Raw genomic sequence first — 55,115 nt, 5'->3', positions numbered from 1 at the left:
GCTCGTGATCGGTGGTGCGCTCGGCGAGCATCATCGGCGCGGCCAGATAGAAGCCGCCCCAGCCGACTCCGACGAGCAGCCCGGGCACGGCGCTCAACGAGCCGGTGCGCCCGATCAGCGCGAAGCCGACGACGCCCGCGCCGACCATCAGCGCGGCCAGCGCGGTGGTGCGGGCCGTGCCGATCCAGCGGGCCAGCCACGCGACGAGCGGCAGGCCGAGCAGCGCACCGACCAGCGCCTGGACGAGCGCGATGCCGGTATCGATCTCGCCCCCGCCCGCCGAACGGAAATGCATCGACAGCAGGAACGTCGCGCCGTATCCGCACGCGGTCAGCAGCGCGCCGAGCAGCACGAACGACGCGACGCGCGGGGACATCGCATCCGCACCTGCCATCACGCCCCCTGTTCGTTTCGACATGCCGTATCGGCTCACGCGACCGCAAGCGGCAGCGTCACTGTCGCCTCGAGGCCGCCGGTGCTGCGATTGTTCAATTGCAGTTCGCCCTGCATCGCCTGCGTCAACCGACGCGCGATCGCGAGCCCGAGCCCCGAGCCCGGCGCACGCGCGGCCGTCTGCGGCGCGCGGTACCACGGCTTGAACACCGCCTCGAGCTCCGCCGGCACGATGCCCGGCCCGGAATCCACGACCGTCAGCATCACGCGCCGCGCGTCGACCCGCACGCATACGCGAACGTCGTCCCCATAACGCAATGCGTTGTCGATCAGGTTGACGAGCACACGGCGCAGCGCATGCGGGAAGGTCACGAGCGGAAGGCCCACGCGTCCGTCGAGGCCGATGCGCTGGCCGGCGTCGCGATAGTTGCCGACCAGCGCACCGAGCAGCGCATCGGCGTCGACGCGGCGCGGCGGCTCCGGCACGCTGCATTGCAGCCGTGCGCACACAAGGCTCGCCTCGACGAGCTCATTCATCTCCGCCAGATCGCGCTCGATCGCGTCGCGCAACGCGCCGTCCTCCAGCATCCCGCTGCGCAGCATCAACCGCGTGAGCGGCGTACGCAGATCATGCGCATAGGCGGCCAGCACATGCAGCAATTCCGTCATGCGCTCGGCGTGCTGGCGGTGCGCGCCGTCGATCGCGCGCGCGAGTTTCGCCACCGACGGCGCACCACGCTGGATCAACGTGTCGGGCAGCGATTCGATGCCGTTGTCCCCGATCGCATCGGCCAGGCGGCCGACGGTCGCGTCCAGTCTCATCAGGCGGAGCAGCTTCAGCCCCAGTACCGCCGCGACCAGTGCCACCAGGCCCGCGAATGCAGCGGCGATCAACAGCTCGTGCGTCGCCGCCGTCTGCCACGCGCGCGCGAGCATCGCGCGCACGTCGTACATCGCCGCCGCAGCCAGCAGCACACCGGTTGCGAGCATGAAGCGCACCGGCCAGACGACGAACTCGCGCGCATGCGCGAAGATCGTGCGGACGAGGGTGCGCAGCGCGCGCGTGAGCCTGGACTCAAACAAGGCTTCTGACGATAAAGTCGGAAAGTTCGCCATCTTGGTTCTCCTGTCGCCGTCGCCGCGGACGGTACGAGACAGATGAAAACACGCAGCGGGGCCGCGCACCATCAAACAAGCGGCCATTCATCCCCTACGAAGGTTTAGGTTGGCAGCGCGGCACGGCCGCCGATCAGACGTAACCGAGCGCGCGCGCGAGCCACGTTTCGAGCTCCCGCGCATCGAGCGGCTTTTCCAGCAGGCACAGCGCGGTGCTCGCGCGCACGCGCTCGCGTTCGCGCGCCGTCGCGAACGCCGTGACGAACAGGGTAGGAATGCGCAGGCCCAGCGCGTCGATCCGCGCCAGCAGGTCGATGCCGTCCATCGCCGGCATCTGGACGTCGCAGATCAGGCAACCCGCGCGGCGCGACACGTCCGACGCGAGGAATGCCGCTCCCGACGCGAACTCGCACGCGTTCCCGCCCAGCGACCGCACGAGGCTTCTCACGGCGGCGCGCACGAACGGGTCGTCGTCGACAATCGCTACGAGATCGGTGGCTGAGAGTGAAAGAGGCATCCGTGCTGATGGCGAGGGGAACGGACCGGCCCGTCCCACATACTGCGATCCAGATCGCCAGCATACCCGCGCGCTGCCGCGCCGCCACCATATCTACGTATGGGTCGGCCTTGCGCCGACCGCGCTCGGCCCGGGCCGGTTCACGCTAATCGCCGGCGGGCAGCTCGATGCCGAGCGCACTCATCTTGCGCACCAGTTCGGCGACCGAACGGCATTTCATCTTGCGCATCGCCTGGCCGCGATGGATCTTCGCCGTGATCTCCGCAATGCCCATGTTCCCCGCCACCTGCTTGTTCATCAGCCCCGTCGCGACGTGTTGCAGCACCTCGCGTTCGCGCGGCGTCAGCGATTCCCAGCATGCGCGCAGGTCGAGCAGCGACTGGCTGGCCTCCAGGCGCTTCGCGTCGCGCTCAAGCGCCGCCACCACTGCATCGATCATTTCCTGGTCGTGAAACGGCTTGGTCAGGAAATCCACCGCGCCCGCCTTCATCGCCTTCACCGTCATCGCGATGTCGCCGTGCCCCGTCATGAAGATGATCGGCATCTGCGGACCGCCGTTCTCGACCAGCGACTTCTGGAACGCGATCCCGCTTTGCCCGCGCAACCGCACGTCGAGCACGAGGCACGACGGGCCGCTGCCCTTCGGCGCCGCGAGAAATGCTTCGGTCGACGCAAATGCGTGCACCTCCAGGTCGATCGAGCGCAGCAGGCCGGTCAACGCGGCCCGCACGAATTCGTCGTCGTCGACGACGTAGACGACACGGCCGCTTTGGTCTTCGGATGAAGGCGCCACGTTTGGCATTCTGATCTCGGGCATTGCAATTCTTCGCTTGTGAATGTGCTGGAGCGGCCGCGGTCGGTTCGACGGCATCGCGACGCACGCCGCGCGGCGCGCGGCACCCTTGAAAACACGCACCCCCCGCGGATTATTCCAGCCGCCCTCCGCCGCGGCAACCGCGGGCCGCGCACCCGCGGTTCATGCCCCGCCTCGACTTCGTCACGCGCGCGGCACTCGCGCGTACGGCGGCGCCAGCGCGCAGACGAACGCGAACGGCGCCTGCCCGACCCGCTCCGCTTGCGCCCGCCGTCGCGCGCATCTGTATCCGCATGTATCGGGTTTTCGCATCGATACATGACCTTGCAAAACGGCGCGCACCGGACACATGCGAGATACCTGCCAGGCGCTCAATACACACACGGCGGCACCTGACGCCAACCACGACGCGGCGGCCCCATGCGGGCGTCGCCATCGGGTGCCGCGACGACGTTCCCATCCATCCCGCTCCAGGAGATTCACATGAATGCCTCGAAAATCACCTTCGTGCTCGCCGCCCTTGCAACCACCGCATCGGTGTACGCGGCGTCCCCCGCCGAGTCGGCCGCCGCCGGTTACGACGCACCGGCTGCCACGCAATGGGCGCCCGTCGCCGCGATGCCGAAGACCCGCTCGGAAGTCCGCCACGAGCTCGCGCTCGCGCGTCGGAACGGCGAGCTCGACGCGCTCAGGAAACTCTATTCCGGGCATTGATCGCCCGTCCTGCCAACCGGCCGGGTACCGGCGCGCACCGCCGGCATCCGCGCCGTCACCGCGTTGCCCCCGCGACTTCGGGCACGCCGCCTTCCCATGAAGCGAACCGAACTTGCAACGATGCTTCCCGACCTGCTGCCGCGCCTGCGGTCGTTCGCGATGCGGTTGACCGCGAATCGACACGACGCGGACGAGCTCGTGCAGCGCGCCTGCCTTCGCGCCCTCGAACGCGCGCATCAGTTGCGGGCCGGCACATCGCCCGTCAGCTGGGTCTTCTCGATCATCCATTCGATCTGGCTCAACGAACTGCGCCGGCGCAATCATCGCGATCGCCTGCTGCTCGAATGGAGCCACGCAGCGGCGGAGACGGTCGCCGATCCGCGCGCCGCATCCGAGACGCGCGTCGCCGTCGGCCAGATCCTCGCCGCCGTCGAGCGGTTGCCGGCATCGCAGCGCAGCGCGCTGCTGCTCGTGAGCATCGACGGACTCAGCTATCGGCAAGCCGCCGCCGCACTGGACGTCCCGGTCGGCACCATCATGAGCCGGATATCGCGGGCGCGCAAAGCGATTCGCGTCGCGCTCGATGCATCCGGCACGGCGCACGCGCGGCTTGCACGACCGGCCGCGGAATAAACCGCGCGCGTCGCGTGTTCAGTGTAGGCAAGCGCCTCCGCGACGACGGAGGCACCCGGCCCTTCACGACTCGAAACCCACATGTCAGCGCTTTCCAGGATGCTACTCGTCTATGACGGAACCGATGAGGCTCAGGCCGCGCTTGCGCGATGTTCGGCGCTGTCGCGCGCGCTGTCCGCGGCGGTCGACGTCGTGGCCGTGGTCGACCCGGCAACCGCGAACGCGCAGTCGGCCGGGCTGCTCAGCGATCTCGCGCACCGTCGTCTCGAGGAGTTCGCCCGGGACGAACTGCAACGCGCGCTCGGCACGCTCGCCGACGACGGCATCGTCGCGCGTGGCTTCGTGCGCTTCGGACGTGCGGCCGATGCCGTCGCCGCGCACGCGATGACGACGCGCGCCGACCTCGTCGTCGTCGGGCACCGGGCCCGCAGCGGAATCGCGCGCTGGTGGCGCGGGCGCCCCGTCCATTTCGATCTGGCCGAGCGCCTTCGCGGCGTGTCCCTGATCGTCGTGACGGTCGATGCGGCGTAGGCCCGTCACGCGGCCGCCTCGACCCTCTCGACCGCGTCGTGCACCGGTGCGTCGCTGCATGGCGCAATGGTCGCGGCGAGGATCATGCGCTGCCGATTGGCACTCAGGCAGACATCGCTCGCGCGCGGACGAAACACGCGGTCACCGCGCTCGATCGCGCGCCCCGTCAACGCGCAGACCGCCGGCGCGCGTGCGCGGCTCCTGCACCAGATCTGCTCGGTGTATCGCCCCGAACGCGCATCGCTCCATGACACGCTGATCAACGACGACGAAAGGCGCTCGATCACCGCGATCGCGGAAAGCGGCTCGTCTCGCGCGAATGCGCGATCGTCGTCGTCCAGGCGCAAGCCGAGGCGACGCGACTTGTATCGCGTGCGCTGCGCCTGCAGGCACACGTCGCGTTGCTCCAGCGAAGGATGGAGGACATTGATCAACGTGCGAATCATGATGTCTGCTTCAGGCAGTGTCGCCATCACCCTTTCTCCCACCGATCGGGTCAGTCGTATGAAAGCGGGCGCACGCATGCCGCCGGCGATGCGCCCGCGCGTCGCTCAGGCGCCGCCTTCCTCGCGCAGCGTGAGCCGGCTGTTGACCGACGTGACGCCGCGCACCTTGCGCGCCGCCTCGACCGCCAGACGATCCTGGTCTTCGCTCGTGATCTGGCCCGACAGCGTGACGCGCCCGGTCGCCGCGTTGCCGAACACCGCGATCGGCATGCCTTCCAGCCCCTTCGTCCGGTACAACGCCTTCTCGACCGTGCGCGAGAACGTGCGGTTGGCTGCCCGCACCGCCTTCTTCGACGTGCCGGCCGCCGGCGTGGACGTGACCGCGGCGTTCGCGCCGGCGGTATCGAGCCGCTCGTCGGCGAACGCGCGCAGGTTGACGCCTGCGATCAGGACGACGGCCAGGCCGCCGGTTACGACGATGTGTCGGAGTTTCATGATGGATTCCTTGGATGTCTGGTATCGAGTCGACCACTACGCATGTGCCGGTGACGCGCATCGTCACGATGCGAACGGATCGCGCGTGCGCAGCTTCGCGCATCGGGCGCGACGCATGCGGCGGAACCGTCGCCGTTGCGATCCGTGTACCGGTGGATCCAGCATAAGGGGATGCGTCGACGCGCTCCATAGCATCTGCAGGTGTTCGGGGTGATGCATCGGCATGAGGTATCGCATACGTTGGTATAGGCATCCGGTCCGTTCATGCGCATCCGTTCGCGATCGAGCCTGGCCCGCTCACATCGGAAACAGCGGAAGCGTCACCGTTGCCCGCGTTCCGCCGTCCTGCCGCGGCGTCAGCGCGAGCTGACCGTGATGCGCGTCGACGATGGATTTGCAGATCGACAATCCCATGCCCATTCCGTGCGGCTTCGTGGTGAACAGCGGCTCGAAGAGACGCGCGGCCAGCTGCGGATCGAAGCCGTCGCCGCGATCGTCGATCCGGATGCACACCCGGTTCCGGTCCGACTCGCACGTCAGTACGATGACACGCTCGTGCTCGGGCGTGCGCAGCATGGACTCGGCGCCGTTCATCAGCAGGCTGATGATCGCCTGCTGCAACTGCGTGCGTTCGCCGTGCATCGGCAGCGGCGCCGCGCATCCGTCGATCCGCAAACGCACCTTCATCGCGTCGAGCGTGCTTTCCAGGATGTCGGCCGTCTCGCGCAGTGCATCCGCGAGATCGAACTCGGCGAACACCGGCGCCGCCTGCCGCGCCTTCGCGCGCAACGCGCTGATGATGGTCCGCGCACGCACCGCGCATGCGCAGATGTGCGCGAGCATCTCGCGGGCCGCGTCGATATTCGGCACGCCGCGATCGAGCCAGTTCAGCCCGGCGCGCGCGGACGTGTCGATCGCCGTGACCGGCTGCGCGACCTCGTGCACGATCGACGCCGCCAGCTCGCCGTACGCGGTGAGCCGGCCGACGCGATCCATCTCGGACTGTGCGTCACGCATCGCCGCTTCCATCGTGGACAGCCGCGCGTGCTGCGCGGCAAGCTCGTCGCGCAACCGCAGGTTCTCCAGGACGAACCCCGCGTGCAGCGCGATCATCTCCACGAGCGCGACCTTCGCCGGCGTGAAGATGCCCGGCAAGTCGCCGTGTTCGAGATACAGCGCACCGAGCAATGCGCCGTTGCATCGGATCGGCACGCAGATCACCGCGCGCGGCTTGCGCCGGCGCACGTAGTCGTCGGTGCGCCATTGGTCGGCCGCGCAGGCATCGCGCAGCACGAGCCCGTTGCGCAGGTGCACGGCGGCGGCGACGATCGGAACCGGCAGTCGATCGGCCGGCGGTCGCTCCCGGCGCGGCGCATTCGGCGCGGTCGCGTCGGCGGCCCGCTCCCAGCCGCCTTCGCGCAGGACCGCGATCGCCCCCCACGTGGCCGCCGCGCCGTGCATCGCGGCATCGAGCAGCGCGCCGATGCGCGCCGCCGGCGGCACCTCGTCGGCCATCGCGCGCGACACGTGACGCAACACGTGCATGTCCGGCGCGAGCAGCGATCGACCCATCAGTTCGTCGAGGACCGGGCTCATGTCGGGACCGGCCGCGTCGGCGGCCGATTTCCACACCGTCCGCGCAGCGAAAGCGCTGCAGGAATCGTCGAGTTCGTTGTTCATGCGTCTATCTCCCGCGTACCGGATTTCGGCCTCGTCCGACCTGAATTCTATGTTTCATGTAGTGAGTACTCCACAAACGAATGTTAGCAGCACTTTCTCGAAATAAAAATGTGAAGATACGTTTACGGTGCGTTGTCCGGCGGCCAACCACCCCCAAACCACAACGATAAAGCATTGATTTATATCGATATTTATCTTTTGTTGCGCACCGCTCGCGAGATCAGTAGAATCCTCACATTCATGTAGCGTTCCCTGTATCAAATTCAAGGAATGCCGCCATCTCGGGTATTTTCATGCGGCATGGCCATGCGGCCGTGCCGGTGTAGGAACGGTATGACTCAGGCAGCAAAAGGCAAGGCGGTGCGCGGAACCGGTGTCCGGGAGGCAGCGGCACAGGAAACCCGCGACAAGATCCTGCGCGCGGCGACCAAGGTGTTCGCGCGCTACGGCTACGAAGGCGGCAGCGTGGAGCGGATTTCCAGGCTGGCGAAGTCCTATGACCGGATGATCTACTACTACTACGGGAGCAAGGAGGGGCTGTTCGTCGCGGTGCTCGAGGGCATCTACCGGCGGATGGACGAGGCGGAGCTCAGGATGGCGCCCGACCCTTCCGATCCCGTCGAAGCGCTGAAGTCCGTGATCCGCTTCAAACTGGACTACTATTGGCGCAATCCCGATTTCATCACGCTGCTCAATACCGAGAACCTGCACCAGGGCAAGCACTTGTCGAAGCTCGAGCGGCGCGGCGAATATTCGTCGCACGCGGTGCAGATCGTCACACGGATTCTCGACAGCGGTGTCGAACAGGGGTTGTTCCGCAGCGGGTTGAACGCGCGCGACGTATTCCTGCTGATCATTTCGGCCGCGTATTTTTATACGTCGAACCGTTATACGCTGTCCGCATTCCTCGGCGAGGAACTGAATGCGCCGGATGCCATGCGCCGCTGGGAAGCGTTCGTGATCGACAGCGTCCTGCGGGTCGTCCGCAAGGATGCATCGACCGGCGATTGAATGCGTTGCGTGCCGAGATCGGCGCGCGTAATCATGAAGATTCCCACACCGTCGTGATGAACTATCTTCGCGCCCACACCCTCGACGAAGTACTCGGCGCGCTCGCCGCCGAACCGCGGCCGCGCATCGTGTGCGGGGCCACGGACGTCTTCGCGGAGCTCGCGCTCGTGCCTGCCCGGTCGTCATGGCTGGACATCAGCCGCATCGACGCGCTGCACGGCATCGCGCTGCGCGACGGTGTCGTCCGGATCGGCGCGGCCAGCACGTGGGCCGCGATCGCGCGCACGGCATGGCTGCCGACGGCGCTCACGGAAGCCGCCGCCACCATCGGGCCGCGGCAGATCCGGGCGCAGGGAACGATCGGCGGAAACGTGTGCCACGCGTCGCCGGTCGCGGACGGCATCCCCGCGCTGCTCGCGCTCGACGCGCACGTCGAACTGGCGAGCGTGCGCGGCGTGCGGTGCTTGCCGTTGGCCGAATTCCTGCTCGGCAACCGCGTGGTCGCGCGCGATGCGGACGAACTGCTGGTTGCCGTGCTGTTCGTACAACCGCCCGTGCACGATCGCACGTCGTTCATCAAATACACGAATCGCGACGGCCCGGCGATCGCCGTCGTATCGGCTGCCGCGCGGCTGCGCGTCGATGCCGCCGGCACGATAGCGGCAGCGGCCGTCGCCGTGGGCGGCGCATCCGGCGTCGCGCGCCGGATGCGGGCGCTCGAGGCCGCGCTGGCCGGCCGCCGGTGCGACGACCTTACCGACACGATCGCAGCGGCGCCGCTCGCGGAGCTGACGCCGGTCGACGACTGCCGCGCGACGGCAGTGCATCGCCTTCATCTCGCGCGGCTGGCCGTGTCGCGCGCCTTCACATGCTGCATCGAGGAGAACGCCCGTGGCCCACTCCCCGCCTGACCCGCTTGCCGACGTACGCGATACGACAGCGGACGACAGCGCTCCGGCTCGCCCCGAGCCGGACTGGTTCGAACTCAACGGTACGCGGCGCGGCCTGCCGGCAGACCGCGCGCAGCGGCTGATCGACCACCTGCGCGCCGACCTGCGCCAGTTCGGCACCAAGGAAGGGTGCCGTCAGGGCGATTGCGGCAGTTGCACGGTAATCGTCGACGGCGAGGCGCGCTACGCGTGCCTGATTCCCGTCGCGCAGGTCGCGGGGCGCCGCATCGTCACGGTCGAAGGCCTGGCCGACGGCACGCGGTGCGGCAGCCGCCTGCAGGACGCGTTGCTCGCCCATCAGGCGGTGCAATGCGGTTTTTGCACGCCGGGCATGCTCACCGCGGCGGCGGCCGCGATCGACGCCGGCGAAGTCACCGACCGTGCGAGCGCGCGGGCCGCGATCGACGGCGTGCTGTGCCGCTGCACGGGTTACCAGAAGATCGTCGATGCCGTGACCGAGGTCGGCTGCGGGGCGGCCGCGCGCGGCCGGACGCCCGCGCCGGCCGAAGGGCCGTCCGTCGGCGTCCCGCTCACGCGCCTCGACGGCCCCGGGAAAGTCGACGGCAGCCAGCGCTTCGGCGCGGATGCGTATCCGGCCGACAGCCTGTTCCTGCGCGCCGTGCGTTGTCCGCATCACCGCGCGCGTTTCACGTTCGGCGACCTCGCCGCATTCGTCGACGCGCATCCGGGCGTGCATCGCATCCTCACGCACGCCGACGTGCCCGGCCTCAACGTGCATGGCGTCGCGACCCCGTATGCGGACCAGCCCGTGCTGGCGGAACACGAGGCGCGCCACCATCTCGAAGCGGTCGCGCTGGTGGTCGGCGAGCGCGCGGCGATCGCCGCGCTCGACCTCGATCGCTTTCCGGTGCGGTGGGAACCGCTGCAGCCGGTTCTCGCGGTCGACGATGCGAGGCGTGACGACAGCCCGCAACTGCACGCCGATCGCCCCGGCAACGTGCTGATCGAGGGGCTCGTGCGCCGCGGCGATGCCGAGCGCGCGTTACGGGACGCCCGCCACGTCGTCACGGCCACGTTCGCATCGAGTTTCGTCGAGCATGCGTATCTCGAACCGGAGGCCGGCTGGGCGAGGCGCGTGGGCGACACCGTCGAGATTCATTCGTCGACGCAAGCGCCGCATCCGCATCGCGCCGATCTCGCGCGCATTCTCGCGATCCCGCCCGAACAGGTGCGCGTCGTCGCGACCGCGGTCGGCGGCGGCTTCGGCGGCAAGCTGGACATGACGGTCCAGCCGCTGCTCGCGATCGCGGCGTGGCATCTCGGGCGGCCCGTCGCGATGGTGTTCTCGCGCGAGGAATCGATGGCCACGTCGACCAAGCGCCATCCGGCGCGCATCACGTCCAGCATGGCGGCCGATGCCGACGGCCGGCTGCGCGCGGTGACGTTCGACGGCGACTACAACACCGGCGCGTTCGCGTCGTGGGGAACGGCCGTCGCGAACCGCGTGCCCGTGCATGCCGGCGGGCCGTACGTGATTCCCCACTACACGGCGCGCTCGCGCGCGATTCATACCCACGTCACGCCGGCCGGCGCCTTTCGCGGCTTCGGCGTGCCGCAGACGACGATGTCGCAGGAACAGCTGATCGACGAGCTCGCGTTCGCGACCGGCATCGATCCGCTCGAATTCCGCGCGATGAACGCGCTGCGGCCCGGCGACGCGCTGCCGACGGGCCAGGTGCTCGACGACAGCGTGGGGCTCGTCGCGTGCCTCGATGCGCTGCGCCCCGCGTGGCGCGACGCACACGCGCGGCTCGCGACGCTCAATGCGGCGTCGCCGGGGCATCTGCGCCACGGCGTCGGCGTGGCCGCCTTCTTCTACGGCTGCGGCAACACCGCGTTGCCGAACCCGTCGACCGTGCGCTTCGGCATCCGGCCCGACGGCACGATCGTCCTGCACCAGGGCGCGGTGGACGCCGGCCAGGGCGCGAACACCGTCATTCCGCAAATCGCCGCCGATGCGCTCGGCGTGCCGGTCGACCGCCTGCACTTCATCGGGCCGGACACCGCGCTGTCGCCGGATTGCGGCCGCACGTCGGCGTCGCGCCAGACCCTCGTCACCGGTCGCGCCGCCTTTCTCGCCGGCACGATGCTGCGCCGCCGGCTGCTCGCGTTCGCCGGCGCGGCTTCCGATGCGCGCATTTCGGCCGATGCGTGCGGCATCGCCGTCGACGGCCGTCCGCTCGATCTGCGTGCGCTGCCGGTCGACGCGCATGGCTACGCGATCGCGGCCGAGGAAAGCTTCGATCCGCCGACCACGTCGCTCGATGCGGCGGGGCAAGGCACGCCGTACGCGACCTACGCGTTCGGCGCGCAAATGGCGGAAGTCGCGGTTGATTGCGACAGCGGGCGCGTGCGCGTGGTGAAGGTCGTGGCCGCGCACGACGTCGGCAGGATGGTGAATCCGACACTGCTCGAAGGCCAGATCGAAGGCGCGGTCGCGCAAGGCATCGGCATGGCGCTGATGGAGAAGTACCGCCCCGGCGAGGGCAACAATCTGCACGACTACGTGATTCCGACGGTGCACGACATGCCCGACGTGCAGTCGATCTTCATCGAGGCGCCGACGGCCATCGGCCCGTACGGCGCGAAAGGCATCGGCGAGCCGGCGCTGGTTCCGACGGCGGCGGCCATCCTGAATGCGATTCATCATGCAACCGGCGTACGCATCCGCGAAGCCCCCGCCACGCCGGACGTCGTGCTGCGCGCGCTCGCCGCCCGCACCTCGGCTGCCGCGCTTCGATAGCGGCGTTCCTACCTGGCGAACAAGAACGATGACGACAACGAGACAAGCCGATCAAGCATCGCTGGGCGCCGCACGACGCTCGTCCTGGTACGCGGAACTCGATCCGGCCGGCAAGCGCGCCTTCAAGGCCGCATTCGCCGGCTGGGCGACCGATGCGTTCGATTTCATGGTGTTCAGTTTCGTGCTGGCCTCGCTGATCGACCTGTGGGGCCTCGATCGCGGCAAGGCCGGGCTGTTGAGCACCGTGACGCTGATCTTCTCGTCGGTGGGCGGGTGGATCGCCGGCATCCTCGCGGACCGCTACGGGCGCGTCAAGGTATTGCAAGGCACGATCCTGTGGTTCTCGGTCTGCACGCTCGCGATCGGCTTCGCGCAGGACTTCGAACAGATTTTCGTGCTGCGCGCGCTGCAAGGACTCGGCTTCGGCGGCGAATGGGCGGTGGGCGCCGTGCTGATCGGCGAGACCGTCGCACCGGCCCATCGCGGCAAGGCGGTCGGCCTCGTGCAGAGCGGCTGGGCCGTCGGCTGGGGCTGCGCGGCGGTGCTCTACGGCATCGCGTTCTCGGTGCTGCCCGAATCGCTCGCGTGGCGCAGCCTGTTCTGGGTCGGCATCGTGCCGGCGCTGCTCGTGCTGTATGTGCGCAAGCACGTGGCCGAACCGGAAGCGTTCGTGCAGGCCGACGCCGCGCGCCGGCAAGGCGCGGGCCAGCCGTCGGTGTGGACGATCTTCTCGCGTTCGCACGCGCGCCGCACCGTGCTGGCCGCGCTGCTGTGCACCGGCATCCAGGGTGGTTTCTATGCGATGTCCACGTGGCTGCCGGCCTTCCTGAAGATCGAGCGGCACCTGTCCGTGCTCGACACCGGCGCGTATCTGTTCGTGATCGTCGTCGGGTCGTTCTGCGGCTATGTCGTCGGCGCGTACCTGTCCGACTGGTGGGGGCGCCGACGCAACTTCATGCTGTTCTCGGTGCTGTCGCTCGCGTCGGTGTACCTGTACCTGACGCTTCCGCTTTCGAATGCGCAGATGCTGTGGCTTGGCTTTCCGCTGGGCTTTTCGTCCTGCGGGATCTTCAGCGGGGTCGGCGCATACCTGACGGAACTGTATCCATCGACCGTACGCGGCAATGCGCAGAGCTTCACGTACAACTTCGGCCGCGGCATCGGCGCGCTGTTTCCGAGCCTCGTCGGCATGCTGAGCCATTCGCTGGGGCTCGCGTCGGCGATCGCGATCTTCGCCGGCGCGGCCTATGGCGTGGTGCTGCTGGCGGTGCTGCTGCTGCCGGAGACGAAGGCCCGGTCGCTTTGAGTCCCGGGCGGCCCGTCACGCGAGCGCCGCTTCGCGCAGACGGAACTGCGCGACCGCCGCGCTCAGCCGCGCGCCCTGTTCGTCCAGCGACAGCGCCGCGGCCGCCGCCTCCTCGACCAGCGCGGCATTGCGCTGCATCGTCTGCTCCATCTGGATCACCGCGGTGTTCACCTGTTCGATGCCCGACGACTGCTCGTCGAATGCCTGGCTGGTTTCGCCCATGATCGCGTTGACGCGCTCGACCGCCGCGACGAGCTCGGCCATCGCCGAGCCGGCCAGCGCGACGAGGCCGCTGCCGTCTTCGACGCGTCGCGCGGAATGGCCGATCAGCTCGCGAATTTCCTTCGCCGCGGCGGCACAGCGCTGCGCGAGCCCGCGCACCTCGGTCGCGACGACCGCGAACCCGCGCCCCTGCTCGCCCGCGCGCGCGGCTTCGACGGCGGCGTTCAACGCGAGAATGTTCGTCTGAAACGCAATGCTCTCGATCACGCCGACGATGCCGGAGATGCGCGTGGAGCTCTGCGAGATTTCGGACATCGTCTCGACGACGCGCTGCATCGCTTCGCCGCCGCGCGACGCGATGCCGGCCGCGCCCTCGACGTACGTGCGCGCATCGCGCGCGTTGTCCGCGTTCTGGCGCACGGCCGCCGTCAGTTGCTCGACGCTCGCGGCCGCCTGCTGCAGCGATACGGCCTGCTGCTCGGTGCGCGCGGACAGGTCGACGTTGCCGCTCGCGATCGTGCGCACGTCGCCGACGATCGTCTCGGTGCTCGCGCGCACCTGGCTCACGGTATCGACGAGGCCGTCCTGCATCCGCTTCAGCGCGTTCAGCAGATACGCCATCTCGTTCTCGCCCGGCACGACGACCGCGCCGGTCAGGTCGCCTTTCGAGATTTTCTCGAACTGATCGACCGCGAGGTTGATCGGCTCGATGATCGCTTTCGCAAGCACGCGCTGCGCAACGAAGCCGACGACGAGCGCCAGCACCGCGACCACGCCCATCCCCCACACGATTCGGTGGAAATTGACGCCGGCCGCATCGTAGCGCGCCTTCTGGCGCGTGACCTGGAACGATTCGAGCGCGTCGATCGCCGCCTGGTAGGCCGCGAACAGCGCGGGCGGCGCGGTGCGCTGCGTGTCGAGAAAGTTGAATGCGTCGTCGCCGTCGAGCTGCGACAGCGCCTTCAGGAACACGCGGTCGAGCAGTGCGCGACGATGGGTCTGCAGCGTGTCGAACAGCGCCTGTTCGCCGGCGTCGCGCGCGTGCAGACGCGCGTACGCGTCCAGTTCGTCGTTGCTCTGCCTGAGCAGCGTGTGGAGCTGCGCGACTTCGGCCTTCGCGGGCTGGCCGGCGCTGATGATCTGCGCAACGTCGCTCATGCGTTCGCGCAGCACGAGCATGCGCTCGGAGCTGGTCTTCAGGTGCAGCAGCGACGCGGTATCGTCGCGATACATCGCCTCGAGCGAGCCGTTGCCCATGTAGAGGGCCGCGATGCAGGCGCCGACCACCAGCACGAGCAGCACGGTATAGCCGGCGATGGTCGCGAGGAGGCCACCACGGATAGTGAGTTGTTTTCGCATGACGTTCCCTTGAGCCGGCCCGGCACGGCCAGCGGCGGAGGTGAATTCCGGAACACGAACGACGCGCGCCATCGCGCAATGCGCGGCGCGGGGCTGCGAACACGTTAACGGCGCGGGAAACGGGCGGCTTTTATCCGCACGCGACGCGAATCTGGACGATTGCGACAGAGAGAGGCGGAAGCAGCGCGGCTACCGGCCGTCGCCGGACCTCGAACGAATCTCGTCGGCCGACGCGTCGCGCGGGTGCGCGGCGGTCCGCCAAACGTTTTCCCACGCGTCCTTCACCATCGCCCGCCGGTCGCCGGTCGCCGGCATCGCGTCACGCGTCGGTCTCGTAAAACAGGCCGTATTCGCCGTTCGTTCTCCTGATTCGCGCGAACCCCGCTTCTCCCAAATGCATGCCGGCGATCAGCAGCCGTTCCGAGCTGACCCGGTCGAGCAGCCGCGAACGCGTCGCCGCCGCCTGCGACGCATCGTGGTCGAACGCAATCGACACGTCCGGCCGCTTGATCTGGATGTGCGAAAAATGCGCGATATCGCCCCACACGAGCAGGCCCTGATCGCCGGATTCGAGCACGTATCCGGTATGTCCGTCGGTATGCCCCGGCAGCGGCAGGGCCGCGATCCCCGGCAGCACCTCGCCTGCATCGAAGACCCGGAGCGCGTCGCCGTAAGCGTCGAATACCTGACGCGCGATCCGGAAATTGCCGCGGGCGCGCTCGCTGGCGCGGCTCAGATTGCCGTCGTCCCGCCAGAATTCGACCTCGCGCCGATGCGCGACCAGCTCCGCATTCGGAAACGCAACCTGTCCGGCCCCATTCACGAGCCCGCCGACGTGATCGGGATGGGCGTGCGTGAGCAGGACGGTGTCAATCGCGGCAGGATCGATACCGGCGAGCCGCAAATTGTCCTTCAGGCGGCCACCCCATTGTTTGATGCCGCCAGCCCCTGCGTCGACGAGAATCGTGCGGCCCGCGCCGCGCACCACGTAGCAATTGATATGCACGGCGGACGGCTGCTGCTGGCCGGCCGCACGCTGCATCCCGGCAGCGTCGGCCACGTCGATATTCGACAGGACATCGAGGCCGGCCGTGAGGTAGCCGTCGCTGATCGCGGTGATCGTGAAATCCCCGACACGCCGGCCGGGAAACGTCATGTTGGACACCATGCTTCTCCGGAGTGGCTAGTTTCGGGCGTGAAGGTTCGGCTCGGCATGACCGAAACAACGGATGCGTGCCGTCAGGCCCGTGCGGCGCACGACGGCGCGATCCAGCGCCTCCATGAATGCATGCATGACCGCGGGCGAGCGAAGCGACGCCTCGCGATACCGGATTTCCGCGAAAACGGGATGCCCGCATCCGTGCCGAACCGCCACGTAGATGACGTGGACGTTCCGCGGCTCCGCCTGAAGAACATCCGCACAGAGTTCGATGCAGTCGCCGGAAAGTTCGTCAAGGCGTGCGTCAGGCGGCATGCGCCGTGCATCGATATGGAAAGTCACGTTAGGCATCGCGCGCCCCTTTTGCGAGTTGCTCCGTGATCGGCGCGTACAGGTCGAGGCCGGCCGGCACGTTCCCGGCGACGGGGGCATCGCTCCGCGGCAGGACCGCGAGCCAGCGGCGCGCCGGATACCGCTCCAGCGCCACGGCCTGCATGGCCAGCGGCTTCAGGCCCAATCCGATCAACGGGTCGGGTCCGCTGGCGCTCAGCGCGAGCAGTTCGTCGGCATTGACCGCCGGCGCACGACCGATATCGCTGTAGAGATTGCGGTGCCAGTCGGTGATGTGTTGCTGCCAGCGCGCGAAATTGCCGCCGCCTTTGCGCCGATACTCATCGCCGGTCAGCACGCCGAGACCATCGATCGTGTGAACGGCCAGATAAACGGGGCAGCCGGCGCCGATCGCCTTGAAACGCTGCGACGTGTGAAAGCCGCTGACCGAGATGAGAGCCGGCAGCTTTTCGAGGCTGTAGAAGTCGTTCCATTCGGCTTCGCCGGCAGGGTCGGCGAAGGTGCATTCCACGGTGTAGATCATCGGATTGTCCTGTGTGACGGATCGGCATCCTGCGCTTCGAATGCGGGATATTCAGTGCAGTGACGTAATGCTAATCTGCTGTTTTCCGCGTAGATATCGACTTAAAGTCAGCCTTCAGTGATATTTGTTCAAGCTGACGGTCGAACGCGCTCCGACCGCGAGACTCCGATGCGACGCAAGATCCCGAGCAATTCCGCGCTCCTGGCCTTCGAGGCGGCGGCCCGACACGGCAGCTTCGCCCGCGCCGCGGACGAGCTGGCGCGCACCGAGGGCGCCGTCAGTCGCCAGATCGGCCGGCTGGAGGCATTCCTCGGCGTGACGCTGTTCGAACGCGTCGGCAACCGGGTGCGGCTCGCGCCCAACGGCACGCGATACGCGGTACAGGTGCGCGAGATTCTGGATCGGCTCGAACGGGACAGCCTGTATCTGATGGGGCAGCCCGTCGAAGGCGCGAGCCTCGACATCGCCGCGATTCCGACCTTCGCGACCCGCTGGCTGATCCCGCGGCTCAAGCGCTTTCAGGATCGCCATCCGAACGTCACCGTGCATATCGCCGAACGGATGGAGCCCTTCCTCCTGGCCGGCAGCGGATTCGACGCGGCCATTCATTTCGAACATCCGGCCTGGGCCGGCATGCATCTGCATCCGCTGCTGGAAGAGGTGCTGGTACCCGTCTGCAGTCCGGCGCTTCTCGAAGGCGTCGGCGCGCACCCGTCGCTGGATGCGCTGCCGCGCCTTCACCGGCGGCAGAATCCCGACGCGTGGCAAATCTATGCGCAGGAGACCGGCATCGAGCTGACCAATTCGGCGGTCGGCCCACGATACGATCTCCATTCGATGCTGATCGAGGCCGCGCTGGCCGGGCTGGGCGTCGCCCTGGTGCCGCGCCTTTACGTCGGGTCCGAACTTGAACAAGGGCGGCTGGTCGCGCCCTGGCCCGACGGCAACGCGATTACCAAGCACTTCTGCCTCGTGCTGCCCGAGCCGATCGAATTGAGCGCGGCGCCGGTACGGGCGTTTGCGGAGTGGGTGCTGGGCGAGGCGCGAGGGTTGGTGCGTTGATGCCGCGCCCGACGTTCATCGCGACACGGATCAGGAAAGCTCTTTACGGATGATGCAGACCGATATCGAAGCCCCGGGGCCCGCCGGCCCGCTGCGCGGCACGCTGTTGTCTCCTGGGACGGGCGATGTTCCGGTGGTGCTGATCGTGCCGGGATCGGGCCCGACTGACCGGAACGGCAACAATCCCTACGGCATTCGGGCATCGACCTATCGTTTGCTAGCCGAAGGACTGCTCGATCGAGGCATCGCGTCGGTTCGCATCGACAAGCGCGGCATGTACGGTAGCGCTTCGGCGATCGCGGATGCGGACGACGTCACGATCGACGACTACGCAGCAGACGTCCGCGCGTGGGTGGCCGCCATCCGGACGCGGACCGGTGCGCGCCGCGTATGGGTGCTCGGGCATAGCGAGGGAGGATGGGTCGCGTTGTCAGCGGCGCGGCAGACCGCCGATATTTGCGGTCTGATCCTCGTGTCAACACCGGGACGGCCGCTCGGACAGGTATTGGCGCAGCAGCTGCAGTCGAACCCCGCGAATGCCGGTGTACTGAGCAACGCGATGTCGATACTCGAATCGCTCGAAGCCGGGAAGACGGTCGACGCGGCCGACATCGATCCCGCGCTGATGCCGTTGTTCAGGCCGCAGGTTCAGCGGTTCCTGATGAGCGAACTGGCCATCGATCCGGCGGCCCTGCTGGCAGGCTATGCGAAGCCGGTACTGATCGTGCAGGGCGCGCGCGATATTCAGGTGGGCGTGCAGGACGCGCAATGGTTGAAAGACGCCAATCCACGCGCCCGGCTGGCAATTGTCGCGAACGCCAATCACGTGCTCAAGACCGTTCACACGGACACGCTGGACGACAACCTTGCCGCGTATTCGAACCCGGATCTTCCTTTGACAAACGGTGTGGTGGAAGCCATTTCGGCATTCGTTCGGGAGTCGAATGGCGGCGGCCTGGGTCATCCTGCGCTTTCGCAACGGAAAAACGCGCGATGACGCACCTGATTCGATTCCGGGTTCGGCCTGTTTATCACGGTAGCGATCTGCTGGTCGAAATACTCGATGACCACCGCGCAGCCGACTTTCCGGATATCGCCGCGATCCTCCGGGATGCGCTGCATGCCGTCCGGCTCGCGCATCCGGACGGCCTCGACGACCCGCACGTCGCCTTGTCGCAGGACCGCTATTTCAGCTATTGGGCGTATGATCGCGGCGACTATGAAATCGACGACGATATCTGGGGCTGGTGTGCCACCGTGCCGGTGAACAACCGGGTCATCGTCGCGGACATCGAGCGGGCGCTGCTGGCGACTGGAAGATTCATCAAGGAACCCGTGGATTTCGGCAAGTTTGCGTGACGCAAAGCGATCGCATCCGCCGGTACTTCGAACCGCCGCTCCCCTCCGCTAATCCAGATAGGGCTCCAACACACCCCCGATCCAGTCCATGAAAGCCCGCACGCGCGGCGAAAGATTGCGCCGATGGCGCAGACGCCGGCCGATGCGTCGCCTGACGAAATGTCGCCGGGCGATCTCGAAACGGCCCGCCGCTATGGCGCACGCGTCGCGATGATTGCCGGCCAGCTTCGTGCCGGCCAGTCACGCGGCGACTGACGCCAGGCTTCTCCGAATTCGACGATCGATTCCCGCGCCGCGCATCACTTCGGAAACACGCCCTTGCTCATCGCATCGAGCTGCCGAACGATCTCCGCGCGCAATTCGGCCGACAGCTCGACGCTGTCGAGCAGTTCTGAAATCCACAACCCGTCGGCGGCGAGCCGGCAGATCATCAGCGTCGCGGCCCGCTCGAGCGGCACAGGATCGGGTCGCGTCCATTCGCGCATCGGCACCGACCAGCGCGCACGCGTGTCCTGCTCGGTGATCATCGACGCGACCAGCACGCGCAGCACGTCGATACTCGCAGCCGGATTGGCGGCATCGAGCACCGCGTGCAGATACGCGCGCGCCGCCGCGCCGTCGCCGCGGGAATCGGCCGCCATCCGCGCGGCCAGTTGCGCGCCGAACCGTTCGGTCGCCTGCCCGAACAGCGCATCCAGCAGCCCCTGCTTGTTCGCGAAGTGATATTGCAGCGCGCCTTTCGTCACGCCGGCACGCTCGGCCACCGCATCGAGCGTCAATGCGGCCACGCCGTGATGCGTCGCGATCTCCGACGCGGCCGCCAGCAATTGCGCGCGCACCTGGTCTGGCGCTTTTTTTCTCCGCACGCCCGCAACAGCGGTAGCCGGCAGCGCCGACGATCCTACAGGCGCGCGTGCACCGGGCGTTCCAGCCGGTTCGACAGGCGCGGACACGTCGCGCGGCGTGGGTTCGAGGCGTTTTTTCATGACGCGGATGGTAGCACCGCCCGTCTCGATATAAACATTCCGTCTGGATGGTATGATCCGCCGCATGAACAATACCGCCCCCTCTCCCTGGTCCGCGCTCGACACGGCCATCGCGCGCGGACGCGACGCACTCGTGCGTCTTCAGCAGCCCGACGGCAGCTGGTGTTTCGAACTCGAATCCGACGCGACGATCACCGCGGAATACATCCTGATGATGCATTTCATGGACAAGATCGACGACGTGCGCCAGGAGAAGATGGCGCGCTACCTGCGCGCGAACCAGCGGCTCGACACGCATGGCGCATGGGATCTGTACGTCGACGGCGCGCCGGACGTGTCGTGCAGCGTGAAGGCGTACTTCGCGCTGAAGGCGGCCGGCGACAGCGAACGGGCGCCGCACATGATCCGCGCGCGCGACGCGATCCTGACGCTCGGCGGCGCGGCGCGCGCGAACGTGTTCACGCGCATCCTGCTCGCGACGTTCGGCCAGGTGCCGTGGCGCGCGGCGCCGTTCATGCCGGTCGAATTCGTGCTGTTCCCGAAGTGGGTGCCGATCTCGATGTACAAGGTCGCGTACTGGGCGCGCACGACGATGGTGCCGCTGCTGGTGCTGTGCTCGCTGAAGGCGCGTGCGCGCAATCCGCGCAACGTGTCGATCCGCGAGCTGTTCGTCACGCCGCCGGAGCAAGAGCGCCAGTACTTCCCGCCCGCGCGCGGCATGCGCCGGTTGTTCCTCGCGCTCGACCGCGCCGTCCGCCCTATCGAGCCGCTGCTGCCGAAGCGCTTGCGGCAGCGCGCGATCCGGCACGCGGAAGCGTGGTGCGCGCAACGGATGAACGGCGAGGACGGGCTCGGCGGCATCTTCCCGCCGATCGTCTACAGCTACCAGATGATGCAGGTGCTCGGCTACCCGGACGATCATCCGCTGCGGCGCGACTGCGAGAACGCGCTGGAGAAGCTGCTGGTCACGCGGCCGGACGGCAGCATGTATTGCCAGCCGTGCCTGTCGCCGGTGTGGGACACCGCGTGGAGCACGATGGCGCTCGAACAGGCGCGCGGCGTCGCGGCGCCGGAAGCCGGCGAGTCGGCCGGCGCGCTGCGCGAGCTCGATGCACGCATCGCTCGCGCGTACGACTGGCTGGCCGGGCGGCAGGTGAACGACCTGCGCGGCGACTGGATCGAGAACGCACCGGCCGGCGTCGAACCGGGCGGCTGGGCGTTCCAGTACGCGAACCCGTACTACCCGGACATCGACGACACGGCGGTCGTCACCGCGATGCTCGATCGCCGCGGCCGCACGCATCGCCACGCGGACGGCACGAATCCGTACGCGTCGCGCGTCGCGCGCGCGCTCGACTGGATGCGCGGGCTGCAATCGCGCAACGGCGGCTTCGCGGCGTTCGACGCCGACTGCGACCGCATGTATCTGAACGCGATCCCGTTCGCCGATCACGGCGCGCTGCTCGATCCGCCGACCGAGGACGTGTCGGGCCGCGTGCTGCTGTGCTTCGGCGTGACGAAACGCGCGGCAGACCGCGCGTCGCTCGCGCGCTGCATCGACTACGTGAAGCGCACGCAGCAGCCCGACGGCAGTTGGTGGGGCCGCTGGGGCACGAACTACCTGTACGGCACGTGGAGCGTGCTGGCCGGCCTCGCGCTCGCCGGCGAGGACAAGTCGCAGCCCTATATCGCACGCGCGCTCGACTGGCTACGCGCGCGACAGCATGCGGACGGCGGCTGGGGCGAGACGAACGACAGCTACGTCGACCCGACACTGGCCGGCACGAATGGCGGCGAGAGCACGTCGAACTGCACCGCGTGGGCGCTGCTCGCACAGATGGCGTTCGGCGACTGCGAATCCGATTCGGTGCGGCGCGGCATCGCGTATCTGCTGTCGGTGCAGCAGGAAGACGGCTTCTGGTGGCACCGTTCGCACAATGCGCCGGGCTTTCCGCGCATTTTCTACCTGAAGTATCACGGCTATACCGCGTACTTCCCGCTGTGGGCACTCGCGCGTTATCGACGGCTGGCGGGCGCGAAGGATGCGGGCGCAACCACGTCGTCCGCGTCCGGCGCGCCCGCCCCACACGCAACGGACAGCGCGCTCGCCTGAGCCGGAACCTCGGCCGACACGGCAACACGCCGGCACGCCCGCCGGCGTCCGGCGTGCTCGACACACGTTTCGTCCCCCTTCCCGCTCACGCGTCGCGCGGCGTCCGCATCCGCGCGAACGCGTCGCGTAAATCCGCGCAGAACGCATCGCCGATCATCGACAGCGGCTGCGACGCGGACGTCACCAGGTAGAAGTGATCGGGCACGGCCGGCTCGAACGGCTTGACGGCCACGCGCTCGCCCGCATACGCGGCCGTCACCGGATCGATCAGCGCGACGCCCGCGCCGTTCGCGACGAACGCGACGATCGTCCGTGACAGTTGCGCCTCGATCGACAGCACGCGCGCCACGCCGGCTTCCACAAAAACGCGGTCGATCGCGCTGCGCGCCTCGAAACTCGGCGGAAACGAGATGAACGGTTCGCCGCGCAGATCGGCCGGCCGCACGACGCGCTTGCGCGCGAGCCGGTGCCCGCGCGGCACGATGCAGCGCATCGCGCTTTCCGCGAGCCGCTCGCCGCGCACGGCCGGATGCGGAACGGGCTCGGCGATCAGCCCGACATCGCACTGCCCCGACGCGACCTTGTCGACGACGGTCGACGCACTGTGCGCGAGCAGCGTGATGTCGACGCCCGGATGCGCGTGCGAGAAACGCGTGACGCGCTCCGGCAGCAGATCGAGCGCGACGGCGGGCGAGCCGGCCACGCGCAGCGTGCCGCGCCGCATCGCGCGGATCTGCTCGGCGGCCTGCGCGACGCGATCGAGGCCGACGAACGCGCGCTCGACTTCCTCGTACAGCACGCGCGCCTGCGCGGTCGGCGTGAAGCGGCCCTGCTGCCGCTCGAACAGCACGAAGCCGATCCGCGCCTCGAGATCGGCGATCAGCCGGCTCACGGCCGGCTGCGAGATATGGAGCTCGCGCGCCGCGCGCGTGACGGTATGACGCTGCATCACCGCACGAAACGCTTCGATCTGGCGAATCCTGAGCGAGGGCGTGGTCATAACACTGGATTATGGATCGTTGATCAAGCTGTATTGGACAGCCCATTTTGCCTGTCCGAACATCGGTTCCGCAACGTACCGAAAGCAAGGAGCCGCGCCGCCATGGGATATAACACGCAACCGCCTCACCCGCGACAACGGAGCCGCGCATGACCGCGCGCCGCTTCGACGTCGTCGTGGCCGGCGGCGGCCTCGTCGGCATGGCCATCGCGTGGGGCCTCGCGCGTCTCGGCCAACGCGTCGCGGTGTGCGACGGCGACGACATCGCGTTTCGCGCGGCGCGCGGCAATTTCGGGCTCGTGTGGGTGCAGGGCAAAGGCGGCCGCTGCCTGCCGTATGCGCGCTGGTCACGCGAATCGTCCGAGCGCTGGCATGCGTTCGCCGCGCAGTTGCAGCGCGAAACGGGCGTGGACTGCGCGTTCGAACGCCCGGGCGGCATCGAGCTGTTCGAACATCGCACGGAACTGGACAGCGCGACCGACCTGCTCGAATCGCTGCGCCGGCAGGAAGCCGCGCTGTCGTACGAAGTGCTCGATCCGGCGGCGCTGCGCCGTCTCGTTCCCGCGGCATCGCCGTCGCTCGCGGGCGCGCTCTGGTCGCCGAACGACGGTCACGCGAATCCGCTCGCCACGCTGCGCGCGATGCTGCAGGCGTTCCAGCAGTGCGGCGGCATCTATCTGCCGCGCAGCGAAGTCGCCGAAATCCGCCCGCGCGCCGGGCGCTTCGAGATCGACACACGCGATGCGCGGCTCGAAGCCGCGCGCGTGGTGCTCGCGGCCGGCCTCGACAACGCGCGGCTCGCGCCGATGGTCGACCTGCGCGCGCCGATCTCGCCGTTGCGCGGCCAGATCATGGTCACCGAGCGCCTCGCGCCGTTTCTCGACTATCCGACGCTCGTCGTCCGGCAGACCTCGGAAGGATCGGTATTGCTCGGCGACTCCGCCGAAGACGTCGGCTTCGACGACGGCCAGACGCGCCCGGCGATGGTCGACATCGCGCGCCGCGCCCGCGCCGCGTTCCCGGCGCTGGCCCATGCGCGCATCGTGCGCGCGTGGGGTGCGCTGCGCATCATGACGCCCGACGGCTTGCCCGTCTACGAAGCGTCGGCCACGTATCCCGGCGCATTCATCGCGATCTGCCACAGCGGCGTGACGCTTGCGGCGGCCCACGCCGATCTCGTCGCGCCGTGGATCGCCGGCGGCGCCGCGCCGGCCGACCTGTCCGCCTTTACCACCGCGCGCTTCGCCGCGCCCACGGAAGCCCGGCATGTTTGAATCCCTCATTCCCGCCGCCGCGATGCTCGACCGCGTGCGCATCCATATCGACGGCACGCCGCACGACGTGCCCGCGCACGACAGCGTCGCGGCCGCGATGCTCGCCGCCGGTTCGGCCGCGTGCCGCACGAGCGCCGTGAGCGGCGCGCCACGCGGCCCGTTCTGCATGATGGGCGTGTGCTTCGACTGCCTCGTCGAAATCGACGGCGTGCCGAACGTGCAAGGCTGCATGACGCCCGTCGCCGACGGCATGCAGGTGCGCACGATGCACGGCAAGGCGAGGCTCGCATGACGCGCCGCCAGTGCGACCTGCTGATCGTCGGCGCCGGGCCGGCCGGAATGGCGGCGGCAACTGCCGCGCGCGCGGTCGGCTTGTCGGTGGTCGTCGCGGACGAGGGCCGCGCGCCCGGCGGCCAGATCTACCGCAACGTGGCCGATGCGCCGGCGCCGCTCGCGCAATGGCTCGGCGCCGACTACACGGCCGGCCGCCCGCTCGTCGACAGCCTGCTCGCCAGCGGCGCGCATTACCTGCCGCGCAGCGTCGTGTGGCAAATCGCGTTCGAGCCGGCGCCCGTCGCGATGCTCACGCAAAGCGGCCCGTCGCGCGGCACGCTTGAAATCGGCGCGCGCGCGGTGCTGATCGCGACCGGCGCGCAGGAGCGGCCGTGGCCGGTACCCGGCTGGACGTTGCCCGGCGTGATGGGCGTCGGCGCCGCGCAGACGCTGCTGAAAGCGTCGGGGCTCGCGCCGTCGACGGACGCCGTGCTCGCGGGCAGCGGCCCGCTTTTGTGGCTGTTCGCCGCGCAATTGCTGAATGCCGACCGGCGCGTGCGCGCGCTGGTCGATACGACACCGCGCGATGCATGGCGCCGCGCGCTCACGCATGCGCTGCCGGCGCTGCGCGGCGCCGACTATCTGCTCAAGGGCTGGCGCATGTTGCGCGCGGTGCGCCACGCCGGCATTCCGGTGTATCGCGGCGCGACCGATATCCGCATCGACGGCGACGGCCGCGCCGAACGCATTCGCTTTCGCGACGACGATGGCGTCGCGCATGCGCTCGACACGTCGCTCGTGCTGCTGCATCAGGGCGTCGTTCCGTCGATGCAACTCGCGCGCTCGCTCGGCTGTGCGCATGAATGGGACGAGTCGTCGGCATGCTGGCGGCCGCGGTGCGACGCGCGCGGCCGCAGCAGCGTGCCGCACGTGTGGATCGCGGGCGACGGCGCGGGCATCGGCGGCGCGCGGGCGGCGGCACTGGCCGGCGAAATATCAGCGCTCGACATCGCCGTGCAACTCGGTGCGCTCGATGCGCAACGGCAGGCCGCACGCGAACGCCCGGCGTTGCACGCATTGCGTCGCCATCTCGCGGTGCGCCCGCTGCTCGATGCGCTGTACACGCCGCCCGCCGCGCTGCGCCGCCCCGACGACGACACGATCGTGTGCCGCTGCGAGGAAGTCACGGCCGGCGAGATCCGCCAGCTCGCGACGCTCGGCTGCCAGGGGCCGAACCAGATGAAGGCGTTCACGCGCTGCGGGATGGGCCCGTGCCAGGGGCGCTGGTGCGGCACGACGGTCGGCGAGCTGATCGCCGACGTACAGCAACGCAGCGTCGGCGACGTCGGGCACTACCGGATCCGCGCGCCGATCAAGCCCGTCACCGTCGGCGAGATGGCCGACGCCCTCGAACTGTCGAACGATTTTCAGCGCGGCGAATTCCCGAGCTGACGCGCATGCCCACTCTTCCCCACACGAACGGAGCCTGACCATGAAGACGCGCATCACGATTCTCCTTGCCGCCGCCGCGATGGCCGTCGCGTCGCCTGCGTCGGCGAAGGAATGGACGACCATCCGCATCGGCGTCGATCCAACCTACCCGCCGTTCGAATCGACCGCGACCGACGGCAGCGTGAAGGGCTTCGACATCGATCTCGGCAACGCGCTGTGCGCGAAGCTGAAGGCGAAATGCGTGTGGGTGTCGAGCAGTTTCGACGGGCTGATTCCGGGGCTGCAAGCGCGCAAGTTCGACGTGATCCTGTCGTCGATGGCCGCGACCGAACAGCGGCGCCGGCAGATCGACTTCACCGACCGCCTGTACCGCAACCAGACGCGGCTGATCGCGCGTACCGGGTCGGGGCTGCTGCCGGACGCGGCGAAGCTCGCCGGCAAGCGCGTCGCGGTCGAGCAGGGCACGGTCCAGGAAACCTATGCGCGCGAGAAGTGGGCGGCCGCGAAGGTCGAGGTCGTGCCGTATCCGAGCTACGACCAGGCGTACGCGGATCTCGTCACCGGGCGCGTCGACGGCGTGCTGATGGATGCGGTGCAAGGCCAGCTCGGATTCCTGGCGACGCCGCGCGGCAAGGGCTTCTCGTTCGCGGGCGGCGTGGTGTACGACGCGAAGATCATGGGCAACGGCGATGCGGCCGGCGTGCGCAAGGCCGACACCGACCTGCGCGACGCGCTGAACCGCGCGATCGCTGAGATTCGCAGCGACGGCACCTATGACACGATCCAGTCGAAATATTTCGACTTCGACATGTACGGGAATTGACGACACGCGTGCGCGCGCCGCGTCGTGCGCAGGCAAGTGGATCCGGTCCGGATTGCATGAACAAGTTCCTTTAGGACACAATCTTCCAATCTTGAGTCCGATAAGGTCTGACATGCTCGACATCCGCCAGCTTCAATATTTCATCGCGGTCGCGGAAGAGGAACACGTCGGCCGCGCCGCCGAGCGCCTGCACATCTCGCAATCACCGCTCAGCCGCCAGATCGCGCAGCTCGAGGAAAAGCTCGGCCTCACGCTGTTCGAACGCAGCCAGCAGCGCATTCGTCTGACGCGCGACGGGCGCACGTTTCTCGGCGAAACGCGCGCGTTCCTGCGCCACGCGAACCGGCTCGAATCGCTCGCGCGCCGGCTCGGTCGCGGCGACGAAGGCGGCCTCTGCATCGGCTACCTCGAAACGGCCACGCACTCGGGCGTGCTACCGCGCGCGTTGAAAACGCTGCGCGCCGGGCGCCCGTCCGTTCACATCGCTTTGTATAACTATCAATCGGCCGCGCAGCTCGAAGGCTTGCGCGAGCGCAGCCTCGACATCGCGCTCGTCACCGAGCCGCCCGCGCCGGACGATCCCGAACTCGATTCGACGAAGGTGCTGGACGATCCGATGCTGCTCGCGATGCCCGACGGGCATCCGCTCGCAAAGAAGAAGACGCTCGTCGCCGACGATCTCGCCGCGCAGGCGTGGATCGGCGTCACGCAGCAGGACAGCGCGCCGCGTCACGGTGCGTTCGTCGCGGCCTGTGCGAAGGCCGGCTTTTCGCCGGACATTTCAGTGGAAGCGACCGAGCCGCTCGCCGCGCTGGGCCTCGTCGCGGCCGGGCTCGGCGTGACGATGATCCAGCAGAGCCTGCGTCACCAGGTGCCGGAAGGCGTCGTGCTGCGCGAGCTGCCGTGGTTCAGCTACCGCACGCCGCTGTGGGCCGCATGGCACAAGGTCAATCTGCGGCCGCTGGTCGGAATCTTCCGCGAGATCTTGACCGGCGAGGAAGTCGTCGAGACAGCGGCGAAATAAATGCGCGAACGCGCGGGGCGTCGTTGCATCACGGCGCCTTACGCGCCTGTCGCGAGTGTCGCGATCGCTTCGCAACCCTGACCTTCCTCGCGCCTCGCGGCTTCCGCTTCCGGTCATCGCCTTTCAGGATCGACGATCGGCCGGCAGCGGCGCATTGGCCGCGATCAGACCTTGTTCGCGCATCTCGCGCCAGAAGTCGGCCGGAATCGCCACGTTCAGCGCCGCCTGGTCTTCCGCGATCCGTTCCGGGCGGCTCGCGCCCGGGATCACCGCGACGGTGGCCGGATGCGACATCGAGAACTGCAGCGCGGCGGCCTTGATCGGTACGTCGTAACGCGCAGCGATCGCCTTGATCCGATCCACCTTCGCGAGGATTTCGGGCGAAGCCTTCTGGTATTCGAAGTGCGTGCCGCCCGCGAGCACGCCCGAGCTGTACGGGCCGCCGACGACGATCCCGACGTTCCGCGCGGCCGCCGCCGGCATCACGCGCTGCAGCGCGCGCTCGTGATCGAGCAGCGTGTAGCGGCCGGCCAGCAGCATGCCGTCCGGTTGCGGCTCGGCGAGGTCGAGCACCAGCTCGATCGGTTCGACGCGGTTCACGCCGAGGCCCCATGCGTTGATCACGCCTTCTTCGCGCAGCTTGCTCAGCACGCGGAATGCGCCCTTGCGCGCCACTTCGAATTGCGCGAGCCATTCGTCGCCGTAAAAGTCCTGCGCGATGTCGTGCACCCACACGATATCGAGGCGGTCGGTGCGCAGGCGCTTCAGGCTGTCCTCGATCGAGCGCAGCGTCGCGTCGGCCGAGTAGTCGTTGACGATGCGGTTCGGCCGGCCGTGTTCGAACAGGCCGCCCTTTTCGCCGAGGTCGCGCGCCGACACGTCTTCGATTTCGTCGAGAATCACGCGGCCGACCTTCGTGCTCAGCACGTATTCGTCGCGCGGATGGTTCGCCAGCGCGTCGCCGAGGCGGATTTCCGCGAGGCCGGCGCCGTAGAACGGAGCCGAATCGAAATAGCGGATGCCGTGTTGCCACGCGGCTTCGACGGTGGCCGCCGCTTCCGCGTCGGGGATGTTGCGGAACATGTTGCCGAGCGGGGCGGTACCGAAACCGAGGATCTTGTGGCCGGGCAGCGCGAGACTCATGATTTTCTCCAGGGAACGAGGGAAAGCGGGTTCAGTCTAGGGAAGCGGGTTAAGTCTGTCCAAGACGGAATTCGACACAGTTGAGTCCCGCAAGGTCTGATAGGCCGATTCGCGGCCCGTTTCGATCGCGAGCCGCGGCGCCTGTTCGGGCGAGACGCCCGGCCGGCAACGCTGTCGACCGAATTCACGTTCGATTCGTGACTCGGGATCAAAAATGATTTAGCCCGACAGTCGTTTTTCCGCGACGCCGCCGTACCTATATTGGCTGCACACGCAACGACATCGACGTCGTCGACGTTGGTTGCGGTTCACTCGACCAGACAGGTACCCATGATGAAAACGCTCGTTACTTCCACGCTTGCCGCACTGATCCTTTCCGCACCGGCGCTGTCGTTCGCGCAACCGGCCGACCACCCGCTGACCCGTGCCCAAGTGAAGGCCGAGATGGCGCGCCTCGCGGCCGTCGGCTACACCCCGGCGATGGATCACAACCAGTATCCGGCCGCGATTCTCGCCGCCGAAAAACGCGTGCGCGAAAACGCCGTCGCGCAAAGCACGCCGGGCACCGCACCGGCCGCGGACAACACCGGTTACGGCAGCGAAGCCCGCACCCCCGGCGAATCCGGCCACGCGATGGCGGTCAACGGCCGCGACTCGATCTATCGCGGTCATTGAGTCCCGTCGGCGCGCAAGAGAGCACGCCTTTCGATACGCGCAACCGCTCGCCCTTCCCCTCCGCATGCCCGGCCCGGATCGCCTGAACAGGCATTCGGGCCGCGCGTCGTCACTGCACTTCAGCTCCCTCGCCCTGCTCCTCGAAACCGGCTGGCCCGTCGCCGCTGCAGGCAGCGATTCGTGACTGCGCAGTACAAGTTCTTATGCCGCTTCATCCGTTTATCCGCCGCGCGCCGCGCACGATACTTCGCACGGTCCGGCGCCACGCGCCCCACTCGACATTTCGCACGCACATGAACCGATATCCAGGATTGAAGCGCATCGCGCGGCCGGCCGTGCTGGCCGCCGTTCCGCTGGCCGCGCTGTTCGCGTTGTCCGGCTGCCAGTCGGACGACAAGGCGCCGGCCGCGACGCCAGGCGTGATCGTCAGCGCGCCCGTCGCGCGCGACGTCAACGACGTCGACGTCTACACCGGCCGCTTCGAAGCTGTCGACACCGTCGACGTGCGCCCGCGCGTGAGCGGCTATCTCGACAAGGTCGCGTTCCAGGACGGCGCGCTCGTCCGCAAGGGCGACCTGCTGTTCGTCATCGACCCGCGTCCGTACCAGGCGGCCGTCACGGCCGCGCAGGGCGCGCTCGAACGCGCGCAGTCGCAACTGAAGCTGAGCCGGCAGGATTTCGAGCGCGCGAGCATCCTGATCAAGACCGATACGATCGCGCAGAGCCTTTACGACCAGCGCAGGCAGGCGGTGCAAAGCGCGCAGGCCGAAGTGACGAGCGCGCAAGGCGCACTCGAACGCGCGCGGCTCGACCTGTCGTTCACGCGCATCGTCGCGCCGATGTCCGGCCGCATCAGCCGCAAACTCGTGAGCGAGGGCAATCTCGTGAAAGGCGGCGACAGCGACGCGACCGTGCTGACGACGATCGTGTCGCAGGATCCGATCGACATCTACTTCGACGTCGACGAGGAAAGCTACCTGCGCTATACGCGCGAAGCGCGAAAAAGCGGCGACAACGCGTCGTCGCGGCAGGTCGCGATCGCGCTGCCGGGCGATGCGCAGCCGTCGCTGACGGGGACGATGGATTTCGTCGACAACCGCCTCGACGACTCGACCGGCACGCTGCGCCAGCGCGCCCGCGTCGCGAATCCGGACCGGCGTCTGAGCCCCGGCCAGTTCGGCCGCGTGTACCTGTCGAGCCGCGTCGCACACCGCGCGCTGCTCGTGCCGGATACGGCCGTCGCGACCGATGCGACGCGCCGCGTGCTGTACTTCGTCGACGCGAACGGCACCGTCGCGATCCGTCCGGTGACGCCGGGCCGCCTGTACGGCAACCTGCGCGAAATCGCCGCGGGGCTGAACGCGAGCGATCGCGTGATCGTCGACGGCTTCCAGCGCGTGCAGGCCGGCGACAAGGTCAAGGCCGTGCCGCGCGCGATCGAAGCGGCCACGGCGGCCCGCGCGGCGAACGGCACGGCCGGGAGCGCGCAATGAATCTCGGCCGCCTGTCCGTGCAGCAGCCGGTGCTCGCGATCGTCCTGTCGATCGTGCTGACGATCGCCGGCGCGCTGGCCTATTTCTCGCTCGCGGTGTCCGAGTATCCGGACATCGCGCCGCCGACCGTCGTGATCCAGGCGACCTATCCGGGCGCCTCCGCGGAAACGGTCTCGCAAACGGTGTCGACGCCGATCGAACTGGAAGTGAACGGCGTGGAAGACATGCTGTACATGTACAGCCAGGCGACGTCGGACGGCAGCCTGAACATCACCGTGACGTTTAAGCCCGGCACCGACGTCGACAAGGCGCAGGTGCTCGTGCAGAACCGCGTCGCGCTCGCGACGCCGCGCCTGCCCGAGCCCGTGCAGCGCAGCGGCGTGTCGGTGCGCAAATCGTCGCCGACGCAGCTCGGCACGATCTTCCTGTACTCGCCGGACCAGCGCTACGATCCGCTGTACGTGTCGAACTACGCGATCCGCAACGTCGCGGACGTGCTCAAGCGGATCGAGGGCGTCGGCGACATCAACCCGCTCGGCGCGCGCGAATACTCGATGCGCATCTGGCTCGACCCCGAGCGCGTCGCGTCGTTCGGCCTGAGCCCGGCCGACCTGATCGCCGCGGTACGGTCGCAGAACACGCAGCTCGCGGGCGGCGTGGTCGCGCAGGCGCCGATCACGAACCAGGCGTTCCAGCCGAACCTGATCTTCGAAGGGCGGCTCAAGCGCCCCGAGGATTTCAGCGACATCGTCGTCAAGCAGGGCAAGGACGGCAGGCTCGTGCGGCTGAAGGACGTGGCACGCGTCGAAGTGGGCGCACTCGCGTATGCGACCGACAGCTACATGCTGCGCCACCCGACGATCGCGCTGCAGGTGCTGCAGCAGCCCGGCGCGAACGCGGTCGCGACGATGGCCGCGGTCGAGAAGAAGATGGCCGAGCTGGCCACGGACTTCCCGAAGGGCATCGTCTACAACATCGGCTACAACCCGACCGCGTTCATCGGCGACAGCATCCACGAACTCGTCAAGACGATCTACGAAGCCGTCGTGCTCGTCGTGTTCGTCGTGCTGCTGTTCCTGCAGGGCTGGCGGCCGTCGATCATACCGATCCTGTCGATTCCGGTGTCGCTCGTCGGCACGTTCGCGGCGATGGCCGTGCTCGGCTATTCGATCAACAACCTGACGCTGTTCGGCCTCGTGCTCGCGGTGGGGATCGTCGTCGACAACGCGATCGTCGTGGTCGAGAACGTCGAGCGGCACCTGTCGGCCGGCGCCCGGCCACGCGATGCGACGCTGCTGACAATGAAGGAAGTCGGCGGCGCGCTGTTCGCGATCACGCTCGTGCTGTGCGCGGTGTTCGTGCCGACCTCGTTCGTTCCCGGCATCTCGGGCCAGTTCTTCCGCCAGTTCGGCGTGACGATCGCCGTGTCGACCGCGATCTCGTTCTTCACGTCGGTGACGCTCGCGCCCGCGCTGTCCGCGATGATGCTGAAAGCGCACGCCGGCGACCATGACGCACCGGCGCCGGCATCCCGCATCGCCGCGCCGTTCGCGCCGGCGATGCGCGCCGCACGGCGTTTCTCGAACGCGTTCAACCGCGTGTTCCAGCGCCTGTCCGATGCGTATGGCCGGCTGGTCCGCAAGATCGTCCGGATCGTCCCCGCGATGGTCGCCCTGTACGCGGTGCTGATCGCCGCGACCGGCTATCTGCTCGTGTCGAGCCCGAAGGGCTTCATTCCCGCGCAGGATCGCGGCTACCTCGTCGTGCTCGTGCGCACGCCCGACGGCGCGACGCTGGAGCGCACCAGCGCGGTCGCGCGCAAGATCGAGGACATCGCGCTGTCGGTGCCCGGTGTCGCGCGCGTGCCGGTGTTCTCCGGCGTCAACGCGGCGACCGGCACGAACTCGGCGAACAGCGCCGGCCTGTTTCCGGTATTCCAGCCCTGGCCGGAACGCAGGAAACAGGGCCTGACGATCGAGAAGATCGCGGCCGAGATGCGCCGACGGCTGGCGAGCATCACCGAAGCGTCGATCGTCGTCGCGATGCCGCCGCCGGTGCAGGGCCTCGGCAGCACGGGCGGCTTCGCGATGCGGCTCGAAGATCGCAACGGCCTCGGCACGGCCGCGCTCGCGAAGGCGACGCAGGATCTCGTCGCGGCCGCCAACCGCACGCCCGGCATGGTCGGCGTCTACACGCCGTACTCCGCCACGAGCCCGCAGGTGCACGTCGAGCTCGACCGCGAGAAGGCCGAGATGCTCGGCGTGCCGAGCCAGGCGATCAACGACGCGGTCGAGACGTATTTCGGTTCGACCTACATCAACGACTTCAACATCGTCGGGCGCACCTACCGCGTGACCGCGCAGGCGGACCTGCCGTTCCGCGTCGGCGCGTCGGATCTCGCGCGGCTGAAGGTACGCAACCGCGACGGCGAGATGGTGCCGATCGGCAGCGTGACGCGTATCGACGACATGCTCGGCGTCGATCGCGCACCGCGCTACAACCTGTATCCGGCCACCGAAATCAACGGCGATACCGCGCCGGGCCTCGGCTCGGGCTTCGCGATCAAGACGATGGAAACGCTCGCGAAACAGGTGCTGCCGCCCGGCATTTCGTTCGAATGGACCGATCTGTCGTACCAGCAGACCACGGCCGGCAACACGGGGCTGCTCGTGTTCCCGCTGTGCGTGCTGCTCGTCTATCTGGTGCTCGCCGCGCAGTACGGCAGCTGGAGCCTGCCCGTATCGATCCTGCTGATCGTGCCGATGTGCCTGCTTGCCGCATCGCTCGGCGTGCGCGCGCTCGGCCAGGACGTGAACATCCTCACGCAGATCGGCTTCATCGTGCTGGTCGGGCTCGCCGCGAAGAACGCGATCCTGATCGTCGAGGTCGCCAGGCAGCTGGAGGTCGGCGGCGCCGCGCTCGTCGAGGCCGTCGTCGAGGCATGCGTGCAGCGGCTGCGCCCGATCGTGATGACGTCGCTCGCGTTCATCCTCGGCGTGCTGCCGCTCGTGATCTCCGAAGGCGCGGGCGCGGAAATGCGCCAGGCGGTCGGCGCCGCGGTGTTCTTCGGAATGATCGGCGTGACGTTCTTCGGGCTGCTGTTCACGCCCGTGTTCTATGTGATGGTTCGCCGGCTCGCGATGCGCAAGACCGCTGTCGCAGCCGTCGCGATGGAGGGAGTGCAATGAAGTTCGTTCGACTCGTGGCCGCGCTGTCCGCCGCGGCCGTCCTGGCCGCGTGCACGAGCGCGCCGGTCGCCACCGTCACGCCGCCGCCTCTGGCGGCGACCTATGCGAACGCGGATCTCGCGGCCGGCGGCCCGGCCGCCGACACCGGTGCGTGGTGGCATGGCTTCCACGATCCGATCCTCGACCGGCTGGTCGACACCGCGCTCGCGAACAACCTCGACCTGCAGGCGGCCGTCGCACGCATCGACGCGGCCCGCGCGGTGCGGATCGGCGCGGCGTCGCAATGGTTCCCGTCTCTCGACCTGAATGCCGGTGCCAGCCGTCGGCGGCTGTCCGCCTCGCAGGCGTTCCCGACCGATACGCCGACGACGGGCAACGCATTCGACCTGAATGCGAGTCTTGCCTGGGAAATCGACATCTTCGGCCGCATCCGTCAAGGCGTGTCGGCGGCCGACGCGGATATCGCATCGGCGCAAAACGATGCGGCGGCCGTGCGGATCGCGACGATCGACGAGACCGTGCGCACCTACGTGACGGTGCGCGGCCTCGAACAGCGGCTCGCGCTCGTCGAGGCCAACGCGTTGAGCCAGCGCGGCACCGAGGAATCGACACGGCGCCTGTTCGACGCGGGCGTCGTGCCGGTAGCCGACGTGGACCGCGCCGCAGCGCAGACGGAAACGACGCTGGCCGAGCTGCCCGCGCTGCAACTGCAGCGGCAGGCCGCGATCCATCGGCTGTCGATCATCACCGCGTCGACGCCGCAGGAGGTCTATGCGCGGCTCGACCCGCCCGCGCCCGCGCCGGTGTGGACCGCCGCCGCACCGGGTATCGGCACGCCGGCCGACCTGCTGCGCCGGCGGCCCGACGTGCGCGCGGCCGAGGCACGCGTCGTCGCGGCCTATGCGCGCATCGGCGTCGCCGAGGCCGATCTGAAGCCGCACCTGCAGCTGATCGGCGTGATCGGCGCGGCGATCGACGGCTTCTCGGGCGCGTCGCTCGCGCGTTCGCTCGCGTGGATGGCCAGCGCCGGCGCGAGCGCGCCGCTGTTCGACGGTGGACAGCGACGCAGCGTCGTCGCGCTGCGTCGCGCGCAGGCCGACCAGGCGCTCGCCGCCTATCGCACGGCGGTGCTGACGGCCGTCGGCGACGTCGAGACATCGGTGGCCGCCGCCGCCCGCAATCACGGCCGGACCGAGCGCCTCGAGCGCGCGGTGTCGAATGCGCGCGGCGCCTATACGCAGATCAACCGGTCGTGGCGCAGCGGCGAATCGGCGTTCATCGATACGCTGGAAGTGCAGCGTGCGCTACTCGCGGCCGAGGATTCGCTCGCGCAGGCACGCACCGATGAAATGCTGAGCCAGGTCAGGCTGATGAGCGCGCTGGGAGAGTAGGCGCGCGGCTCGGGTTCGACCGATGCGCGAAGGGCGATGGGTTCGATGTCATTCGAACCCGTCGCCCTGTTCACTGCATGGCCGGTGACGTGCCGTGCCGGTTCAGTCGATGCCGCCGCCTGCCTTCAACTGCGCGCCCACATAGTCGAGAAAGCTGACGATGCGCGACGACAGCGTCGCATTGCGATAGAACACCGCGTGAATCGGCTGGCGGAACTCGACCGTGTCGTCGACGAGCAGTTCGACGAGGCTGCCGTCGCGGCGATGCGTGCCCGTCATGTAGTCGGCGAGGCACACGATGCCCGCGCCAGCGAGGGCGAGCGTCAGCAGCGTCTCGCCGCTCGACGCCTGCAGCGCCGGATGAATGCGGTACACGCTACCGTCCGCGGCGCGCAGCGGCCATTGGTTCAGCGTTTCCGGCTGCACGAAACCGAGCAGCACATGGTTCGCGAGATCGGCGACGCTCGCCGGCACGCCGGCTTTCTCCAGATAGGCCGGGCTCGCCAGAATGCGCAGTCGGCTGCTGCCGAGCCGGCGCGCATGCAGCGTCGAATCGCGCAGCTCGCCGATCCGGATCGCGACGTCGGTGCGCTGTTCGAGCAGGTCGATGATTTCATCGCTCGTATGGAGTTCGACCGCGATCGCCGGATACGCTTCGCGAAAGCCCGGCATCATCGGCGCGATCACGTGCTGCATGAACGGCATCGCCGCATTGATCCGCAACCGCCCGGCCGGTGCCTCGCGCTGGCTGACGATCTGTTCCTCGACGAATTCGACCGACGCGATGATCTCGCGCACGTAGTCGAGAAAGAGCTTGCCCTCCTCGGTCAGTTCGAGGCGGCGCGTCGTGCGGCGAATCAGCGTGGTGTCGAGCTTTTCCTCGAGGCGCCGCAGGATCCGGCTCATCACCGAGGTCGGCTGGTGCAGTTTGTCGGCCGCCCCCGTCAACGAACCGGTATCGGCGATGGTCACGAACGCGAGCATCTCGTCGAGGGTCGTCTTCATGGTCGGCACTCGTCAGCGGTATCAGGGACCGTCACGATAGTGCCCACGCGCCCGTTTGATAAGCGGGCGCACGCGCGAATGACAGTTGATTTCGATTCAATAATTCCCGCCGAATATTGTCCGGACAATCGGCGTGAAGCGGGAGGCGGTCACCGCCCGTCGCCGAGCGCCCCGAGGATACGGTAGGCAACCTTCACGCGATCCTCGATCGGCACGTTCCCATTCGCGAGCATCACGATCGCGATCCGCTTCGCGGGAACGAACGCGACGTACGTGCTGAAGCCGGCGGTCGAGCCCGTCTTGTTGATCCACGTCGCGGCGCTCGGGGCGAGCGGCGGCTGGATCGCGCTGGCCGGCACCGCATCGAACAGCATCTTCGGCGCATTGCCCGCGAGCAGCGTCGGCAGCGCGACCGGGTACCGATACTGTTCCCAGATCAGATCCTGCGTCAGCGGCCCCGCGCGGAAATAGCCGGTGTGCGTGCGTTCGATCGCGCGCTGCAGGCGCGGCGCGGTCTGGATCATTCCCATGTTCGCCTGCACGAAACGCAGCAGGTCGGCCGCCGTGGTCCGCACGCCGTACGCCGGCTGCCACAGCATGCCCTCCGTCATCCGCACGGGCTTGCCGTCCTTCGTGTAGCCCTGCGCATAGTCGGCCATCCGCGCGGCGGGCACGTCGATGTATGTGTGCGTCATCCCGAGCGCGGGAAAGAGCCGCTGCTCCATCAGCGTCGCGAAATCCTGGTGCATCGCCTTCGCGGTGAGCCAGCCGAGCATGCCGATCGAGACGTTCGAATACTTGCGGTGCGTGCCCGGCGCATACTCGGGCCGCCATGCGCGGAGATAGCGGATCAGGCCCGCGTCGTCGCGAATGCTGTCCGGCACCTGCAGCGGCGTTCCGCCGGGCGTGTGCGTGCCGAGCTGAAGCAGCGTCACGACGCCGAACGGCTTGCCCTGCAGCTCGGGCAGATACCTGGCCGCGGGGTCCGCGAGCGACAGTTCGCCGCTCTCCTGCGCGTCCGCGGCGAGCGTCGCGGTCAGCGTCTTGCTGACCGAGCCGATCTCGAACAGCGTGTCGCCCGTCACCGGCTTGCCGGTCTGCTTCGACATCACGCCGTAGTCGAACACGTAGGGCTTGCCGTCGGCGACGACGCCGATCGCCATGCCGGGAATCGCGTACTGCTTCATCAGCGGCGCGATATGGCGCGTGACGGTGTCGTGGAGGTCGTCCTGCGTGACGGCGGCCGCGCGACCGGCGGTGGCGGTCGCGCATGCGGCGACGAACAGGGTCGCGGCGAAGCGTGTCGCGTTGAATCGCATGAGTGCGGTTCCTTTCGATTTCCGATGGTTGCATGAGCAACGGATACGGCGGCGCCGCGCATAGAGGGCGGCGCCACCGGCCTGTCGAAGCAGGACTATCCGTTATCGCCCGGCCGCCAACAATCGACGATATGTTGCGCGAGCCGAAAGAAAAACTTATGAGGTACGGCGAATGGCACCTTGTCGAAAATCGACGGAAAAGAGATAAGCCTCGTCAGATCTGCAAGCGCTGGCCTGCCGTGCGATTGATTCACCCGCCCGGATCGAGGTCGAACTCGGCCTGCGGGCGGACCTGCCCACGTGGCAAATCATGCAGCGCGTGCCGTGGATTCCGCCGACAGCTTGATGGTTTGAACGCGCCCGGCAGCGGGCCGCGCGCCGCGCCTGCAGATCACCCCGGCAGCCGGTCGAGAAACGCGAGCATCGCCGCATTGAACCGCGCGGGCCGCTGCAGCGGCGCGAAATGGCTCACGCCGGGCAGGATCGTCAGCGTCGCGCCCGGGATCGTGTGCGCCAAGTACGCCGCATGCTCGGGCCGGATGAATTCGTCGTGCTCGCCCTGCACGATCGCAACCGGCACGGCGATCGCCGCGAGATCCTGCGCGGTGTAATCCGGTTGCGTGCGCATCATTTCGCTGACGGCGGCGACGAACGCGTCGAACTGATCCGGTGTCGCCGACAATCGCACATAGTCCTTGCGATGCCGCGCGAAACAGCGGTCGATCAGCGGGCTCGGCGCCATCTCCTTCGTGCCGCCCGGATCCATGTTGCACGCGAAGAAGAACACGCCGGCGGCGCGTTCCGGTGCGCGAGCGGCCAGCACGAGCGCGATGCATGCGCCGTCGCTCCAGCCGACGAAGCGTGCACGGTCGACGTGCAGCGCGTCGAGGACGGCCAGCACGTCCGATGCCATGCGTTCGTACGAATAGGGGCCGTCGTCGCGCGTGCTGCGGCCGTGGCCGCGGCTGTCGATCACGATCGCGCGGTAGCCGGCCGCGAGCAGCGCCGGCACCTGGTTGCCCCAGTTGCCGCCGTGGCCGAGGCCGCCGTGCAGCAGCACGACCGCCGGCCCCTGGCCGTACGACGCGTGCCAGATGCGCGCGCCGTCGTGGTCGAGCCATCCTTCGGCATCGGCGGCCGGCAGCGGCGGGCCGCCGTGCGCGTCGAAGCGGACGAGTTCGTCGTCGTCGAGTTCCGCATTCATCGTTCAGCCGTCCTTGAGAAGGAGACGCGCTTGCGATTGTAATGCGTGCGGCCGATGCCGCCGTGGCCGCTCAGGCCTGCGTCGACACTAGCCCGCCCGCCTGCGAGCCGCCGGACTTCGCGAGCGCCGCGGCAAGTTGCGCGATCGCCGTCGCGAGCGCGGCCGAGATCGTGCTGGCTTCCGCGCTCAGCGACTGCTGTTCGACGGCCGCGGACGGGTCGTCCTTCGCCCGCTGCGCTGCGGCGGCCATCTGCCGCTCCAATGTCGCGAGCTGCTTCTGCAGCCGCTCGATCAGCGCCTTCAACTGGGCGACCGCCGGGTCTTCCGACGATGCACCGGCCGCGCCGGGCGTTTCGCCGGCGGCGCCGGTGGCATCCTTCGTCGCGGCGGTGCTCGACGTGTCAGCCTCTGCGGCGGCACCTGTCGCGCCCGTTGCGCCCGTCGTACTCGCGGCATCCGTCGCGCCGCCGGTCAACGATCTCGCGGCGGGCGGGTTCGCGGTCATGGCGCTGTCCGCGAGCGGGGATCGCGCGGTCGTGGAGAAATCGATCTGCATCGTGTCGGTCCGTGTGTCGGTTGACGAAGTGACATGGCGGAAATCGCCTTCCAGTTCGTTTACGGCATTCGTCACACGATACTTGAATATCGGGGGTCGGGTGGATTACTGCACGATGACCGAAATTGATCGCGAAAGGGCCAGATTCGCGGCATGGCGGCGCTGGTAAAATCGCCGCTTCGCCGGCTAGGTGCGCACGTCGGACGCCTCGTTCGGGCCCGATCGCGCGATGCCGCCGGCTTCGACTCCGGCCTGTCGAGGCGCGGCATGCAACGTCTGCCGACGACGCCCTCGCGGCTTCCCGGGTTGCCTTTTCCGTCCGCCTGCACGCGTGCCCCGCTCACCGCCCGAGCGGCGAACGCCGTGCGGCACGCATTCACCTCATCACGCATTCGAGGAACACACGATGGCCCGCATCGGCGCCTTCTGCATCACGACGTGGCTCGCCGCCGCGATTCTCTACTTCGGCCAGCACTCGGTCGCGATGATCGTGCTCAGCGGTGTCGTGGTATTCGGCGGGTTCGATCTGCTGCGTCCGTAACGGCACGGCCGTACCGTCCGGTGCAAGCGCATCGGGCGCTTCTTTCCGCACGCATCCTCGCGTGCGCGTCGCCGGTTCGCCCGCTCCTTCATCCGTTGAAGGGGCGCGTGCCGTTCACGGCCGAACGGCCCGCTCAGGCTCCGTCGCCACGAGCCGTGAACAAAGCCCGTTCAGCGCGGCAACGTCCTCAACGAAGACGGCCCGCCCGTCAGCGCGATCCGTTTGCCCGTATCGCGCAGCTTGCCGCCTTCGACCGCATACAGCGCAAGCTGCCGTTCGACGTTGAACTGCACGATCACGTGCCGGCTGTCGGCGGTAAACACGATGCCCTGCGCCGCTTCGCCGCCCGGCACCTCGCTCACCTTCACGGCCTGCCCGTCGCGGATCTCGAACAGCAGCACCTTGCCGAGCTTGCGGCGGCCGGGGTTGTCGGCCGTCAGGTTCGAGCCGTCCATCGCCTGCACCGCGATCCACCTCCCGTTCGGCGAAATCGCGACGCCTTCCGGCAGCGACGGCACCGTCAGGTACTGCACCGTGCGAAACGGCACGCGCGACACGTCGATCAGCGCGACCGAATCGGCATCGCCCGCGAGCGTGCCGGTGTAACCGGGCAGCCCGGCGAGCCCGACGTTGCTGACGACGGCCCAGCGGTTGTCGCTCGACACGTCGATCGTGTAAGGCGCGACGCCCGTGCTCAGCCGCGTGCCGCTGTCGGTCACCTTGCCGTCGTCGACGTTCAGCACCGCGATGCCCTGCTCGTCGCGCAGCGACACGAGCGCATGCTTGCCGTCGTGCGTGAAGCTGATTCCGGCCAGCCGCTTCTTGCCGATTTTCAGGGTGCCGTCGAGCGTCACCTGCGTGCCGTCGATGCGCAGGATCGACACGCTGCCGTCGACGTTCGCGACGAGCGCGAGCCGGCCCGAGCGGTCGATCGCGATCCCTTGCGGATGCGTGCCGAGCTCGACGCGCGTGATCGCGGGCGGCGCGGTGTCGAGATTCACGATCTGCAGGAACGTGTCGAACACGAGCTGCTTCGCGGCCGTGTCATAGCGCGTCGGCGCGCCGACCAGCGCGAGCTTCGCGTCCGGCGTGATCGCGACGGCCTGCGGCGGCCCCTGGATGCCGTTCTCGACGTCGATCTGCGCCGCGACCTTCGGCGGGAACGTGCTGGCGTCGAGCAGCGTCAGCGTGTCGGCGGGCGGGGACGGCAGAAAGGTGTCGCGGCCCTCGACACGCTGGTACTTGCCGTCGTTGCCGGACACGATCCAGTCGGCGGCGTGCGCGGCGACGGCCGTCGTGGCGAGGGTCAGCGCGGCGAGCAGGCGCGCGCCGCGCGGGCGGAAAGGATTCGAATGCATGGCGGTCGGTTCTCCGGATCGGTTGCGGACGCAATGAATTGCCCGACCCTGCTGCCCGACGGGCCGGCGCTATCGGATGATGCCCGAAAGCACGCGCGCCCGGCGTCTCGTTCCCGGTTCCGTTCCGTCAATCCGTGCGTCGCGTGCCCGACGGCCACTCGACGATGTCGTCGTGCGGATACACCGGCCGCGCGAGCCGCTCGTAGCGGAACGGCCCGAAGTCCGAGCCGGTCACGCCGCGGCTGTCGCATTCGAGCAGCGCGGACGAAATCGGCACGAACACCGGCCGGCAATGCCCGTCGCGCGAAACGGTTCGCGCCGCACGCTGATCGGGAACCCCATGCCCGCGGCGCGGCGGCGTACCGGGGCGGCACGCGTCAGCGCGGCGGCGTGCGGATTTTCCCGTCGACCTTCAACGTGCGCCGGTCGCGCGCGACCTCGTACTCGACCGTCTGCGCGGGCGCGACCGCGCCATAGGATCGGCCGTTGACGTAGACGACGCCGTCGTGCAACTCGACCCGGTCGCCGTTGACCGTCGCGGCGGCGCTGTCGCCCTGCAATACCGCGCCCGAACAACCGGCCGTCGAAAAGCTGCGGACCGACGCGCCCGCCATCGCGGCGTTTCCGCCGCCCCGATCCGCCGCATGCGCGGCGCTGCACGGCGGCGCGTCCATCGCGCCGGCGGCATGAAGCGGCGCCGCGCCGATGCCACTGCCGGCAAGCAACGCGATCGTCATCGGCAACAGCTTGTTCATCGTGATCTCCGTGGTCCGCGGTCGTCGATCGGGGGTCGGTCGACGCTCCGGCTCGCAAGTCGGCCCGCTCCGCCAGTATGCGGCCACTTCCGCACGCCGGGCCATCGGCTTTGGTACCCCGCCGTGCCGCGCTGGACCTCGCGCGTCGATCCGCCTGACCGCCGGGTCGCACGGCGGCGGCGCCTGCGAAACAACCGATCCGCGTGAAAAATCCGCCTTGCATAAGTTGCGACCCGCAACTATTGTTGATTGCGATCCGCAACTTTCCACGGACAAACCATGGACCTCATCGACGTGCCGGCCAAGCCGCGCGACGCGACCATCCTCGAGCTGCGCGACTTCTCGCGCAAGCTGGTGCGCGAGCTCGGCTTCATGCGTGCGACGCTGGCCGACAGCGACTGGGCGCCGTCGGCCGTGCACGCGATCCTCGAGATCGGGATGACGCCCGGCATCAACGCGAAGGATCTCGGCGCGATCCTCCGGCTCGACAAGTCGAACACGAGCCGGCAACTCGCGCGGCTCGAAGCGGCCGGGGTCGTGGAGCGGCGCGTGTCGAGCGAGGACGCGCGCGCGATCGAGCTGTACCTGACCTCCGAAGGCAAGAAACTCCGCAAACGAATCGACACGTTCGCGACCGATCAAGTGTCGAACGCGCTGCGCCGGATGATGCCGGCCGACCAGCAGGCGCTGCTGCGTTCGCTCGCGCTGTATGCCGATGCGCTCGCCCAGGACAATGCGGCCAGGGCGCCCGTTGCACCCGCCGAGGCGCCTTCGATTCGCGACGGCTATCAGCCGGGCTGCATCGGCGACATCGCGAGCCTGCATGCGCGCTTCTACGCGGAACACTGGGGGTTCGGCGCCTTCTTCGAACAGCGCGTGGCGACCGAGCTGGCCGCCTTCGCGGGCGCGCTGCCTGCCGACGGCAAGGCGCTGTGGCTGTGCCAGGAAGACGGGCGCACGCTCGCGTCGCTCGCGATCGACGGCGACCCGGCAACGGGCGTCGCGCACCTGCGCTGGTTCATCGTCAACGACGCGTTGCGCGGCTCGGGCGTCGGGCGCCGGTTGATGACGCTCGCGATGCAATTCGTCGACGCACACCGGTTTCGCGAGACGTACCTGTGGACGTTCAAGGGGCTCGATGCCGCGCGCCATCTGTACGAGTCGTTCGGCTTCGCGCTGACGAGCGAATCCGCGGGCACGCAGTGGGGGACGGAGGTGGTCGAGCAGCGCTTCAGCCGGCCGGGACCGGGGCCGGGGCCGGCGGGCGGCTGAGGTTCAATGGACCGTCGTCGATCCGGCGGACTTCATGACGCCCGCTACAGAACGGGGACACGACGCGGCGAACGCGCGCGGTCCATCGGCGTATCCATCCGACGAGGCATCGAGCAACGTGACGCTGCTGTAAGCCGATGCCGACCGGGATTCGCCAATCGGAACCGGCTGTTGGCGCGGTGAAGACAGTGCGTCGAACGGAGGGCGACGGAGCTGAACCGTGCCTGCGGCGGTTCGAGCCGACGTACGTTGCCGCCGACGGTCGCCGAATGGATCGATCGCCCTATCGCAGCGCGTGCTCCGCCGCGAACGCATCGTCGATGAACCGGATCACGTCGTCGAGCGACGACGTGCACGTGGCGTCCGGGGCAAGCGACCGAAACGCGCCATCCGGCCCGAAGCAGACGAGCGGCTTGCGCCAGCGCTGCGCGAGCGCGATCTCCTCGGCCGTCCCGTGCCCGCCCGGCAGCGCGACGATCAGGTCGCTGCTCAGCACGTTCACATAGTTGCGATTGATCGCGTCCGGCGCGGCGCCCGGTTCGCGCCGCGGCAGCGGCGTGAGGATCGGAACGTCGACGAACGGATGCGGATAGCCGTCGAGCGGCACGAAGCCCGCGACCGGATCGGCCCGTGTCGGCAGGATGCCGATCGATCGGCCGGCCCGACCGGGCACGCCGGCGAACGCGCGCGCGACCGCCAGCATCACGCCCTGCCCGCCGCCCGTCAGCAGGTTGAACCCGGCCTGCGCGAGCCACGCGCCGAGCGGTTCCGAAAACGCGAGCCACGGCTCCTTGCCCGAGCCCATCACGCCGATCGTCCTGTTGTTCCGTTGCATCGTGGTTTCCGGTGAAATCGTGGCGGCATGCGCGCGTCCCGCGCTCATTCGAGCTCGACGCCCTTGAGCTCGGGAATCAGGAACACCGTCGCGACCATGTCGAGCACGTAGAGGCCGGCGAGCAGCGCGATGGCCGTCTGGAACGAGTAGTGCGCGGCGAGCGCGCCGACCGCGACGGGGCCGAAGCCGCCGACCGCGCGGCCGATGTTCCACAGCACGTTCTGCGCGGTCGCGCGTGCGGCCGTCGGATAGCCTTCCGACATCAGCGTCCCGTAGCCGCCGACCATCCCGTTGACGAACATCCCCATCAGCGCGCCGGCCCACAGCATCGCCGTCGGGTCCGACAGCCGCGCATACGCGATGACCGTCACGACCGAGCCGAGCTGGTACAGCAGGAACGTCGGCTTGCGACCGATGCGGTCGGCCAGTTGGCCGAACACCCAGACGCCGATCATCATCCCGACGACGGTCGCCGCCGTCCACACGCCCGATTTCGTCAGCGAGAAACCCATCTGCTTCGACAGGAAGGTCGGCAGCCAGATCATGATTCCGTAGTAGCCGAAATTCTGGACCGAACACAGGATCGCAATGCCGACGCTCGTGCGCGCGGTGCGGCCGTCGGCGACGAGCATGCGGAACGCGTTGGACTTCGGCTGCGTCGCGCGCCGCGCGAACGCTTGCGGCTCGTGCAGCGTGTTGCGCATCACCCAGGCGAGCAGCGCGGGCAGCACGCCGACCGCGAACATGCCGCGCCAGCCGATGTGGAGCAGCAGCAACGGCGTCACGAGCGCGGCCAGCAGCACGCCGGCCTGCCAGCCGAGCGCGACGTAGCACGACACGCGGGCGCGCTTGGCTGCAGGCCACGCTTCGGCCGCGAGCGCCATGCCGATCCCGAACTCGCCGCCGAGGCCGATGCCCGCGATGGTGCGATAGACGAGCAGATCCTGGAAGCCGCGCGCGAATGCGCACAGGCCGGTGAAGATCGCGAACAGCAGGATCGTCCAGGTCAGCACGCGCACGCGCCCGTAGCGATCGCTCAGCGCGCCGAACACGATGCCGCCCGCGACCGCGCCGACCAGCGTCCATGTGACCAGCGCGCCGGCCTGCCCGGGCGTCAGGTGCAGCGCCGCCGTGATCGCCGGCAGCATGAAGCCGAGGATCAGCAGGTCGAAGCCGTCCATCGCATAGCCGATCGCCGATCCGGCCAGCGCCTTCCACGCGTATGCGCCGACCTGCTCCGCGCCCGGGGCCGACGGCCCGCCGAGCGTCGAAGATTTCATGTTTGCCGCCATGGTGTCCTGCCACGAATGTCCGGCGACATTCTAAGGCCTGTGCCCGCGAACGACGCGGGCGGATGCGCGCCGGCCCGCGCTGGCCGGACGGCTGGCGGGAAACGACGGACCACGGCGGGCAACGAACGGGAAAGGGAAATGGAAAGGGAAAACGTCGATCCGGTGCGGCGGCGAGGCCGGCGATGCGCGATCAGGCCGGACACCGGATGAAAGACGGCAGGCGGGCGGAATATCGCCGTCCGGCCCGCCTGCGCGAACCGGACGACGCCGGATGGCCCGGCGGCGCGGCGGGCTTCAGCCCTGATCGTCCCCCGGCCACCAGGTTTTGGCTCCGCGGTCGACGGCAAGCGTTTCGAGATCCTTGCCTTCGAGCCATTTCGGCCGCGGGCCGCGCCCCGACCATGAGCGGCCGGTCGTCGGATCGTAGTACTTCGCGGGCGCCTTGCGCTTGCGCTGGACGATGTAGCCGAGCGCGCTCAGCACTTCCTGCTGCGAAATCCCCAGCAGCTCGACCTGTTCCTTGAAGGCCGCGAGCGCGGCTTGCTTCTCCTTCTGCTTCGCCTCCGACAGCTTGATGTTCAGGTCCCGAAGTTGTGCTTCGAGTTCCTGCAGGGCCTGGGTCATGTATTCATCCTCTTTGGGCATGTTTTTGCAAAAAGCTCCGATGGCCGAACCTACCACGAAGTTCCGCCGATCGGGGCTGTCAAATAGGTGAATCGTCCACCTGAGCCGGCATGATTTGCGCGATGAGCACGAAACGACGTCGTGCGTCACTGACAGGCAGCACCGGCCGGCAACGGGCGGCGCGCCGCGAGTGGACGGCGGCCGCAAGTGATTCGCCGCACCTGTCACGGGCGCGGCATGGCGCGAATGATAGCAGTGCGCGGGATCGTGTTGCAGAAGTCGCCGGCCGGGGTCGATGCGAGCCGGCGGTTCAGCAGTCTTCGCCGCCGGCCTCCCAAGCGATCCGGTCGAACAGCGCGCGCAGCTTCGCGCCGCGCGCCGCGTTCAGCGCGCTCGCATGCGCGACGCGCCCGGCCAGATGCGCGCGGAAATCCGGATGCGCGTCGCGATTCTGCGACGCCGGGCCGTGCCGGATGCAATTGGTCAGGATGGCCTTCAGGCGATCGAACGCGTCGCGCGCCAGGTTCGGATGACGGTTGACCACCACGCCGGCCAGTTGCTGCCGCGTGCCGCGCCGCATCACGCGGGTCTTGCGCAGTTGCAGCGCAAAGCCTTCCTCGAGTGCGATCGCGGCGACCCGGATCTGCAGCCGCTCGACGTCGCGCGCGAGCGCGCCGCCGCCGGAAAACGCGAGATCGTCCGCATAGCGCGTATAGGTCGCATCGAGCGAACGCGCGAGCGCGGCGAGCCGCATGTCGAGCCGGAACGCGCAGAGGTTGGCGAGCGCCGGCGACGTCGGCGCACCCTGCGGCAGATGCCGTTCGCGATAGCGCTGGCGGCCGATCCAGTCGAACCGGTCGCGCAGGTCCGGCGCGAGCAGCCGCGCCGACGGCACGCGATTGGTGCACAGCCCGGTGAGCGTCCGCGCGACTTCGGCCGGATACCCGAGCGTCACGAACAGCGCGTGAACGCGCGCCGCGCGCACCGATACGAAGAAATCCGCGAGATCGAAGCGCACGACGACATCGCGATCCGCATGCGGCGCCGCGAACGACACGATCCCGTGCCCCTTGCGAAAACCGTGTACCGCGCCGTGCGGCGCAACGCGATCGAGCAGCTCGTGCAGGATGCGGCGCTGCGCTTCGCGCAGCCGCCCCTTCGGGATTTCGACGAGCCGGCACCCGCCGCTGCGCTTGTCGACCGCGACGTACGTGTAGTGATGCAGCGGCGTGGCGCTGCCGCGCGCGTCGACGCGCCAGTGATCGGACAGCCAGTCGAGTTCCGGCACGCTCACGCCGAGCCAGCCGGCGAGATCGCCGGGCGTCGGCCAGTGCGGCACGTCGCAGCCGGCGAGCGGCGCCGGCAGCGGCCGCTGCACCAGCGGCCGCCGCACGATGCGGATCACCGCTGGCCGACGGTCGCCATACCATGCACGCACGAACCCGGGCGCCTCGGCCAGCACCGCCGCGAGCGCGTCGGTGTCGGTATCGGCCCACTCCGCGCCGAAGCGAACGAGCGCGAGGCCCGCGCATTCGTGCGCCCACGGCGGGGCTTCGCCGAGCACGGCGGCCATCCGCGCGACGACGCCGTCGCGCTCGGGCGAACCGGCGAGCATCGCCTCGGCAATCGTTCGGGTGGTGTCGCGCAGGGATGAGTGCATGGACGCAGAGGGGCGGGACGACGAGTCAACGTGACTGGTGCTGCGAGGGGTCATGTTGCGCGACGCGCAACGGATTCCCTTGCGGCGCATCGGCGTCTCGATCCGATCCACGGGGTAGCCCCGTAGTCCTGGAACATCGGCTGCCTGTTCCGGGCGTGTGCTTGACCCGCCGCCCCGCGTCGCGACTTTAATGGGCGGCGACGCCAGGTGTCAAATCGAGCCGGACGACGCACGATGCGCGGTGACGTCGCGACGCGATCGCCCCCGCTTCCCTACATGTTGCCGGCCAGATGAAACCGCGACGCCGGATGCCACAGCCTCACGGACGTGGCGACCTGCTCGCCGACCCACGTGCGGCGTCGCAGCAGCAGACACGGTTCACCGATTTCCATCACGAGATGCCGCCGCACCTGCGCATTGGGCTTCTCCGCGTAGATCTGGAACTCCGCGCGCTGGATCGGCGCCAGTCGCACCATGTAGTGATTCGGCGTCTCGAGCGTGAAGTCCTGCTCCAGATACGCGGGAAACAAGGCCGGATTGACGTAGCGATCCTCGAACTGGATCGGTTCGTCCTCCTCGTAATGCACGATACGCGAATGAAACACGGGCCCGGCGCGCAGCCCGAGCGCCTCGATCGCGTCCGGATCGACGCTGCGCTCGATCAGCAGCACGCGCGCACTGTGCCGATGGCCGCGCTCGGCAATTTCGTCCGCGATGTTGCGGATTTCCAGCACCGTCGACTCGTAATGCCGGCGCTCGACGAACGTGCCGGCCCCCTGGATGCGCGTCAGCACGCGCTCGGCCGTCAGTTCGCGCAGCGCGCGCGACACCGTCATCCGCGCCACGCCGAATTCCTTGACCAGTTCGGCCTCGGTCGGGATCGCGCCGCCGGGCTTCCAGTCGCCCTTCGCGATCCGCTCCACGACGTAGCGCTTGATCTGCTGATAGGCCGGCAATGTCCGCGCCGGCACGGTGTCGGCCGATGCCGACGCCTGCCGTGCGGAAAGTCTGCGTTCCGTTTCGCTCATGCGCCCTCGCCCGAATGAATGTGGGGTGATCGGCCCGTCGTTGGCCGTCGTCACTGCAACGAAGGCGGCACACCCGCGACGATGCCGGCCGCGATCGCGATATCGTCCGCGAGCGGGCGGTCGTCGCGATACGCCGGCACGCGTTCGCGCACATGCCGCCACAGCGCGTCGGTCGACGCGGCGCGCGCCGTTTCGCCCGGCTGCAGATCGTACGCCTGCGCGGCCGCAAGCAATTCGATCGCGAGCACGCGCGTCGTATTCTCGATGATGTCGAGCGCCTTCAGCGCGGCCGGCGTCGCATGACACAGGTGATCTTCCTGCAGCCCCGACGTGATGCCGCCGTCGAGGCTCGCCGGCGCGGCAAGCCGCTGGTTCTGCGCGACCAGCGCGACCGCCGTGTACTGCGCGATCATGAACCCCGAACAACTGCCGCCCGGCGCGGCAAGAAACGCCGGCAGCCCGCTGACGAGCGGATTCACGAGCCGGTCGAGGCGCCGCTCGGCGATCGCCGCGACCTGCGCCATCGCCGCCGCGAGGCTGTCCATCGCGAGCGCGATGCCCGCGCCGACCGCATGCGCCTGCGAATGCACGGCCGGCGTCTCGCGCGTGCCGGCGACGATCGGATTGTCGGTGACGGACGCGAGTTCGCGATCGACCACCTCGGCCGTGACGTCGAACACGTCGCGCGCGGCGCCATGCACGTGCGGAATCGTGCGCAGGCTGAGCGGATCCTGCGTATGCCGGCCGCTCGCCGCGGCAAGCATGCCGCTGTCCGCCAGCAGCGCACGCAGGCGGGCGCCGACCTGGCCGATACCGGGCGAAATCCGCAGCGCGAGCGAAGCCGGATCGAAGGCGGCGAGTTGCCCGCCCAGGTTCTCGAAACTCGTCGCCGCGATCCAGTCGGCCCAGTCGAGCAACCGTTCGGCGCGAGCCAGCGCGAGCGCCGCCAGCCCCGTGACGCACGGCGTGCCGTTGACGAGGCTCAGCCCTTCCTTCGCGCCGAGCACGAGCGGTTCGCGGCCGATGCGCCGCAGCGCGTCGGCGCCGCGCAGGCGTTCGCCGCGATGGCGCGCATGGCCGTGCCCGACACAGACGAGCGCGACATGCGCCATGTGGGTCAGATACCCGACCGAGCCGTGCGCCGGCACTTCGGGCAGGCAATCGTGCTCGAGCAGCGCGACGAGCTGGTCGACGACGTCGGCACGCACGCCCGAATGCCCGTGCGCATAGTTGTTGATCGCGGCCGCGATGATCGCGCGCGTTTCGGCCGCGCCGAGCGGCATGCCGACGCCCACCGCGTGACTCATCAGGATGTTGTGCGACAGCATGCTCTGCTGCGCGGGCGACACGATCACGTCGCACAGCGCGCCGACGCCGGTATTGACGCCGTACGCGCGAATCCCGCGCGCGACGATCTCGTCGACGAGTTCGCGGGCGGCCGCGACACGCGCGCGCGTCTCGTCGGCCAACGCCAGCGGCTCGCCGGCCGCCACGGCCGCCACCTGTCGCCAGTCGAGCGGCTGCGCCGCACGGAATACGGTCATGGCAGCCTCAGTTCGTCGTGCGGTCGTGGTGGCTCGACACGAATTGCCGGAAGCGCTCGGAGGTCTGGCCGCCGAAGACTTCGTCGGGCGTCCCGTCCGCGTCGACCTCGCCCTGATGCAGGAACATCACGCGATTCGACACGTGGCGCGCAAAGCCCATTTCATGCGTGACGACCAGCATCGTGCGCCCCTCCTCCGCCAGCGAGCGCATCACGCGCAGCACCTCGCCCACCAGTTCCGGGTCGAGCGCCGACGTCGGTTCGTCGAACAGCATCACCTTCGGATGCATCGCCAGCGCGCGGGCAATCGCGACACGCTGCTGCTGGCCGCCGGACAGATGCGCGGGATAGTAGCCGCGCTTGTCCGCGAGGCCGACGCGCGCGAGCAGCGCCTCGGCCTCCTCCACCGCTTCCGCGCGACTGCGCTTCTGCACGCGCAGCGGTCCCTCGACGAGGTTGTCGAGCACCGTCATGTGCGACCACAGGTTGAAGTTCTGGAACACCATCCCGAGCTGCGAGCGGATCCGGTCGACCTGGCGCCGGTCGCTCGGATGCAGCTTGCCGTCGCGCGCACGCTTCATCGCCAGCTCCTCGCCCGCGAGCGCGACGGAGCCGTCGTCGGGTGTCTCGAGCAGGTTCAGGCAACGCAGGAACGTGCTCTTGCCCGACCCGCTCGCGCCGAGGATCGAGATGACGTCACCCTCGTGCGCGTCGAGCGATATGCCCTTCAGCACATGGTGATCGCCGAACGACTTGTGGATGTTTCTGACCGACAGCGCGACGGGGGCGGCGGTGTTCATCGGATTCTCCTGGAAAGAATGGGCGCGCTCAGGACGCGACGCGCCGGGCATTGCGGGTCGCCGCGGCTGGCGCACCGGACGGCTTCGGCGCACGCAGGTGCCCCGAGAGCCGCCATTCGAGCGCGCCGAGCAGGCGCACGACGATGAAGTTCAGGCCCAGATAGATCACGGCCGCGCAGACGAACACCTCGGTCGTCCGGTAGGTCTGCTGAATGATCTGCTGCGCGACGCCCGTCACTTCCCATACGGTGACGAGGCTCGCCAGCGCGGTCGACTTGACGAGCAGCACGGCTTCGGTCGAATACGCGGGCAGACACTGGCGCAGCGCGATCGGGCCGATCACGCGCCGCAGCAGCGCGAAACCCGACAGGCCGATCGAATAGCCGGCCTCGATCTGCCCGACCGGTACGGCCATCAACCCGCCGCGCAGGATTTCGGCCGTGTAGCCTGCCGTGCACAGCGCGAGCGACAGCACCGCGCAGACGTACGGCTCGCGCAGCAGCGGCCACATGAAGCTCTCGCGAATCACGCCGAACTGGCCGAGCCCGTAATACACGAGGAACATCTGGATCAGCAGCGGCGAGCCGCGAAACACGAGGATATAGGCCCGCGCGAAGCGGTTCGGCAGCCAGCGCGGCGACACGCGCATCGTGACGATCACGAGCGACAGCAGGCCGCCGAGCACGAGCGATGCGAAGAACAGGCCGAGCGTGGTCGGCACGGCCGCCAGCAACTGGCGCAGCGTGTCGACGAGAAATGCGAAATCGATGGACATGCCCGTTCTCCGTCAGTTGCGCGCGAAATTGCGGCGGAACGACCGGCCGACGATCGCCTCGGCCCGGTTGAACACGCGGTTCGACAAGCCCGTCATCAGCAGATACAGCGCACCGCCCGCGACGAAGAACACGAAGTACTGGTGAGTCGAATTGGCGGCGATCTGGCTCGTGCGGAGCAACTCGGCAAGCCCGGTGACCGAGATCAGTGCGGAATCCTTCAGGCTCAGTTGCCACACGTTGCCGATACCGGGCAGCGCGAAGCGCAGCACCTGCGGAACCAGGATGCGCCGCAGCACCATGCCGCGCGGCATGCCGATCGAACGCGCCGCTTCGAGCTCGCCCTTCGACACCGCGAGCACTGCCGCGCGATAGACCTCGGCCTGATAGGCGCCCGAGATCATCCCGACCGCGAGCGCGCCGATCACGAACGGCGGCACGCCGATGAAGCCCTCTGCGCCGAACCACTGGCCGACGGCCGTCACGAGCGTCGAGCCGCCGAAGTAGAACAGATAGATGACGAGCAGTTCGGGCACGCCGCGAAATACCGTCGTATACAGATCGCCGAGCAGGCGGAGGCTGCGGTAGCGCGACAGCTTCGCCGCCGCGATCGCCGCGCCGATCACGGCGCCAACCGCCAGCGCGGCGAGCGTCAGCGCGACCGTCATCAGTGCGGCGAGCAGCAGCACACCGCCCCAGCCTTCGGTGCCGAAGCCGAGCATTTCAAGAATCGCCATGCGTGCCTCCCGGCATGTGTTGAGTGAATCCGCTGGATGCGTGCCGCCGCGCGCCGTTCGACGAACTTACGCGACGGCGGCCGAACACGCGCTTACGGGGTGACGTCGGTCTTGAACCACTTGTCGGCGAGCTTCTTCACGGTGCCGTCCGCGAGCGCCGCGGCGATCGCCGTATCGAACTTCGTCTTCAGGTCGGCATCCTGCTTGCGGAACGCGAGCCCTTCGCCCGGCCCCCAGATCGGCCCGCCGAGCTTCGGCCCCGCGAGCACGATCGATGCGTTGTCCTTCTTCGCGTTGTTCGCCGCGTAGTACGTGACGTCGTCGAACGAGGCGTCGATGCGCCCGGCGACCAGATCGAGATCGCGTTCGGGCGACGTCTTGTACACGCGAATCGACGCAATGTCCTTGAAGCTGTCGTTGATGAATTTCGTGTAGACGGTGCCCGACTGGATACCGATCGTCTTGCCCTTCAACTGCTTGCGCAGCGTGTCGACGGTAGGCTTGTCCGTGTTGGCGTCGCCCGTCAGCTTGACGATCGGCGCGCCGGGCGCGGCCTTCGGCAGGATCTTCGTATCGGTGACGGCGAACGTCGCCGGCGTCGCCGCGTACGGACGCGAGAACAGCAGGATCTTTTCGCGCTCCGGCGTGATGGAAATCGCATCCATCAGGACATCGAACTTGCCGGCCTGCAGGCCCGGAATCATCCCGTCCCAGTCCTGCGCGACCATGTTGCACTGCACCTTGATCCGCTCGCACACGTTGGCGAGCAGTTCCGGTTCGAAACCGCCCAGCTTGCCGCCCGGCAGCGTGAGGTTCCACGGTGCGTAGCCGCCTTCGAGCGCGACCGTCACCGTCTTCCATTCCTTCGCCTGCACCGGTGCCGCGAGCGTGGCCGCCGCAGCCGCGATGACGCCGATCGTCCTGATTGCCCACTTGATGCGCTTGCCGTTCACGAGATTCTCCTTGCGTTGAAGTTCGCCATCCCTTCGGTGCAGCGAGCCGCCTCAGGAATTTGTCTATACAAGCATGCAAGAAGAAAAACAGCGAGACAAGCAGTGATCAATAAAAACGCGTGAAACGCGGGAAATCCCCTAATTTCAGGGCTCTGGCGTGCATCGTCGCGGGGAATTCCGGCACATGTTTGGTGCAATTCGAGCGAGCGAATCTCAAGGATGACTAGACAAATCCTGAATTCGATCGCGAGTGCGCTCAGACGTGAAACACGTCTGAGGATTGGGACTCGCAGCTGTCTGCCCCGTTGCCGGATGCGTTGGCGACGCGCCGGGAAAGCACGGCCGTACGCTCCACGACGGTTTGGGGGTTGATATGTCGGCTGGGTACCGCGAGCCGCGAAGGACGCCGATCCTACCGCGCCTGCGGCGCGTCGCGCAGCACGGTCCGCAACGCCGTATCGAACGGCGTCGCGTAATCGATTCCGAGCGCGCGCACGCGCGCCGCATCGAGATGGCAGTCGTACGGGCGCGGCGTTGCGTCGGTCGGCTGCGTGATCGGCGCGAGCGACGCGTCGATGCCGAGCGCGGCCGCGATTCGCTGCGCGATGTCGTACTTCGTC

53 protein-coding genes and 3 pseudogenes (2 of these 56 running past the window's edge) are annotated in these 55,115 nt (G+C 68.4%); 23 read left to right on the top strand and 33 right to left on the bottom strand.

Annotated features, from left to right (window positions below):
• The 4 genes from QZM15_RS20195 to QZM15_RS20180 form a co-directional block, all read right to left on the bottom strand.
• Positions 1-418, bottom strand: the 5' portion of a protein-coding gene (locus QZM15_RS20195; RefSeq protein ID WP_302107124.1) for an MFS transporter. Its footprint begins 797 nt before the window's first position; the window shows 418 of its 1,215 coding nt (coding positions 1-418); the start codon lies at positions 416-418; its stop codon lies off the left edge, out of view.
• 11 nt (positions 419-429) lie between these two features.
• Complete coding sequence (locus tag QZM15_RS20190) at positions 430-1,509, bottom strand: sensor histidine kinase KdpD (protein WP_059579244.1); 1,080 nt, start codon at positions 1,507-1,509, stop codon at positions 430-432.
• A gap of 133 nt (positions 1,510-1,642) precedes the next feature.
• Complete coding sequence (locus QZM15_RS20185; RefSeq protein WP_059579247.1) at positions 1,643-2,026, bottom strand: response regulator transcription factor; 384 nt, start codon at positions 2,024-2,026, stop codon at positions 1,643-1,645.
• Positions 2,027-2,171: 145 nt separating this feature from the next.
• Positions 2,172-2,828: a response regulator transcription factor gene (locus QZM15_RS20180; protein ID WP_099318244.1), complete on the bottom strand. Its 657-nt coding sequence runs from the start codon at positions 2,826-2,828 to the stop codon at positions 2,172-2,174.
• A gap of 495 nt (positions 2,829-3,323) precedes the next feature.
• On the opposite strand from QZM15_RS20180, the gene QZM15_RS20175 reads away from it, so the two are divergent.
• From QZM15_RS20175 to QZM15_RS20165, 3 genes are all read left to right on the top strand, one after another.
• A complete protein-coding gene (locus QZM15_RS20175; RefSeq protein ID WP_059638997.1) occupies positions 3,324-3,554 on the top strand; it encodes a DUF4148 domain-containing protein in 231 nt (76 codons plus the stop codon).
• A gap of 96 nt (positions 3,555-3,650) precedes the next feature.
• Positions 3,651-4,187, top strand: a complete 537-nt coding sequence (locus QZM15_RS20170) for an RNA polymerase sigma factor (RefSeq protein WP_059579252.1) — start codon at positions 3,651-3,653, stop codon at positions 4,185-4,187.
• 81 nt (positions 4,188-4,268) lie between these two features.
• The gene (locus QZM15_RS20165; protein WP_226094162.1) at positions 4,269-4,718 is read left to right on the top strand and encodes a universal stress protein; all 450 of its coding nucleotides are present in this window, start codon (positions 4,269-4,271) and stop codon (positions 4,716-4,718) included.
• Positions 4,719-4,723: 5 nt separating this feature from the next.
• On the opposite strand, the gene QZM15_RS20160 is transcribed toward QZM15_RS20165, so the two are convergent.
• The 3 genes from QZM15_RS20160 to QZM15_RS20150 form a co-directional block, all read right to left on the bottom strand.
• Entirely contained in the window at positions 4,724-5,242 is a 519-nt protein-coding gene (locus QZM15_RS20160; RefSeq protein WP_226094161.1) for a DUF3331 domain-containing protein, read from the bottom strand.
• Between the two features lie 27 nt (positions 5,243-5,269).
• On the bottom strand, positions 5,270-5,659 hold the full coding sequence (locus tag QZM15_RS20155; protein WP_059579260.1) for a BON domain-containing protein: 390 nt from the start codon (positions 5,657-5,659) through the stop codon (positions 5,270-5,272).
• A gap of 297 nt (positions 5,660-5,956) precedes the next feature.
• The gene (locus QZM15_RS20150; RefSeq protein ID WP_302107123.1) at positions 5,957-7,339 is read right to left on the bottom strand and encodes a sensor histidine kinase; all 1,383 of its coding nucleotides are present in this window, start codon (positions 7,337-7,339) and stop codon (positions 5,957-5,959) included.
• Between the two features lie 333 nt (positions 7,340-7,672).
• Between QZM15_RS20150 and QZM15_RS20145 the strand changes: the two genes are divergently transcribed.
• Genes QZM15_RS20145 through QZM15_RS20130 form a run of 4 tightly spaced genes read left to right on the top strand, consistent with a single transcriptional unit; the run spans position 7,673 to position 13,370 of the window.
• Positions 7,673-8,350, top strand: coding sequence for a TetR family transcriptional regulator (locus QZM15_RS20145; RefSeq protein WP_059579268.1), 678 nt, complete (start codon positions 7,673-7,675; stop codon positions 8,348-8,350).
• Positions 8,351-8,406: 56 nt separating this feature from the next.
• The gene (locus QZM15_RS20140; protein WP_302107122.1) at positions 8,407-9,261 is read left to right on the top strand and encodes a xanthine dehydrogenase family protein subunit M; all 855 of its coding nucleotides are present in this window, start codon (positions 8,407-8,409) and stop codon (positions 9,259-9,261) included.
• Positions 9,242-12,064, top strand: a complete 2,823-nt coding sequence (locus tag QZM15_RS20135) for a molybdopterin cofactor-binding domain-containing protein (RefSeq protein WP_302107121.1) — start codon at positions 9,242-9,244, stop codon at positions 12,062-12,064. Before QZM15_RS20140 ends, QZM15_RS20135 begins: the two co-directional genes overlap by 20 nt.
• Before the next feature lie 28 nt (positions 12,065-12,092).
• Positions 12,093-13,370, top strand: a complete 1,278-nt coding sequence (locus tag QZM15_RS20130; RefSeq protein WP_060009126.1) for an MFS transporter — start codon at positions 12,093-12,095, stop codon at positions 13,368-13,370.
• A 15-nt stretch (positions 13,371-13,385) separates the two neighbouring features.
• Here the strand turns inward: QZM15_RS20130 and QZM15_RS20125 are convergent, their stop codons facing one another.
• From QZM15_RS20125 to QZM15_RS20110, 4 genes are all read right to left on the bottom strand, one after another.
• Positions 13,386-14,951 carry a methyl-accepting chemotaxis protein gene (locus QZM15_RS20125; protein ID WP_302107120.1) on the bottom strand — a complete coding sequence of 522 codons (1,566 nt, stop codon included), beginning with the start codon at positions 14,949-14,951 and terminating at the stop codon, positions 13,386-13,388.
• 319 nt (positions 14,952-15,270) lie between these two features.
• The gene (locus tag QZM15_RS20120) at positions 15,271-16,116 is read right to left on the bottom strand and encodes an MBL fold metallo-hydrolase (protein ID WP_302107156.1); all 846 of its coding nucleotides are present in this window, start codon (positions 16,114-16,116) and stop codon (positions 15,271-15,273) included.
• An 18-nt stretch (positions 16,117-16,134) separates the two neighbouring features.
• A complete protein-coding gene (locus QZM15_RS20115) occupies positions 16,135-16,461 on the bottom strand; it encodes a hypothetical protein (protein ID WP_124861423.1) in 327 nt (108 codons plus the stop codon).
• A complete protein-coding gene (locus QZM15_RS20110; protein WP_059579283.1) occupies positions 16,454-16,984 on the bottom strand; it encodes a hypothetical protein in 531 nt (176 codons plus the stop codon). Before QZM15_RS20110 ends, QZM15_RS20115 begins: the two co-directional genes overlap by 8 nt.
• Before the next feature lie 168 nt (positions 16,985-17,152).
• On the opposite strand from QZM15_RS20110, the gene QZM15_RS20105 reads away from it, so the two are divergent.
• From QZM15_RS20105 to QZM15_RS20095, 3 genes are read left to right on the top strand one after another with little or no spacing between them, the layout of a single operon-like run.
• Positions 17,153-18,046 carry a LysR substrate-binding domain-containing protein gene (locus QZM15_RS20105; RefSeq protein ID WP_226224402.1) on the top strand — a complete coding sequence of 298 codons (894 nt, stop codon included), beginning with the start codon at positions 17,153-17,155 and terminating at the stop codon, positions 18,044-18,046.
• Positions 18,047-18,095: 49 nt separating this feature from the next.
• Positions 18,096-19,043 carry an alpha/beta hydrolase gene (locus QZM15_RS20100; protein WP_302107119.1) on the top strand — a complete coding sequence of 316 codons (948 nt, stop codon included), beginning with the start codon at positions 18,096-18,098 and terminating at the stop codon, positions 19,041-19,043.
• Positions 19,040-19,405: a hypothetical protein gene (locus QZM15_RS20095; protein WP_302107118.1), complete on the top strand. Its 366-nt coding sequence runs from the start codon at positions 19,040-19,042 to the stop codon at positions 19,403-19,405. The genes QZM15_RS20100 and QZM15_RS20095 overlap by 4 nt, the downstream gene beginning before the upstream one ends.
• 48 nt (positions 19,406-19,453) lie before the next feature.
• Here QZM15_RS20095 and QZM15_RS20090 read toward each other — a convergent pair.
• Positions 19,454-19,537: pseudogene (locus QZM15_RS20090) on the bottom strand (transcriptional regulator); the annotation flags it as partial.
• Here QZM15_RS20090 and QZM15_RS20085 point away from each other — a divergent pair.
• Positions 19,520-19,660: pseudogene (locus QZM15_RS20085) on the top strand (NADPH-dependent FMN reductase); the annotation flags it as partial. The pseudogenes QZM15_RS20090 and QZM15_RS20085 sit on opposite strands and share 18 nt — an antisense overlap.
• Positions 19,661-19,704: 44 nt before the next feature.
• Here QZM15_RS20085 and QZM15_RS20080 read toward each other — a convergent pair.
• Complete coding sequence (locus QZM15_RS20080) at positions 19,705-20,391, bottom strand: TetR/AcrR family transcriptional regulator (protein WP_302107117.1); 687 nt, start codon at positions 20,389-20,391, stop codon at positions 19,705-19,707.
• A 52-nt stretch (positions 20,392-20,443) separates the two neighbouring features.
• Between QZM15_RS20080 and shc the strand changes: the two genes are divergently transcribed.
• A complete protein-coding gene (gene shc, locus QZM15_RS20075; protein ID WP_302107116.1) occupies positions 20,444-22,504 on the top strand; it encodes a squalene--hopene cyclase in 2,061 nt (686 codons plus the stop codon).
• An 85-nt stretch (positions 22,505-22,589) separates the two neighbouring features.
• Here shc and QZM15_RS20070 read toward each other — a convergent pair whose 3' ends face one another.
• Positions 22,590-23,504 (bottom strand): LysR substrate-binding domain-containing protein, encoded by a 915-nt coding sequence (locus QZM15_RS20070; protein ID WP_302107115.1) that lies wholly within the window; start codon positions 23,502-23,504, stop codon positions 22,590-22,592.
• Positions 23,505-23,653: 149 nt separating this feature from the next.
• Between QZM15_RS20070 and QZM15_RS20065 the strand changes: the two genes are divergently transcribed.
• The 5 genes from QZM15_RS20065 to QZM15_RS20045 all read left to right on the top strand — a co-directional run bounded on the left by QZM15_RS20065 (position 23,654) and on the right by QZM15_RS20045 (position 28,350).
• Complete coding sequence (locus tag QZM15_RS20065) at positions 23,654-24,778, top strand: FAD-binding oxidoreductase (protein ID WP_302107114.1); 1,125 nt, start codon at positions 23,654-23,656, stop codon at positions 24,776-24,778.
• The gene (locus tag QZM15_RS20060) at positions 24,771-25,070 is read left to right on the top strand and encodes a (2Fe-2S)-binding protein (RefSeq protein ID WP_104013088.1); all 300 of its coding nucleotides are present in this window, start codon (positions 24,771-24,773) and stop codon (positions 25,068-25,070) included. Before QZM15_RS20065 ends, QZM15_RS20060 begins: the two co-directional genes overlap by 8 nt.
• Positions 25,067-26,503: an NAD(P)/FAD-dependent oxidoreductase gene (locus QZM15_RS20055; RefSeq protein ID WP_302107113.1), complete on the top strand. Its 1,437-nt coding sequence runs from the start codon at positions 25,067-25,069 to the stop codon at positions 26,501-26,503. The genes QZM15_RS20060 and QZM15_RS20055 overlap by 4 nt, the downstream gene beginning before the upstream one ends.
• A 40-nt stretch (positions 26,504-26,543) precedes the next feature.
• A complete protein-coding gene (locus QZM15_RS20050; protein WP_302107112.1) occupies positions 26,544-27,326 on the top strand; it encodes an ABC transporter substrate-binding protein in 783 nt (260 codons plus the stop codon).
• 112 nt (positions 27,327-27,438) lie between these two features.
• Positions 27,439-28,350 (top strand): LysR family transcriptional regulator, encoded by a 912-nt coding sequence (locus tag QZM15_RS20045; protein ID WP_060009152.1) that lies wholly within the window; start codon positions 27,439-27,441, stop codon positions 28,348-28,350.
• A gap of 123 nt (positions 28,351-28,473) precedes the next feature.
• Here QZM15_RS20045 and QZM15_RS20040 read toward each other — a convergent pair whose 3' ends face one another.
• Positions 28,474-29,493, bottom strand: coding sequence for an aldo/keto reductase (locus QZM15_RS20040; RefSeq protein ID WP_302107111.1), 1,020 nt, complete (start codon positions 29,491-29,493; stop codon positions 28,474-28,476).
• 330 nt (positions 29,494-29,823) lie between these two features.
• Between QZM15_RS20040 and QZM15_RS20035 the strand changes: the two genes are divergently transcribed.
• The 4 genes from QZM15_RS20035 (at position 29,824) to QZM15_RS20020 (ending at position 36,240) form a co-directional block, all read left to right on the top strand.
• Positions 29,824-30,168: a DUF4148 domain-containing protein gene (locus QZM15_RS20035; RefSeq protein WP_185716527.1), complete on the top strand. Its 345-nt coding sequence runs from the start codon at positions 29,824-29,826 to the stop codon at positions 30,166-30,168.
• A gap of 293 nt (positions 30,169-30,461) precedes the next feature.
• A complete protein-coding gene (locus QZM15_RS20030; protein ID WP_124861453.1) occupies positions 30,462-31,661 on the top strand; it encodes an efflux RND transporter periplasmic adaptor subunit in 1,200 nt (399 codons plus the stop codon).
• The gene (locus QZM15_RS20025) at positions 31,658-34,849 is read left to right on the top strand and encodes an efflux RND transporter permease subunit (protein ID WP_302107110.1); all 3,192 of its coding nucleotides are present in this window, start codon (positions 31,658-31,660) and stop codon (positions 34,847-34,849) included. The genes QZM15_RS20030 and QZM15_RS20025 overlap by 4 nt, the downstream gene beginning before the upstream one ends.
• Positions 34,846-36,240, top strand: coding sequence for an efflux transporter outer membrane subunit (locus QZM15_RS20020; RefSeq protein WP_302107109.1), 1,395 nt, complete (start codon positions 34,846-34,848; stop codon positions 36,238-36,240). Before QZM15_RS20025 ends, QZM15_RS20020 begins: the two co-directional genes overlap by 4 nt.
• Positions 36,241-36,342: 102 nt before the next feature.
• Here the strand turns inward: QZM15_RS20020 and QZM15_RS20015 are convergent, their stop codons facing one another.
• From QZM15_RS20015 to QZM15_RS20000, 4 genes are all read right to left on the bottom strand, one after another.
• On the bottom strand, positions 36,343-37,245 hold the full coding sequence (locus tag QZM15_RS20015) for a LysR substrate-binding domain-containing protein (RefSeq protein WP_302107108.1): 903 nt from the start codon (positions 37,243-37,245) through the stop codon (positions 36,343-36,345).
• A 149-nt stretch (positions 37,246-37,394) separates the two neighbouring features.
• Positions 37,395-38,564, bottom strand: coding sequence for a class C beta-lactamase (ampC, locus tag QZM15_RS20010; RefSeq protein ID WP_302107107.1), 1,170 nt, complete (start codon positions 38,562-38,564; stop codon positions 37,395-37,397).
• 391 nt (positions 38,565-38,955) lie between these two features.
• The gene (locus QZM15_RS20005) at positions 38,956-39,768 is read right to left on the bottom strand and encodes an alpha/beta fold hydrolase (protein ID WP_089465961.1); all 813 of its coding nucleotides are present in this window, start codon (positions 39,766-39,768) and stop codon (positions 38,956-38,958) included.
• A gap of 70 nt (positions 39,769-39,838) precedes the next feature.
• The gene (locus tag QZM15_RS20000; RefSeq protein ID WP_302107155.1) at positions 39,839-40,324 is read right to left on the bottom strand and encodes a hypothetical protein; all 486 of its coding nucleotides are present in this window, start codon (positions 40,322-40,324) and stop codon (positions 39,839-39,841) included.
• Positions 40,325-40,730: 406 nt separating this feature from the next.
• On the opposite strand from QZM15_RS20000, the gene QZM15_RS19995 reads away from it, so the two are divergent.
• Positions 40,731-40,865 (top strand): hypothetical protein, encoded by a 135-nt coding sequence (locus tag QZM15_RS19995; protein ID WP_006767081.1) that lies wholly within the window; start codon positions 40,731-40,733, stop codon positions 40,863-40,865.
• 170 nt (positions 40,866-41,035) lie between these two features.
• On the opposite strand, the gene QZM15_RS19990 is transcribed toward QZM15_RS19995, so the two are convergent.
• The 3 genes and pseudogenes from QZM15_RS19990 to QZM15_RS19980 all read right to left on the bottom strand — a co-directional run bounded on the left by QZM15_RS19990 (position 41,036) and on the right by QZM15_RS19980 (position 42,978).
• Positions 41,036-42,223: a beta-propeller fold lactonase family protein gene (locus QZM15_RS19990; protein ID WP_226224426.1), complete on the bottom strand. Its 1,188-nt coding sequence runs from the start codon at positions 42,221-42,223 to the stop codon at positions 41,036-41,038.
• Positions 42,224-42,350: 127 nt separating this feature from the next.
• Positions 42,351-42,518 (bottom strand): annotated as a pseudogene (locus QZM15_RS19985) (microcystinase MlrC family protease); the annotation flags it as partial.
• Positions 42,519-42,600: 82 nt separating this feature from the next.
• The gene (locus QZM15_RS19980) at positions 42,601-42,978 is read right to left on the bottom strand and encodes a hypothetical protein (RefSeq protein ID WP_059638972.1); all 378 of its coding nucleotides are present in this window, start codon (positions 42,976-42,978) and stop codon (positions 42,601-42,603) included.
• Positions 42,979-43,257: 279 nt separating this feature from the next.
• On the opposite strand from QZM15_RS19980, the gene QZM15_RS19975 reads away from it, so the two are divergent.
• Positions 43,258-44,250 (top strand): helix-turn-helix domain-containing GNAT family N-acetyltransferase, encoded by a 993-nt coding sequence (locus tag QZM15_RS19975; protein WP_226224428.1) that lies wholly within the window; start codon positions 43,258-43,260, stop codon positions 44,248-44,250.
• Positions 44,251-44,533: 283 nt separating this feature from the next.
• On the opposite strand, the gene QZM15_RS19970 is transcribed toward QZM15_RS19975, so the two are convergent.
• The 11 genes from QZM15_RS19970 to QZM15_RS19920 form a co-directional block, all read right to left on the bottom strand.
• Complete coding sequence (locus tag QZM15_RS19970; RefSeq protein WP_226224429.1) at positions 44,534-45,133, bottom strand: DNA-binding protein; 600 nt, start codon at positions 45,131-45,133, stop codon at positions 44,534-44,536.
• Complete coding sequence (locus tag QZM15_RS19965) at positions 45,130-46,377, bottom strand: MFS transporter (protein WP_226224430.1); 1,248 nt, start codon at positions 46,375-46,377, stop codon at positions 45,130-45,132. The genes QZM15_RS19970 and QZM15_RS19965 overlap by 4 nt, the downstream gene beginning before the upstream one ends.
• A gap of 294 nt (positions 46,378-46,671) precedes the next feature.
• Entirely contained in the window at positions 46,672-47,001 is a 330-nt protein-coding gene (locus QZM15_RS19960; protein ID WP_059579344.1) for an H-NS family nucleoid-associated regulatory protein, read from the bottom strand.
• 310 nt (positions 47,002-47,311) lie between these two features.
• The gene (locus tag QZM15_RS19955) at positions 47,312-48,661 is read right to left on the bottom strand and encodes a reverse transcriptase family protein (RefSeq protein ID WP_226224431.1); all 1,350 of its coding nucleotides are present in this window, start codon (positions 48,659-48,661) and stop codon (positions 47,312-47,314) included.
• A 272-nt stretch (positions 48,662-48,933) separates the two neighbouring features.
• The gene (gene hutC, locus QZM15_RS19950; RefSeq protein WP_226224433.1) at positions 48,934-49,689 is read right to left on the bottom strand and encodes a histidine utilization repressor; all 756 of its coding nucleotides are present in this window, start codon (positions 49,687-49,689) and stop codon (positions 48,934-48,936) included.
• 50 nt (positions 49,690-49,739) lie between these two features.
• Complete coding sequence (gene hutH / locus QZM15_RS19945) at positions 49,740-51,233, bottom strand: histidine ammonia-lyase (RefSeq protein ID WP_059579351.1); 1,494 nt, start codon at positions 51,231-51,233, stop codon at positions 49,740-49,742.
• Between the two features lie 7 nt (positions 51,234-51,240).
• Positions 51,241-52,032, bottom strand: a complete 792-nt coding sequence (locus tag QZM15_RS19940) for an ABC transporter ATP-binding protein (RefSeq protein ID WP_059579354.1) — start codon at positions 52,030-52,032, stop codon at positions 51,241-51,243.
• 28 nt (positions 52,033-52,060) lie between these two features.
• Positions 52,061-52,807: an ABC transporter permease gene (locus QZM15_RS19935; RefSeq protein WP_059579357.1), complete on the bottom strand. Its 747-nt coding sequence runs from the start codon at positions 52,805-52,807 to the stop codon at positions 52,061-52,063.
• Positions 52,808-52,819: 12 nt separating this feature from the next.
• Entirely contained in the window at positions 52,820-53,542 is a 723-nt protein-coding gene (locus QZM15_RS19930) for an ABC transporter permease (protein ID WP_059579360.1), read from the bottom strand.
• 92 nt (positions 53,543-53,634) lie between these two features.
• A complete protein-coding gene (locus QZM15_RS19925) occupies positions 53,635-54,495 on the bottom strand; it encodes a transporter substrate-binding domain-containing protein (protein WP_226224435.1) in 861 nt (286 codons plus the stop codon).
• Between the two features lie 412 nt (positions 54,496-54,907).
• A protein-coding gene (locus QZM15_RS19920; protein ID WP_226224436.1) for an SDR family oxidoreductase crosses the window boundary here: on the bottom strand, positions 54,908-55,115 show its 3' end. The gene runs 758 nt beyond the window's last position; the window shows 208 of its 966 coding nt (coding positions 759-966); its start codon lies off the right edge, out of view; it ends in the stop codon at positions 54,908-54,910.

Source organism: Burkholderia sp. AU44665, assembly GCF_030504405.1.
Lineage (GTDB): Bacteria > Pseudomonadota > Gammaproteobacteria > Burkholderiales > Burkholderiaceae > Burkholderia > Burkholderia semiarida.
The sequence above is the reverse complement of the archived record's forward strand: the minus strand, read 5'-3'. Positions and strand labels throughout refer to the sequence as shown.

What these genes read in the sequence shown, in the direction of transcription:
- ampC (WP_302107107.1), bottom strand. Translation starts at nt 38,564, where the DNA reads ATGCGATTCAACGCGACACGCTTCGCCGCGACCCTGTTCGTCGCCGCA.
- QZM15_RS20155 (WP_059579260.1), bottom strand. Translation starts at nt 5,659, where the DNA reads ATGAAACTCCGACACATCGTCGTAACCGGCGGCCTGGCCGTCGTCCTG.
- QZM15_RS20065 (WP_302107114.1), top strand. Translation starts at nt 23,654, where the DNA reads ATGACCGCGCGCCGCTTCGACGTCGTCGTGGCCGGCGGCGGCCTCGTC.
- QZM15_RS20015 (WP_302107108.1), bottom strand. Translation starts at nt 37,245, where the DNA reads ATGAAGACGACCCTCGACGAGATGCTCGCGTTCGTGACCATCGCCGAT.
- QZM15_RS20115 (WP_124861423.1), bottom strand. Translation starts at nt 16,461, where the DNA reads ATGCCTAACGTGACTTTCCATATCGATGCACGGCGCATGCCGCCTGAC.
- QZM15_RS19960 (WP_059579344.1), bottom strand. Translation starts at nt 47,001, where the DNA reads ATGACCCAGGCCCTGCAGGAACTCGAAGCACAACTTCGGGACCTGAAC.
- QZM15_RS20175 (WP_059638997.1), top strand. Translation starts at nt 3,324, where the DNA reads ATGAATGCCTCGAAAATCACCTTCGTGCTCGCCGCCCTTGCAACCACC.
- QZM15_RS20020 (WP_302107109.1), top strand. Translation starts at nt 34,846, where the DNA reads ATGAAGTTCGTTCGACTCGTGGCCGCGCTGTCCGCCGCGGCCGTCCTG.
- QZM15_RS20125 (WP_302107120.1), bottom strand. Translation starts at nt 14,951, where the DNA reads ATGCGAAAACAACTCACTATCCGTGGTGGCCTCCTCGCGACCATCGCC.
- QZM15_RS20110 (WP_059579283.1), bottom strand. Translation starts at nt 16,984, where the DNA reads ATGATCTACACCGTGGAATGCACCTTCGCCGACCCTGCCGGCGAAGCC.
- QZM15_RS20055 (WP_302107113.1), top strand. Translation starts at nt 25,067, where the DNA reads ATGACGCGCCGCCAGTGCGACCTGCTGATCGTCGGCGCCGGGCCGGCC.
- QZM15_RS20150 (WP_302107123.1), bottom strand. Translation starts at nt 7,339, where the DNA reads ATGAACAACGAACTCGACGATTCCTGCAGCGCTTTCGCTGCGCGGACG.
- QZM15_RS20130 (WP_060009126.1), top strand. Translation starts at nt 12,093, where the DNA reads ATGACGACAACGAGACAAGCCGATCAAGCATCGCTGGGCGCCGCACGA.
- QZM15_RS20190 (WP_059579244.1), bottom strand. Translation starts at nt 1,509, where the DNA reads ATGGCGAACTTTCCGACTTTATCGTCAGAAGCCTTGTTTGAGTCCAGG.
- QZM15_RS20185 (WP_059579247.1), bottom strand. Translation starts at nt 2,026, where the DNA reads ATGCCTCTTTCACTCTCAGCCACCGATCTCGTAGCGATTGTCGACGAC.
- QZM15_RS20105 (WP_226224402.1), top strand. Translation starts at nt 17,153, where the DNA reads ATGCGACGCAAGATCCCGAGCAATTCCGCGCTCCTGGCCTTCGAGGCG.
- QZM15_RS20180 (WP_099318244.1), bottom strand. Translation starts at nt 2,828, where the DNA reads ATGCCAAACGTGGCGCCTTCATCCGAAGACCAAAGCGGCCGTGTCGTC.
- QZM15_RS20080 (WP_302107117.1), bottom strand. Translation starts at nt 20,391, where the DNA reads ATGAAAAAACGCCTCGAACCCACGCCGCGCGACGTGTCCGCGCCTGTC.
- QZM15_RS19940 (WP_059579354.1), bottom strand. Translation starts at nt 52,032, where the DNA reads ATGAACACCGCCGCCCCCGTCGCGCTGTCGGTCAGAAACATCCACAAG.
- hutC (WP_226224433.1), bottom strand. Translation starts at nt 49,689, where the DNA reads ATGAGCGAAACGGAACGCAGACTTTCCGCACGGCAGGCGTCGGCATCG.
- QZM15_RS20100 (WP_302107119.1), top strand. Translation starts at nt 18,096, where the DNA reads ATGATGCAGACCGATATCGAAGCCCCGGGGCCCGCCGGCCCGCTGCGC.
- QZM15_RS19975 (WP_226224428.1), top strand. Translation starts at nt 43,258, where the DNA reads ATGGACCTCATCGACGTGCCGGCCAAGCCGCGCGACGCGACCATCCTC.
- shc (WP_302107116.1), top strand. Translation starts at nt 20,444, where the DNA reads ATGATCCGCCGCATGAACAATACCGCCCCCTCTCCCTGGTCCGCGCTC.
- QZM15_RS19980 (WP_059638972.1), bottom strand. Translation starts at nt 42,978, where the DNA reads ATGAACAAGCTGTTGCCGATGACGATCGCGTTGCTTGCCGGCAGTGGC.
- QZM15_RS19930 (WP_059579360.1), bottom strand. Translation starts at nt 53,542, where the DNA reads ATGGCGATTCTTGAAATGCTCGGCTTCGGCACCGAAGGCTGGGGCGGT.
- QZM15_RS19955 (WP_226224431.1), bottom strand. Translation starts at nt 48,661, where the DNA reads ATGCACTCATCCCTGCGCGACACCACCCGAACGATTGCCGAGGCGATG.
- QZM15_RS20045 (WP_060009152.1), top strand. Translation starts at nt 27,439, where the DNA reads ATGCTCGACATCCGCCAGCTTCAATATTTCATCGCGGTCGCGGAAGAG.
- hutH (WP_059579351.1), bottom strand. Translation starts at nt 51,233, where the DNA reads ATGACCGTATTCCGTGCGGCGCAGCCGCTCGACTGGCGACAGGTGGCG.
- QZM15_RS20165 (WP_226094162.1), top strand. Translation starts at nt 4,269, where the DNA reads ATGTCAGCGCTTTCCAGGATGCTACTCGTCTATGACGGAACCGATGAG.
- QZM15_RS19995 (WP_006767081.1), top strand. Translation starts at nt 40,731, where the DNA reads ATGGCCCGCATCGGCGCCTTCTGCATCACGACGTGGCTCGCCGCCGCG.
- QZM15_RS20035 (WP_185716527.1), top strand. Translation starts at nt 29,824, where the DNA reads ATGATGAAAACGCTCGTTACTTCCACGCTTGCCGCACTGATCCTTTCC.
- QZM15_RS20070 (WP_302107115.1), bottom strand. Translation starts at nt 23,504, where the DNA reads ATGACCACGCCCTCGCTCAGGATTCGCCAGATCGAAGCGTTTCGTGCG.
- QZM15_RS20030 (WP_124861453.1), top strand. Translation starts at nt 30,462, where the DNA reads ATGAACCGATATCCAGGATTGAAGCGCATCGCGCGGCCGGCCGTGCTG.
- QZM15_RS20040 (WP_302107111.1), bottom strand. Translation starts at nt 29,493, where the DNA reads ATGAGTCTCGCGCTGCCCGGCCACAAGATCCTCGGTTTCGGTACCGCC.
- QZM15_RS20145 (WP_059579268.1), top strand. Translation starts at nt 7,673, where the DNA reads ATGACTCAGGCAGCAAAAGGCAAGGCGGTGCGCGGAACCGGTGTCCGG.
- QZM15_RS19935 (WP_059579357.1), bottom strand. Translation starts at nt 52,807, where the DNA reads ATGTCCATCGATTTCGCATTTCTCGTCGACACGCTGCGCCAGTTGCTG.
- QZM15_RS20000 (WP_302107155.1), bottom strand. Translation starts at nt 40,324, where the DNA reads ATGCAGATCGATTTCTCCACGACCGCGCGATCCCCGCTCGCGGACAGC.
- QZM15_RS20050 (WP_302107112.1), top strand. Translation starts at nt 26,544, where the DNA reads ATGAAGACGCGCATCACGATTCTCCTTGCCGCCGCCGCGATGGCCGTC.
- QZM15_RS19965 (WP_226224430.1), bottom strand. Translation starts at nt 46,377, where the DNA reads ATGGCGGCAAACATGAAATCTTCGACGCTCGGCGGGCCGTCGGCCCCG.
- QZM15_RS20095 (WP_302107118.1), top strand. Translation starts at nt 19,040, where the DNA reads ATGACGCACCTGATTCGATTCCGGGTTCGGCCTGTTTATCACGGTAGC.
- QZM15_RS20170 (WP_059579252.1), top strand. Translation starts at nt 3,651, where the DNA reads ATGAAGCGAACCGAACTTGCAACGATGCTTCCCGACCTGCTGCCGCGC.
- QZM15_RS19990 (WP_226224426.1), bottom strand. Translation starts at nt 42,223, where the DNA reads ATGCATTCGAATCCTTTCCGCCCGCGCGGCGCGCGCCTGCTCGCCGCG.
- QZM15_RS20005 (WP_089465961.1), bottom strand. Translation starts at nt 39,768, where the DNA reads ATGAATGCGGAACTCGACGACGACGAACTCGTCCGCTTCGACGCGCAC.
- QZM15_RS20140 (WP_302107122.1), top strand. Translation starts at nt 8,407, where the DNA reads ATGAACTATCTTCGCGCCCACACCCTCGACGAAGTACTCGGCGCGCTC.
- QZM15_RS20160 (WP_226094161.1), bottom strand. Translation starts at nt 5,242, where the DNA reads ATGCGTGCGCCCGCTTTCATACGACTGACCCGATCGGTGGGAGAAAGG.
- QZM15_RS19970 (WP_226224429.1), bottom strand. Translation starts at nt 45,133, where the DNA reads ATGAGCGCGGGACGCGCGCATGCCGCCACGATTTCACCGGAAACCACG.
- QZM15_RS20060 (WP_104013088.1), top strand. Translation starts at nt 24,771, where the DNA reads ATGTTTGAATCCCTCATTCCCGCCGCCGCGATGCTCGACCGCGTGCGC.
- QZM15_RS20025 (WP_302107110.1), top strand. Translation starts at nt 31,658, where the DNA reads ATGAATCTCGGCCGCCTGTCCGTGCAGCAGCCGGTGCTCGCGATCGTC.